Below are 57,074 nucleotides of genomic sequence, written 5' to 3'. Positions count from 1 at the left end.
CCTGATCGCCTGGGCGATCACCTTCGTCGGCATGCTGACCCTGACGCGGATATTCCAGTGGCTGTCGACCACCCGCCCCGAACTGGGCGACGGCGTCTACGGCTACGCCCGCGAAGGCTTCGGCGAATACCTGGGGTTCAATGCCGCCTGGGGCTACTGGATTTCCGCCTGGGTCGGCAACGCCGGCTACCTGGTGGTGCTGTTCAGCGCCCTCGGCTCATTCGGCGCGCTGGCCTTCTTCGGCGACGGAACCACCTGGCCGGCGCTGCTCGGCGAATTGACGGTGCTCTGGCTGATGCATGCCTTCGTCCTCCACGGCGTGCACAACGCGGCGATCACCAACGCTATCGTAACCCTCGCCAAGGTGGTGCCGATCGCCCTGTTCATCCTCTGCGTAGCCCTGGCCTTCCGCATCGAGACCTTTCACCTGGACTTCTGGGGCAGCCCGGCACTGGGCAGCGTCACCCGCCAGGTGGAAACCACCATGCTCTACACCGTCTGGGTATTCCTCGGCATCGAGAGCGCCACGGTCTATGCCAGCCACGCGCGGCACGCGGCCGATGTCAGCCGCGCAACCCTGCTCGGCTTCGTGGTCACCCTGCTGTTGCTGGTCTGCGTCTCGGTGCTGTCGCTGGGCGTGGTGCCGCAGCACGAACTGGCGCAGATGAAGAACCCCTCGATGGCCCAGGTGATGGCCGCGGCGGTGGGCCCCTGGGGCGCCACGCTGATCAACGTCGGGCTGATCGTTTCGGTCGGCGGCGCGCTGCTGGCCTGGACCATGCTCGCGGTGGAAATGCTCTACCTGGCCAGCCGTGGCCCAACGCACACCGCGCCGGCACTGTTCGGCCGCACCAATGCGGTGGAAACCCCAGCGCCGGCACTGTGGCTGACCAGCACGCTGATCTCTGCGCTGCTGCTGGTGGCCTTCCTCAACGCCTCGGGCTACAACGCGCTGATCCAGTTGGCCACCTCGATGGCGCTGATCCCCTACCTGCTCTGCGCCGGCTTCTGCCTGAAGCTGGTGGCGCGCCGCCCGCACTCGGGCGCGATGCTGGCGCTGGCGCTGTTGGGGACGCTCTACGGGGTCTGGCTGATCTACGCCGCCGGGCTGAAATACCTGCTGCTGTCGATGATCCTCTACGCGCCGGGCCTGGGCTTCTTCCTGCATGCCCGTCGCCAGCGCGGCCTGCCGGCGTTCGGCAATCGCGCCGAAGGCAGCGTCGCGGCGCTGGTGCTGGTCCTCGCGCTGGCGGCGCTGTGGATGATCGGCAGCGGTCGGCTGAGCCTCTAGCTCAATGATTGACCGTATGTGCCAGCATCACCGACAGCTGGCACAGCGGCCGGCCGCTCTCCTCGCGCCACTGGTTGAAGGCTCCCTGGACGGCCGCCAGGTCCTTGAGGCTGGTGGGCGGTTTGTCGATGATCTCCTGGGCCTTCAGCGCGGCGACCATGTCGTCGCTGGGAATGAAGGTATCCTTGCCGGCCATCCGCAGGAAACGCGGCGCCGACAAGCCGCCGAGCTGGTTGCCGCGCTTGGACAGCAGCTTCCACAGGCCGACGATGTCGGTTTCCGGCCAATCCGCGAGGAAGTTGCCGAAGCTGCCATGCTCGCGGGCCAGGTCGAGCACCATCTGCGCATTGCGCGGCACGCTCTTGAGCTTGCCCAGGTGGCGGATCAGGCGGGCGTCCTGCATCAGCCGCTCGAGATGCTCGGCGCTCATGAGCACGACCTTCTGCGGATCGAAGCCGAAGAACACTTCCTCGAAGGCCGGCCACTTGGCGTCCACCAGGCTGTGCTTGAGGCCGGCGCGGAAGATCCGCAGGCTGATCAGCGACAGGTAGCGGTCGTCACCCACCGCGCGCAGCTCGGCGGCGCTCTTCGGCTGCGGCAGGCGCGCTTCCAGCGCCTCCCTGGAGCCGAAGCGGTTCAGGCAGTATTCGTACATCCAGGCGTAGTCGCGCATCGGGAATCCTTGCAGACCGGAGAGAAGAACTGACCCGCGGCGCGGCTCAGAGGTTCATCACGTCGAGGAAGCGCGGCGTGGCGTTCTCGTCGATGCGCAGGTTGGCGAAGTCGAACAGGTTGCGGTCGGCCAGTTGCGACGGCACCACGTTCTGCAGGGCGCGGAACATGATCTCGGTACGCCCCGGCGACTTGCGTTCCCATTCCAGCAGCATTTCCTTGACCACCTGGCGCTGCAGGTTCTCCTGCGAACCGCAGAGGTTGCAGGGGATGATCGGGAACTCCTTGAGCTGGGAATAGGCCTCGATGTCCTTCTCGCTGCAATAGGCCAGCGGCCGGATCACCACGTTGCGCCCGTCGTCGGCCAGCAGCTTCGGCGGCATGGCCTTCAGGGTGCCGCCGTAGAACATGTTGAGGAAGAAGGTTTCGAGGATGTCGTCGCGATGGTGACCGAGGGCCATCTTGGTCGCGCCGATCTCGTCGGCGAAGGTGTACAGCGTGCCGCGGCGCAGGCGCGAGCACAGCGAGCAGGTGGTCTTGCCTTCCGGGATCTTCTCCTTGACCACCGAGTAGGTGTCCTTCTCGACGATGTGGTACTCCACGCCGATCGACTTCAGGTACTCCGGCAGGACGTGCTCGGGAAAACCGGGCTGCTTCTGGTCCATGTTCACCGCGACGATCTCGAAGCGGATCGGCGCGACCTTCTGCAGGTAGAGCAGGATGTCGAGCATGGTGTAGCTGTCCTTGCCGCCGGACAGGCAGACCATGACCTTGTCGCCATCCTCGATCATGTTGAAGTCGGTGATGGCCTCGCCGGCCAGGCGGCGCAGGCGCTTCTGCAGTTTGTTCTGATTGACCGAAAGGGTGCCCATGGTGCTCTGGAATCCGGGTGTTCGAGGAGAAAAGCTGGCTATTTTACGCACAAAGCGACGCCGACCCCAGCCCCTCCCGACGCCCGATGCTAGTCTTGCCCCATGACTCCCGACCTCGACCACCGCCTCGACCTCGCCGGGCAGATCCTCTGCCTGCTGCGCGAGCATCCCGAGGGGCTTTCCGAATACCAGTTGATCCAGCTGCTGAAGGCCCGCCATTCGACGCATATCCCCCATCGCGAACTGGCCGACAAGCTGGTGCTGTTCCGCACCCATTTCCTCCTGTTCAACGCGCTCTACCACCTGCGCGACCACCTCTGGGCCGAGCGCGAGGCGCACCTGGAGATCAGCCCGCTGAGCCTGCGCCTGCATCCTTACGTGGATGGCACGCAGGCGCTGGAACAGGGCGATCCGCTGCGCGACTACTACCTCGACCTGCGCCACCTGGGAGAGACCAGCGAGGCCGACGTCGAGCGGCTGCTGCAGAGTTTCTGGACGCGCATGCAGGGCAGCGAGGAGAAGGCTGCCGCCCTCGCCCTGTTCGAGCTGGAGGGCGCGGTCGACTATCCCGCCATCAAGCTGCGCTACCGGCAACTGGTCAGCCAGCACCATCCCGACCGCGGCGGCAGCACTGCGCGCCTGCAATCGATCAACAAGGCGATGGAAATACTGCAACGCTATTACAGCCGGCCGTGAAGCTTCGATTTGCTCTAACCCCGCGAGCGACGCGGGCTCGGGCCGTTCCTATACTGCGACATAAGGTCGCATAGGTCGGCCGAGCACCGGGTGGCGCTGTCCATGCGCGCCCGGCGCTTCGCTGGGGGGCGACCACATAAGAACGAGGAGGAAACGGCATGATCCATCATGTATGGGGGCTCTTCACCCATCCCGATCAGGAATGGCAGGAAATCCGTGGCGAAGAAGAAAGCATCAGCCACATGTACCTGACCCACATCCTGATCCTGGCTGCCATTCCGGCGATTTCCGCCTATATCGGCACGACCCAGGTCGGCTGGGTGGTCGGCGGCGGCGATCCGGTCAAGCTGACCCAGGCCAGCGCGTTGCAGATGACGGTCCTCACCTACCTGGCGATGCTCGCCGGGGTGGCGGTGATGGGCGCGTTCATCCACTGGATGGCGCGGACCTACGACGCCAACCCGAGCCTGACCCAGTGCATCGTGTTCGCCGCCTACAACGCCACTCCGCTGTTCATCGCCGGGCTGGCGGCGCTGTATCCGCACCTCTGGCTGGGAATGATCGTCGGGGTGGCGGCGATCAGCTACACGGTCTACCTGCTCTACGTGGGGATTCCCACCTTCATGAACATCCACAAGGACGAAGGCTTCCTGTTCTCCAGCTCGGTGCTGGCGGTGGGCCTGGTGGTGCTGGTGGCGATGATCGCCCTGTCGGTGATCCTCTGGGGCAGCGGGGTCGGCCCGGAATACACCAGCTGACGTCCAGCGAACGCATCGTACGACCGGGCCGCGGGCAACCGCCGCCCGGTTTTTTCTTGCCCGCCGCCGCGCTTGCCTGATCCTGCACCCCGGACGAGCGGTCGTCCCGACGCCTGCGCCCGCCCTCCTGTCTCCGGCATAATCGCCCGCTGCTGGAGTCTTCCCGAATGCCCGAACACCTCAACGCCCGCGTCGAGGCCTGCTATCGGCAGGCCGAACACTTCTTCCAACGCAGCTTCCCCCGCCCGACCGTCAGCTTCCGCCTGCGCGGCCAGAAAGCCGGGGTCGCCCATCTCGACGAGAACCTGCTGCGCTTCAATCCCCAGCTGTACCGCGAGAACCGCGAGCACTTCCTGGAACAGACCGTGGCCCACGAAGTCGCGCACCTGATCGCGCACCAGTTGTTCGGCCCGCGCATCCGCCCCCACGGCGAGGAGTGGCAGTTGATCATGCGCGGCATCTACGGCCTGCCGCCGGACCGCTGCCACACCTACGCGGTCAAGCGCCGCGCCACCACCCGCTACCTGTACCGCTGCCATTGCCCGGAGCACAACGACTTCCCGTTCTCCCCGCAACGCCACACCCTGGTGGCCAAGGGGCGCCGCTACTACTGCCGGCGCTGCAAGGCGACCCTGGTGTTCACCGGCGAAGTGCTCCGCGAGTGATTCAGGCGATGGCCCCGGCCGCCTTCAGCTCGGCGATCCGTTCGGCGGAGTAGCCCAGACCTTCGAGCACCGCCACGGTGTCGGCACCGAGCGCCGCGCCGATGTGGCGAGGCGCCGGCAGGCCGGCGGAAAACTTGATCGGACAGGCCATCTGCGCCTGGCTGCCGCCGTCCGCCAGCGGCACCCGGGCAACCAGCCCGCGCGCCTGCAACTGCGGGTGTTCCAGCGCCTCGGAGAGCGGCAGCAGCGGCTCCACGCAGGCATCCAGGGCGGCGAACACCGCCTGCCATTCGGCGAAGTCGCGTTTCTCGAACTCCATCTCGATCTCGCGCTTCAGCGCCCGCTGCTCTTCCGGCTTCGGCGACAGGCCGCGGGCGGCCAGTTCCGGGCGGCCGATGGCGGCGCAGAATTGCTGCATGAACTGCGGTTCCAGGCTGCCCACCGAGAACCAGCGGCCATCGCGGGTGCGGTAGTAGTCGTAGAAGCTGCCGCCGTTCAGCGCCAGCGCCTCCATCTCCGGCTCGACCCCGGCCGCGAGATAGCCGGCGCCGGCCATGCCGTTCAGGCTGAAGGCGCAGTCGGTCATGCTGATGTCGACGAACTGCCCCTCGCCGGTCTGCTGCCGGTGGATGACCGCCGCCAGCAGGCCCATCACGCCATGCAGCGAACCGCCGGCGAGGTCCGCCAGTTGTACCCCCAGCGGCAACGGGCCACGTTCGCGGCGCCCGGTGTAGCTGGCGACGCCGGCCAACGCCAGGTAGTTGATGTCATGCCCGGCGCGCTCGCGGTACGGCCCGGTCTGGCCGTAGCCGGTGATGGCCACGTAGATCAGCCGCGGGTTCGCCGCCTTCAGCGCCTCGTAGCCGACGCCGAGCTTGTCCATCACCCCCGGACGGAACTGTTCGAGGACGATGTCGTATTCGCGTACCAGCTCCAGCACCACCTCGCGTGCGCCCTGCCGCTTCAGGTCGAGGCCGATGGAACGCTTGTTGCGGTTCAGGTAGGCATGACTGGCCGAGGTGCCGTCGACGTGCGGCGGCAGCACCCGCACCAGGTCCATGCGCCCGGGCGACTCCACGCGCAGCACGTCGGCCCCCATGTCGGCCAGCAGCAGCGAGGCGAACGGCCCCGGCAGCAGGGTCGAGAAATCCAGCACTTTCAACGATGACAACGGGCCTTTCATGCTCCCTCCTCTGGGTCGCCGGGCATTGGTCGGGATCGCCTGCCGAGCAGCCTATCCACCCGCCGCGCGGCGCGACATGGCCGTGGCGTCAGAGCTTCATGCCGCGGCTGATGATCTCTTTCATGATCTCCGAGGTACCGGCGAAGATCCGCTGGATGCGGGCGTTGGCGTACATCCTGCAGATCGGATACTCCCACATGTAGCCCCAGCCGCCATGCAGTTGCACGCCTTCGTCGACCACCTTGCCCAGCAGCTCGGTGGTGAACAGCTTGGCTTCGGCGGCGACCTCGGGGGTCAGCTTCTTCTGGTTGTGGTCCATCACGCAGCGGTCGGTGAAGACCTGCGCCACGTCGATCTGGGTACGCATTTCGGCGAGCTTGAAGCGGGTGTTCTGGAAGTGCGCCACCGGCCGGCCGAAGGCCTGGCGCTCCTTCACGTAATCGATGGTCGCCTGCAACGCCGCCTCGGCCCCGGCCACCGCGCCGCAGGCGTTGGTCAGGCGTTCCTGGGCGAGCATGTTCATCAGGTAGAAGAAGCCGCCCTTGGCGTCGCCCAGCAGGTTTTCCTTCGGCACCCGCACATTGTTGAAGAACAGCTCGGCGGTGTCCTGGCTCTTCATGCCGAGCTTCTTCAGGTTGCGCCCGCGCTCGAAGCCTTGCATGCCGCGCTCCACCAGGAACAGGCCCATGGCGTGCTTGTTCGCCGGATCGGTCTTCGCCGCGACGATCACCAGGTCGGCCAGCAGGCCGTTGGAGATGAACACCTTGGAGCCGTTGAGCAGCCAGTGGTCACCCTTGTCCACCGCGGTGCTGCGCATGCCGGCCAGGTCGGAGCCGGCGGACGGCTCGGTCATGGCCACGGCGAGGATGGTCTCGCCACGGACGATCCCCGGCAACAGGCGGGCCTTCTGCTCGGCGCTACCGTATTCGGCGATGTACGGCCCGCACAACGCCGAGTGCAGCGGGATCATGAAGCCCGGTTCGTTGATCCGCGCCAGCTCCTCGCACATGATCTGCTCGTAGCGGAAGTCCTTGAGCCCGGCGCCACCGTACTCCTCGTCCGCCCAGGGCAGCAGGAAGCCCATCTCCCCCGCCTTCCTCCAGACAGCGCGGTCGACCACCCCGGCCTCTTCCCAGGCGTCCTGGTGCGGTACCACCTCTTTGTCGAGAAAGGCGCGGAAGGCATCGCGGAACAGGTTGTGTTCGGTCTCGAAGATCTGCCGTTGCATGTACGGGGACTCCCTGCGGTCAGTGGTTCCGCAGGGTAGGCGGCGCCGGCCGGCGCCCTCAATGACGCGAGCGCTCAGGCTCGGTTGACCGAATCGGTCAGCTACCAGTCCATGCTCGCCGGCTGCACGCCCGGGTGGGACGGGAACAGCGGCAGCACCTCCTCGGCCAGTTCCTGGATGACTTCCGCTGCCGGCCTGGCGGAGAACTGGATGCCCAGGGCGGCATGGTTGACGCCCGCCGCACGCCATTCGCCGAGCAGCTCGATCAGGCCGTTGCGCCCGGTGCGCAGGACGTAGCCGCCGTGCAACGGCGTACGCGGATACGCCGGGTCGTCCACCAGGTCCAGCCATTCGTTGGTCATGTGCGGGCGGAACCCGCCGTCCGCGATGGACATCCTCCAGGCGCGGATCTTCCCGGCCAGGCGACGTGGTCCGGACGCATCGACAGTCGACTCCGGATAGGTCAGCCAGCCATCCGCCTGGCGTGCCAGCCAGTCCGCCGGCTGCCGCGCGGAGCCGGTGACGACCAGCGGGATGGCGCCGGCCGGCGGACGCGGCAACAGTTCGGCGTCGTCCAGCGTACCGAGCGGCGAGGCGACGTGCCGGCAGCCGTGCAGCAGTTGGCGCAGGTAGTCCAGGCCCTGGGCGAACCGCTCGCCGCGCTGCGCATGCTCCAACCCGTAGGCGGGGAACTCCACCGGCCGGTCGCCGGAGGCGAGGCCCAGCACCAGGCGTCCGCCGGACAACCGGTCGACGCTCGCCGCGGCCTTGGCCAGGTCGACCGGTTGGCGCAGGGCAAGCACCGCGCTGCCGGTGGCCAGGGCGATACGGCGGGTCCGCGCGGCCAGATAGCCAAGGTAGGTGAACGGGTCGAACACTTGTCCGGCATCGCCGAAGCGTGGGTCGAACAGCGGTACGTCGCGTACCCAGACGGCGGCGAATCCCAGTCGATCGATTTCTTCGACCAGCCGCGCCTGGCCCAGCAGCACCCGCATGTCGCCCTGGTAGAAACGCAACGGCAGGAACAGGCCCAGGGTCAGCGCGTCTGCGGCGAACATGCGCCGATAGCCAGGGTGCCCGACGAAGGCCGGCGCCGAGGCGCCTTGCAGCAGGGCGCTCATGGACCCACCGCCGGTTCCGGCAGGAGGATCCCGCGCTGCACCGCAGGCCGCAGGGCCATGCGCCGGTGCCAGTCGTCCAGGTGGCGATAATGGCTGAAGTCGAAGTCGACGATCCGCGCCGTATGGGTCCAGCCGAAGGTGGCGATATCGGCGATGGAGTATTGCTCACCGGCCAGCCAGGGCCGTCCGGCCAGGCGCTGGTCGAGGGTGGCGAAAACCTCCTCGGAGAGCCGCCGATAGCGTTCGATGGCCGGCGCGTACCGCTCTTCGGCGAAGATCTCGAAATGCACGCGCTGGCCGAGGATGGGGCCCATGCTGGAAGCATGGAAAGTCAGCCAGGTCAGGGCCTCCCAGCGTTCCCGGGGGGCGTCGGGAAGCAACCGCCCGCTGGTCTCCGCCAGGTACTGCAGGATCGCCGCCGACTCGAACAGGGTGATGCCGGCGGCCCGGTCTACCAGCACCGGTATCCGGCCATGTGGATTCAGGCGCAGGAATTCCGGGCGGCGTTGCTCGCCATGGTCGATGCGAACGTGGTGCAGTGCGTAGGGCAGCCCCAGTTCCTCGAGGGCGATGGTGATCTTGAATCCGTTGGGTGAACTGTCGCTGTAGAGCTGGAGGGAAGGCATGGCAAGTATCCTTGCAGCGCTGGACTATCCGGCGCCTGGGCGATGGGGGCGGCGCCGACCGGGGAAACCGCCTCGGCCGCTTCCCGCACACCGAAGAAAGCAGCTAGGCTAAAGTCTCTCGTTTCGCCACACATGCTGAAGCCCAGGTCGGCGGATGAAAAACGATCCTTTCTACAACCTGTTTATAGAAAAACTGAATTCATGGGTGCCGTCCTCCCGCTCCTCGCGCTACGCGCTTTCGTCGAAACCGCCCGCCATGGCAATCTCACCCGCGCGGCCGCGGCCATGGGCGTCACTCCCGGCGCGGTAAGCCAGCAGCTCAGGGCTCTGCAGGCGCGCACCGGCGTCGTCCTGTTCCAGCGCTTCAGCCATGGCATGCGCCTGACGCCGGAGGGCGAGCAGGTCTATCCCGGCCTCCGCCAGGCCTTCGAGCAGATCACCGCGAGCCTTGCCCAGCTGGAGGCGATCAATGCCCGCCAGACCCTCACGGTCAGCACCGAGCCCTCCTTCGCCGCCACATGGCTGGTGCCGCGCCTCGGTCAATTCAGCGCGTCGCACCCGCAGGTGGAAGTCCGCGTGGAGGCTACGGCACTGCTCGCCGACCTGCGCCGGGAACGAATCGACGTCGCCATCCGCCACGGGCTCGGCGACTACCCCGGACTCGACGTGCAGGCGCTGATGGCCCCGCCGCTGATCCCGGTGGCCAGCCCGCGCCTGCTGGCGGAAGGCCCTGAGATCCGCGAAGCGATCGATTGCCTGGCCTACCCGCTGTTGCAGGAGTCGGAGCGCAATGACTGGCGCCTGTGGCTGCGGGCGATGGGGGTGGAGGACGACCCGCGCAGCGAGAGAGGTCCGGCTTTCGCCGACGACCTGCTGCTGGTTCGCGCCGCCGAGGCCGGCCAGGGTATCGCGCTGGTACGGGAGATCCATGCCCGCGCCGAGATCGCCAGCGGCCGCCTGGCGGTCGCCCTCGAGCGGCCCTGGCCGAGCCGCTTCGCCTATTACGCGGTGAGCCTGCCAGGAGCGGCGCAACGAGCACCCCTCTCGCTGTTCCTCGCCTGGCTGCGCGAGCAGGCCGCTGCCGAGGCATAAAAAAACCCGCCACGAGGGCGGGTTCGAAGGGCGGCAGGGAGCTCTTCACTTCCCCCTGCCGAACAGGTTTGAGCTTAGACCGCTTCGCGGCCGCCCACCGGAATATCGCTGGCAGGCGACGAAGCGTTGCCCTCGCCGGCCAGTTCGCGCTGCAAGGTGCCCTCGTCGAGCTGCTTGCACCACTTGGAAACCACTACCGTGGCCACGCCGTTGCCGACCAGGTTGGTCAGCGCGCGGGCTTCGGACATGAAGCGGTCGATGCCGAGGATCAGCGCCAGACCGGCGACCGGCAGGTGGCCGACGGCGGAAAGGGTCGCGGCGAGCACGATGAAGCCGCTGCCGGTGACGCCGGCGGCGCCCTTGGAAGCGATCAGCAGCACCAGCAGCAGGGTGATCTGGTGGGTGATGTCCATCGGCGTATCGGTGGCCTGGGCGATGAACACCGCGGCCATGGTCAGGTAGATCGAGGTGCCGTCGAGGTTGAAGGAGTAACCGGTGGGAATCACCAGGCCGACCACCGACTTGTTGCAGCCGAGCTTCTCCATCTTGTCGATCATCCGCGGCAGGGCCGACTCGGAAGACGAGGTGCCCAGCACGATCAGCAGTTCCTCGCGGATGTACCTGATGAAGCGCAGGATGCTGAAGCCGTGGGCGCGGGCGATGCCGCCGAGGACGATGAGCACGAACAGGATGCAGGTGATGTAGAAGCACAGCATCAGTTGGCCGAGCTGCACCAGCGAACCCACGCCGTAGGCGCCGATGGTGAAGGCCATGGCGCCGAACGCGCCGATCGGGGCGACCTTCATGATCACGTTGATGATGTTGAACATCACGTGGGAGACGCGCTCGATGAACTCGAACACCGGCTTGCCGTAGCTGCCCAGGCGATGCAGGGCGTAGCCGAAGAGCACGGAGAAGAACAGGACCTGGAGGATGTCGCCGTTGGCGAACGCGCCGACCACGGTGCCGGGGATCACGTTCATCAGGAAGTCGACGGTGCTCTGCTTCTCGCCGGCAGCGGCGTAGGCAGCGATCTTGCTGGTGTCGAGGGTGTTCGGGTCGACGTGCATGCCGGCGCCCGGCTGGACCACGTTGACCACTACCAGGCCGATGATCAGGGCCACGGTGGAGACGACCTCGAAGTACAGCAGCGCCATGCCGCCGGTCTTGCCGACCGACTTCATGCTCTGCATGCCGGCGATGCCGGTGACCACGGTGCAGAAGATGATCGGCGCGATGGCCATCTTGATCAGCTTGACGAAGCCGTCGCCGAACGGCTTCATCGCCACCGCCGTTTCCGGGTACCAGTGGCCGAGCGCGATACCGATGGCGATGGCGACCAGAACCTGCACGTACAGGCTCTTGTAGAAGGGTTGTTTGGTCATGGGCAGAGTCCTCACGGGGGCGCTTCGCCAGTTCCCTGGAACGCGCTCACCGGTAGCGTTACCCCCCTTGCTGGGGAGATTTTTTGTCGTGAACCGCCGCGGCGGAACCTTGCCCAGGCATTGCAGAGGCTGTGCCAGGATGCTCTTTCTCTAAATAAAATCCTTATATATCAACAAGTTAAATAAAAAATGAAAATTGCATAGCGGGCTAAGCGTGGCGGATTACCGCCCGGCGGGCCGGCTGTGCCGCGCGAGCATGGCGGGAGTCCGCCACCACCCTTGTCGTCTTCCGGGTGGCGCCCTACCATCGCCGTTCCAACAACAAGGACGCCGCCATGCGTGAGCGCACCATCGCCAGCCATTTCGTCCGCGCCGCGTTGCGCGGGGCCACGCGCCAAGGCCTGGACGGCCCCGCCCTGTTGCGTCGCGCCGGCATCCAGCCGGCCCTGCTGGACGAACCGCGGGCACGCATCGCGCCGGAGCAGTTCACCCGCCTGATGCAGTTGCTCTGGGAAGTGCTGGACGACGAATACATGGGCTTCGGCGAAGTCCGCAGCAAGCGCGGCACCTTCGCCATGATGTGCCACACCCTGATTCATTGCCGGACCCTGGAAAAGGCCCTGCAGCGCGGCGAACTGTTCTACGGCCTGTTCCCCCAGGCGCCGCTGATCCACCTGCGGCGCGAAGGCGACCTGGTGCGCCTGAGCCTCGAGGAACGCCACCTGTCGGACCCGGATCACTTTCTCGCCGAAAGCCTGCTGGTGATCTGGCACCGCCTCGCCAGTTGGCTGATCGGCCAGCGCATCCGCCTGGAGGAAGCCACCTTCAGCTACCCGGCGCCGGACCACCAGGCCGAGTACGACCTGCTGTTTCCCTGCCCCCGGCGGTTTTCCGCCGGCTGCACCAGCCTGCTGTTCGCCGCCCGCTACCTGGGCATGCCGCTGCTGCAGGACGAACGCACCCTCAAGCAGTTCCTCCAGCACTCTCCCGCCGACCTGCTGGCGCGCCCGGACGGCGGCGACAGCCTGACCAGCCAGATCCGCCGCCTGCTCGGCCGCGACTGCCGGCGCTGGCCGGACCTCGACCAGGTCGCCCGCCAGCTGCACATGAGTTCGCAGACCCTGCGACGCCACCTGCGCGAGGAAGGCGGCAGCTTCCAGCAACTCAAGGACCACCTGCGCCGCGACCTGGCGATCTACCACCTGGGTCGGGACGAGCTGTCGATCCAGGACATCGCCGAGCAGCTCGGCTTTTCCGAGCCCTCGGCCTTCCATCGCGCGTTCAAGAAGTGGACCGGCCTCACCCCCGGCGCGTACCGGCACCAGGCGGAAGCCTGAAGCTCAGCCCAGCTCCTGGCGACGAAGCCCGCTGCGCAGTTGGTCGAGCACCGTGGCGAACGGCTGTGGCCGCCCGACCGCGTAGCCCTGGGCGAAATCCACCCCGAGGCGCGCCAGGTGATCGAGGATTTCCCGGCTCTCGACGAACTCGGCCACGGTCACCGCGCCCAGGCGGTGGGCGATCTGGTTGATGGAGTCGACGATGGCCTGGTCCACCGGGCTCTTGTCCAGGTTGCGGACGAAGCTGCCGTCGATCTTGATCACGTCGACGACGAAATTCTTCAGGTAATTGAAGGAACTCAGGCCGGAGCCGAAGTCGTCCAGCGCCACCTTGCAGCCGAGGTCGCGCAGCTTGGCGACGATCCGCGAAGCCACCGACAACTGGTTCATCAACGCCGTCTCGGTCAGCTCGAAGTACAGGCGCTCCGGCCTCAGCGGCGAGTGTTCGATGCGATCCAGCAGGTAAGGCAGGAACAGCGGGTCGTTGAGCGAGTTGCCGGACAGGTTGATGCCGATGCTCAGGCCCTCCACCGCGGCGATCCGCGCGCCGAAGTTGATCAGCGCCTCGTTGATCACCCAGCGGTCGATGCTGGCCATCAGGTTGAAGCGCTCGGCGGCCGGGATGAAGGCGCCCGGCGGAGTCATCTGGCCATCCGGATCGTACAGTCGCAGCAGCAGCTCGTAGTGCCGGTCGCCGTCGCGGCGGGGGCCGACCGGGACGATCTCCTGCGCCTGCAACTGGAAGCGGTCGTTCTCCAGGGCCTCGCGCAGCCCGCTGGCGAGGAGTATGTCGCGGTGCTGGCGCTCCACTTCCTCATGGCCGAACTGGTACACCGAAACCCGGTTGCGCCCGGCATGCTTGGCCGCGTAGCAGGCCACGTCTGCCTGGCTCATCAGTTCGCTGGTGCTGCGCGAGGTGGCGGTAAGGGCGGTGATGCCGATGCTCGCGCCCACGTCGTAGAGCCGCCCTTCCCAGGGGAAGCGCACCGAGCAGATCTGCTCGATGAGCTTGCTCGCCACCTGCTCCGCCTCCGCCAGGTCGCAATCGAACAGCAGCAGGCCGAACTCATCGCCGCCCAGCCGCGCCAGGGTGTCGGAGGCGCGGGTGCGGTCGGCGAGAATCCGGCTCAGCTCGCGCAGCAGCATGTCGCCCGCCGCGTGCCCGGCGGAATCGTTGACCACCTTGAAGCGGTCGAGGTCGATGAAGCACAGCGCATGCTGGGTCGCCCGCTCCTGGGCGTTGGCCAGGGCGCGTTGCAGCTCCTCCTCGAACTTGGTGCGGTTGAACAGCCCGGTGAGGGCATCGTGGGAGGCGTGATAGCTCAGCTCGCGCTGCATCGCCCGGGCCTTGGTGACGTTCTGGAACACCAGCACGGTGCCGATGATCTCGCCATCGCGGGTGCGCACCGGCGCCGCGCAATTCTGGATATCGTGCTGCTCGCCCTTGCGGCTGATCAGCGTGGCGCCGTCCTCCAGGTAGAACACCCGGGTGTTCTGCAGGCAGCGTCGCACCGGGCTTTCCAGGGCCTCGCCGGTGTCGCTGTCGAGCACGTTGAAGACCAGTTCGTGGGGCGCGCCGATGGCGTCCTGCAGGGTCCAGCCGGTCATCGCCTCGGCCACCGGGTTCATGAAGGTCACGCGGCCGCCGGCGTCGGTGGTCAACACGGCATCGCCGATGGAATACAGGGTCACCTGCAGGCGTTCCTTTTCCTCGTGCAGGGTTTCCGCCAGGGTGCGGATCTCGGTGATGTCGCTGTTGATGCCGATCATCCGCACCGGACGGTTGTCCTCGTCGCGCGTCAGCGTGGCGATCGCCCGCAGGTGGCGAACCTCGCGGTTGGGGCGGACGATACGGAACTCGCAGTCGAATTTCTGCAACCCGCTGACGGCGCGCTCCAGCTCGCGCAGCACGCGGTCGTGATCCTCGGCATGCAGGCTCGCCTTCCACTGCTCCACCGTGGTCTCCCCGGGACCGCTGCGGATGCCGTACAGGTCGAACATGCGGAAATCCCAGTGCAGGCGGTTGCGTGCCAGGTCCCACTCCCAGATGCCGATCTGCCCGGCGTCGGTGGCCAGCTTGATCCGTTCGGCGAGGCGCTCGCGCTCCAGCTCGGCACGCTTGCGACTGTCGATATCCTCCACCTGGGTGACGAAGTACTGGGCGACTCCCTCCTCGTCGCGCACCAGCGACACGCTGATGCGCGCCCAGAAGGTTTCGCCGTCCTGGCGCAGGTAGCGCTTCTCCATCTGATAGGAGTTGATACGCCCGGCGAGCAGGTCGCGCACCAGGTCGAGGTCCAGTTCCAGGTCGTCCACATAGGTGATCTCCTGGAACGACAGCTCGCCCAAGCGTTCGGCGGAATAGCCGAGCATCCGGCACAGCGCCTCGTTGACCTTGAACAGCCGCCCCTCCAGCGACACCAGGGCCATGCCGATCGCCGAGAATTCCATGGCGCCGCGGAACTGCGCCTCGCCGATGGCCACCTGATGCTGCTCGCGGCGGCTGCGCTCCATGATCACCGAGACCAGGAAGGCGGGAATGAGGGTCAAGGCCATCGGCAGGTACAGCAGCGGCTCGCCGAAACGCTGCTGGGACGACTCGGGGACGAACACGCCGAGGGCGATCAGCACGGCGATGAAACAGGTGTTCAGGCAGCCGATCAGCGCGGTGCCGAACACGCTGGTGCTGGCGGCGGCCACCAGCAGCGGCAGGAGCACGTAGATGAAGGCGTAGGGCAGGCGCGTCAGGGCCACGAAGCTGATCACCAGGGTCACCAGCAGGAGCATCGCGTTGTCCACTCCCGCCCGCCCCGACAGAGCGTGACGCCAGGCCGCCAGGTTGCTGGCCATGCACAACGGCAGCAGCGCGAGCATGCCCATCGCATCGCCCACGTACCAGCGCGCCCACATTTCCGGGAAACGCCCCATGCCGAAGACGCTGACCAGCACCGCGCCCACCGAGGCACCGAGCAAGGGCGGGATCAGCGCGCCGGCCCAGAGCACGCGAACCGCCGAATGCAGGTTGAACTCGAAGTCCTCGCGCACCCGGTTGATGCGTAACAGCATCGCGGCGAAGATCGCTTCGCTCAGGTTGGCCGGCAGGAACGCCGCGCTCATCCACAGGCTGTCGCCATACAGGCGGTTGGCCGCCAGGTTGGCCACGGCGGAGCAGAGCAGGATCGCCGGCCACTGGCGCAGCGGCGCGCGCAGCAGGGCGGCGGTGAGGATCGCGTTGGGCAGCCAGATCGCCGCGATGGTGGCAGGCTGGCGCGACAGGTAGATGCAGGCCAGGGCGGCGAGAAAGAACAGCACACCGGCCTGGATGCCCGCCCACAAGCCCCTGTCGTCGGTTTTGCCACTGAACATCCGCTCGAATCCCCGGTACCTGCGTCAAAGGAACTGCGCCAGCCGAACAGACTTCAGCGTAGCGCGGAAACACCTCAGACGTAGGTAACGGCCGCCAAGTCTCAGACTGTAGCGAAACGTATGCGGAAGCAGGCGCCGCCCAGCTCGGAATCGTCCAGGCTCAGTTCGCCGTCGTAGCTCTCGATGATGTCCAGCGCCACGGCCAGGCCGATGCCCTGCCCCGGGTGCTGGGTATCGGCGCGCTCGCCGCGGCGGATGATTCGTGCGCGCTGTTCGGCAGGCACTCCGGGACCATCGTCCTCGACCCACAGCTCCGAGTAACCCGGCCCCAGCCGGGCGCCCACGCGGACCCGGCCCAGGCACAGGCGATAGGCGTTCTCCAGCAGGTTGCCGAGCAGTTCCAGCAGCGCGCCGCGCTCCACCGGCACGCTGAAGGACGGCGAGAAGTCCCGCTGCAGGCTTACCCGCTTGTCGCGATAGACCTTGTCCAGCGCGTCGCACAGGGTCTCCACCAGCGGCGCCAGTTGCTCGCGATGGCGTACCAGGCCGCTCTTGCGCAGGCTGGCGCGCTGCAACTGATAGCCTATCTGCTGGCTCATGCGCTCGATCTGGCCCTGTAGCACCCGCACCTGCTCGCGGTTGCCGGGCTCCTCGGCGAGCTGGTCGCCGACCCCCTGCAAGACCGCCAGCGGCGTCTTCAGACTGTGCGCCAGGTCGCCGAGGGAGTGGCGGTAGCGCTCGCGCTGCTTGTGCTCGCTGCGCAACAGGCGGTTCAGCGAGTGGGTCAGGCGCAGCAGCTCGCGCGGATGCTCCTCGCTCAGGCTCTCGCGCTCGCCGGATTCGATCTGGTCCAGCTCGGAACTCAACCCGCGCATCGCCCGGAAGCCCCAGGTCAGACCCAGCCAGAGCAGCCCGAGCAAGACCAGCAGGGCGCCGCCGAGCCACAGGTAGAGCTGCTCGCGGAACCCCTTGAGCAGGCTCTCGAACTCGCTGACCGATTGCATGGTGACGATGCTGTAGGCCGCCTGCTTGCCGCGCAGCAGGTCGATCTCGACGTCGAACACGAAGAACTCCTCGCCCTTCGCATCGCGGGTGGTGTGGAATTCGTTGCCGCGGCCGTCGTAGCGCGGCGTGTAGTTGATCGACTCGTCGGCCGCCGAGGTGGAGCGCCAGAGCAGATCGCCATTCTGGTCGTAGATATAGCCGAGGACCTTGGCCTCCGGCAGGTTGAACTCCTCCACCGGTAGGTGCTCGGGCATCACCAGGCGGCCCTTCTCCACCCGCGCCGCCGAGACCAGGGTCGCCACGTCGGCGGCCAGGCGCTGCTCGATGGTGTTCTCCAGGGCGATGCCGAAGGCCCGCTGCAGGGCCGGCAGCAGCGCCAGCATGAACAGCACCGCCAGGGCGGCGGCGCCGAGCATCAGACGGATGCGCAGGGAACGGATCACCGGCAGCGCTCGGTGAACAGGTAGCCCTGGCCGCGCACCGTATCGATCGGCTTGAAGCCGCCGCAGGCCTCCAGCTTGCGCCGCAGGCGGCCGACCAGCACCTCGATGACGTTGGCGTCGCGCTCCTCGTCGTCAGGATAGAGCTGCTCCATCAGGCGTTCCTTGGCCACCACCTGCTGGTGATGCCGCATGAGGTATTCGAGGATGCGGTATTCGTAGGCGGTCAGCGCCACCGGTTGCTCCTCGACCAGCGCCTGCTTGCGGTTCAGGTCGAGAACCAGGGGACCGGCCTCGATGGTCGACTGGACGAACCCCGAGGAGCGTCGCAGCAACGCGTTCAGGCGCGCTTCCAGTTCCTCGAACTGGAACGGCTTGACCACGTAGTCGTCGGCCCCGGCGGCCAGGCCTTCGACCTTGTCCTGCCAGTTGCCGCGGGCGGTGAGGATCAGGATCGGGAAGGACTTGCCCTGCGAACGCAGCTCGCGGATCAGGTCCAGGCCGCTCATGCCCGGCAGGCCGAGGTCGATCACCGCCAGGTCGTGGTGGTATTCGCTGACCCGGTAGAGGGCTTCCTCGGCATCCGGTACCGCGTCCACCACGTGCCCCTGTTCACCCAGGCGGGTATAGAGGTGGTGGCGCAACAGCGCCTCGTCTTCCACTACCAGCAGTTTCATGAGGTTCCTCCGGATGAGATGCGGCCGGACCTTCCGGCCCGGCCATCGAAGCATGCCCTCGCGGGCGCTGCGCGGTCATTTAGAACTTGTAGTTGGCGCCCAGGTAGAATTGCGAGCTGCTGTGCAGGTCCAGGGAGCCCAGCTTGTTGCCGCCATGCGGGGTCATCTCGGTGCTGGCGTTGGTGCGCAGGTAACGATAGCCGCCTTCGATCGAGGCATTCTTGCTCAGCTCCTGCAGGATACCGGCCTGCAGCCCGGCAGCGTAGCCGACATCGCTGTCGCGCTTGAAGCCCTTGCCGTCCTGTTCCAGCTTGACCAGGCCGAGGGTGGCACCGCCGAACAGCTTGGTGTTGTTGTCGCCGATCGGCAGGAAGGCGTCGTAGCTGCCGAGCAGGTTCTGCTGGCGCAGCTTGTTGCCGCTGCTGGTGTCGGAGATGTTCTCGTAGGTCGCGTAGTAGCGGCCCTGCTCGAACTGCTGGCCGGCGCGGATGCCCCAGGTGCCGGTGTTGTCGATCACCTTGTCGAGGTTCGGGCTGTTCAGGTTGCGGTTCAGCGACTTGGATTTCTGGATGTTGTTGCTGGTCTCGCCCCAGGTCAGGCCGACGAAGTTGTCGGCGGCCTGGACGCCGGCGGCGGAACCCAGCAGGGCGGTGGCGATGAAAAGAGTCTTGAGTGCTTTCATGGTGTTTCTCCGTTCTGCGAGAGTCGTGTCGTTCACGGCTTGCAGAGTACGGACAGGGTACTGAACCGCCCCTGAACGCTTGCTGAACCCGGGCTGAACGACTCGCGTTTGCCGGCGAACGCTCTGTTTCCAGGCTGCCGCGCGCCGGCTCGGCGAGGTTTTTGCCCGTACTGCAAGTAGGGTCTAGGCTTTCTACAGTCGCCTGCACAGAGGCTGGGCCAATGAACGAACAACCCGACCAGGGACGCGTCAAGGGCATGGAAGCCAGGCTCTTCCTGTTCCTCGTGATCTGCCTGTTCCCGCTGCTGTCCGTCGCCCTGGTCGGCGGCTTCGGTTTCTGCGTCTGGATGTACCAGCTACTGGCCGGCCCGCCCGGGCCGCCGGCCTGAGGTCGGGTATGAGCAGTCGCCGAGAGCTGTTCCGCCGCCTCGGCGGGCACCCGCCGACGCGGCGCCCGCCGTGGACCGCCGCCGACTTCGCCGAAGGCTGCACAGGCTGCGCCGCCTGCGTCGAGGCCTGCCCGGAAGGCGTGCTGAAGCTCGGCGCCGGTCGGCTCGTCGAACTCGACCTCTCCAGCGCCGGCTGCACGCTGTGCGGGGAATGCGCCAGCCGCTGCGAGGCCGGCCTGTTCGATGGCACGCGCCCGGCCTTCCCCTGGATCGCCGCGATCGGCGAAGCCTGCCTGGCCCTGGCCGGGATCCACTGCCGCAGTTGCCAGGACGCCTGCGAACCCGCCGCGATCCGTTTCCGCCCGGCCTCCGGCGGCGTCGCCCTGGCCGAGCTGGACAGCCAGCGCTGCAACGGCTGCGGCGCCTGCCTGGCGCCCTGTCCGAGCCAGGCCATCCAACTGCGCGCGCTATCCACCAAGGAGTTTCCACGACATGCCTGAAGCCCTGCAGATCGCCAGCCTCATCCTGCATTGCCGGCCCGAGCGACTGCCGGCGGTGAAGGCCAACCTGGCGCTGCTCGACGGCCTGGAGATCTACCAGGAAAGCCCGCAGGGCAAGCTGATCCTGGTGCTGGAAGCCGAACGCGAAGAACAGATTCTCGACACCCTGGGCCAGTTGCAGAACCTGCCAGGAGTGCTCAACGCCGTGCTGGTCTACCACGAGATCCTGCACGACGACGATAGCAACGACGCGGCGGCCATGACCGACCGCGCGATACCGTGCTCGCCCGAGGAGACAATCGATGAACCTCACCCGTCGTGAATTCGCCAAGGCCAACGCCGCCGCCATCGCCGCGGCGGCGGCCGGCCTGCCGATCCTGGTCCGCGCCAGCAACCTGGTGACCGAGGCGGACGTCACCAGCCTGGTCTGGAACAAGGCCCCCTGCCGCTTCTGCGGCACCGGTTGCAGCGTGATGGTCGCCACCCGCGACGGCCAGGTGGTGGCCACCCATGGCGACATCAAGGCCGAGGTCAACCGCGGGATCAACTGCGTGAAGGGCTACTTCCTGTCGAAGATCATGTACGGCAGCGACCGCCTGACCCGCCCGCTGCTGCGCATGAAGGACGGCAAGTTCGACAAGCAGGGCGAGTTCCAGCCGATCAGTTGGGAACAGGCCTTCGACATCATGGCCGAGAAGTTCAAGGCCGCGCTCAAGGCCAAGGGACCGGAGTCGGTCGGCATGTTCGGCTCCGGCCAGTGGACGGTCTGGGAAGGCTATGCGGCGAACAAGCTGTTCAAGGCCGGCCTGCGCAGCAACAACATCGACCCCAACGCCCGCCACTGCATGGCCTCGGCGGTGATGGGCTTCATGCGCAGCTTCGGCATGGACGAGCCGATGGGCTGCTACGACGACATCGAGGCCACCGACAGCTTCGTCCTCTGGGGCTCGAACATGGCCGAGATGCACCCGGTGCTCTGGTCGCGGGTCACCGACCGCCGGCTCAGCGCGCCGCAGGTCAAGGTCGCGGTGCTGTCCACCTTCGAGCACCGCAGCTTCGAGCTGGCCGACCTGCCCATGGTGTTCAAGCCGCAGACCGACCTGATCATCCTCAACTACATCGCCAACCACATCATCGAGAGCGGCGCGGTGAACCGCGACTTCGTCGAGCGCCACGTGCGCTTCGCCCATGGCGCCGAGGACATCGGCTACGGCCTGCGCCCGGACGACCCGCTGGAGAAGAAGGCGAAGAACGCCGACAAGGCCAACACCTGGAGCGACATCGACTTCAAGGCCTTCGCCGAGTTCGTCAAGCCCTATACCCTGGAGCGCACCGCGCGCGAAAGCGGCGTGCCCGCCGAGCGGCTGAAGGCCCTCGCCGAACTCTACGCCGACCCCAAGCGCAAGGTGGTGTCGTTCTGGACCATGGGCTTCAACCAGCACACCCGCGGGGTCTGGGCGAACAACCTGATCTACAACATCCACCTGCTCACCGGGAAGATCAGCGAACCGGGCAACAGCCCCTTCTCGCTCACCGGCCAGCCCTCGGCCTGCGGCACCGCGCGCGAGGTCGGCACCTTCTCCCACCGACTCCCCGCCGACCTGGTGGTGACCAACCCGAAGCACCGGGAAACCGCGGAGAAGATCTGGAAGGTGCCGGCCGGGACCATCCAGGAGAAGGTCGGCTTCCACGCCGTGCAGCAGAGCCGGATGCTCAAGGACGGCGTGCTCAACGTCTACTGGACCCAGGTCAGCAACAACATGCAGGCCGGTCCCAACGTGATGCAGGAAGTGCTGCCCGGCTGGCGCAACCCGGACAACTTCGTGATCGTCTCCGACGTCTACCCCACCGTCTCGGCCCAGGCCGCCGACCTGATCCTGCCCAGCGCCATGTGGGTGGAGAAGGAAGGCGCCTTCGGCAATGCCGAGCGCCGCACGCAGTTCTGGCACCAGTTGGTGAAGGCACCGGGCGAGGCGAAGTCCGACCTCTGGCAACTGGTGGAATTCTCCAAGCGCTTCACCACCGACGAGGTCTGGCCCGCGGAACTGCTGGCGAAGGCCCCCGAGCTGAAGGGCAAGACCCTCTACGACGTGCTGTTCCGCAACGGCCAGGTCGACCGCTTCCCGGCCAGCGACCTGGCCAAGGGCTACGCCAACGACGAGGTCGACGCATTCGGCTTCTATATCCAGAAGGGTCTGTTCGAGGAATACGCCGCCTTCGGTCGCGGCCACGGCCACGACCTCGCCCCCTTCGACGCCTACCACGAGGCGCGCGGCCTGCGCTGGCCGGTGGTGGACGGCAAGGAGACCCGCTGGCGCTACCGCGAGGGCTACGACCCCTACGTGAGCAAGGGCAGCGGCGTGCAGTTCTATGGCTATCCGGACAAGAAGGCGATCGTCTTCGCCCTGCCCTACGAGCCGCCGGCCGAGGCGCCGGACCAGGACTACCCGTTCTGGCTCGCCACCGGCCGGGTGCTCGAACACTGGCACACCGGGAGCATGACCGCGCGGGTCCCGGAGCTGTACAAGGCGGTGCCCGACGCGCTGGTCTACATGCACCCGGAGGATGCGCGCCAGCTCAAGCTGCGCCGCGGCAGCGAGGTCAAGGTGGTGAGCCGGCGCGGCGAGATCCGCGCGCGGGTCGAGACCCGCGGGCGCAACAAGCCGCCCCAGGGGCTGGTGTTCGTGCCGTTCTTCGACGCCAACAAGCTGATCAACAAGGTCACCCTGGACGCCACCGACCCGATTTCCAAGCAGACCGACTACAAGAAGTGCGCCGTTCGCATCGAACTGCTCAACCTGGCCTGAGGAGCGCGCCATGAAACCTCTGCTGACTGCCCTGCTCCTCGTCCTGCTCGGTGCCCCCGCGGCCTTCGCCGCCGACCTCGGCTACCCGCTGGACGCGCCCGCCCCCGACGGCCGCCGCCCCGGCGGCACGCTGGCCGAAAGCCGCCCCGCGCCGCCGCTGGCGGCCGAGGAAAACAAGGACCTGAAACGCGAGCGCAACTACCCCGAGCAGCCGCCGACCATTCCCCACAGCATCGTCGGCTATCGCATCGACAAGGACAGCAACAAGTGCCTGTCCTGCCACAGCCGCGCCAACAGCGCGCGAACCCAGGCGGTGATGATCAGCATCACCCACTACATGGACCGCGACGGCCAGCCGCTGGCCGCCGTCTCGCCGCGCCGCTACTTCTGCGTGCAGTGCCATGTGCCGCAACAGGACGTAAAGCCGCTGGTCGACAACCGCTTCGAGAACATCGACCAGATCCTCGAGAAAGAAGCCGCCAATGCGGCGCGCAAACCCTGAGGGAGGCCGCATGAAAGCACTCATCGCCTGGCTGGCCGGTTACTGGCGGGTCCTGCGTCGTCCCAGCGTGCATTTCAGCCTGGGCTTCCTCACCCTCGGCGGCTTCATCGCCGGGATCGTCTTCTGGGGCGGCTTCAACACCGCCCTGGAGGCGACCAACACCGAGACCTTCTGCATTTCCTGCCACGAGATGCGCGACAACGTGTTCGTCGAACTCAAGGACACCATCCACTACAGCAACCGTTCCGGAGTCCGCGCCACCTGTCCCGACTGTCACGTGCCACACAAGTGGACCGACAAGATCGCGCGCAAGATGCAGGCCTCCAAGGAGGTCTGGGGCAAGATCTTCGGCACCATCAACACCCGCGAGAAATTCCTCGACCACCGCCGCGAGCTGGCCGAGCACGAATGGGCGCGGCTCAAGGCCAACGATTCGCTGGAATGCCGCAACTGCCACAACTTCGAGTTCATGGACTTCACCCGGCAGAGCGTGCGCGCGCGGCAGATGCACTCCACCGCCCTGGCCAGCGGCGAAGCCACCTGCATCGACTGCCACAAGGGGATCGCCCACCACCTGCCGGACATGACCGGGGTGAAGGGCTGGTAGCGCCGCCCGCGGACCGGGCGGCGCGGCGCAATCAGGGCTGGGCGCCCTTCAGCGCCTCGAGGATCTTGCGCCCGGCGCGACCGTCGGCCGGGGTCAGGCCGAGGCGCTTCTGCTCGGCCTGGATCGCCTTGCGCGTGCTGGTGCCGATCAGCCCGTCGGCCTCGCCGATGTCGTAGCCGCGCGCCAGCAACGCCTTCTGCAATTGCTTGCGCTCGAGCCGGCTGATGCCCGGGTCGTCGGTCGGCCAGGACGCCACCAGGCCGCTGCCGCCGCGCAGGCGGTCGGAAAGCAGGGCAATGGCCAGCGCGTAGCTTTCCGCGGCGTTGTAGGAATAGATCGCATCGTAGTTGCGATAGACCAGGAAGGCCGGGCCCTGGGCCCCGGTCGGCAGGAGAATCGCGGCCTTCTCGTCGCCGCCCGGCAGCGGCTGGCCGTCGGCCCGCTTCACCCCGCGGGCGACCCAGGCCGACAGCGGCTGGCGCTTGCCGCGCCCGGCCAGGCTGGCGGGGAAGTCGGCCGGCACCTTCACTTCATAGCCCCACGGCTGTCCCGTGCGCCAGCCAGCCTTCTTCAGGTAGTTGGCGGTGGAACCGAGGGCATCCGGCACGCTGCCTACCAGGTCGCGACGACCGTCGCCGTCGAAGTCCACGGCGATCCGCGCGTAGGTCGATGGCATGAACTGGGTATGGCCGAAGGCCCCGGCCCAGGAGCCGGTGATGCCGGCGTCGCGGATGTCGCCGGCCTGCAACAGCTTCAGGGTGGCGAGGAACTCGCCCTGGAAGAACGACTGGCGGCGCCCGTAGCAGGACAGGGTCGACAGCGAGGTCAGCAGCGGACGCTTGCCGAAGATCCGCCCGTAGTCGCTTTCCACGCCCCACACCGCCACCACCGTGTACTTGTCCACGCCGTAGCGCGCGGCCACCTGGTCGAGCAGCTTGTCGTGCTGGGCGAGCATCGCCTTGCCATCGCTGACCCGCTGCTCGTCCACCAGGCCGGCCAGGTAGTCCCACAGCGGGGTGGTGAACTCCGGCTGCGCGTCGAGCAGGTCGAGCACGCTGAGGTCGGCCTGCAGGCCGCTGGTGAAGCGCTCATAACTGTCGGCGGAAATGCCCTGCGCCTGGGCCTTCTTCTGCAGGCCGGCGAGGCAGGAAGGGAAGCTCGAGGCGTCGGGTTGCGCCAGGGCCAGGGCGGGTAGCAGGGCCAGCGAGGAGAGAAGAAGGCTGCGCATGGGGTTTCCTTGTACGGTGAACGGTCATCCATGGCACCGGCGGGCTTCCCCCGGCGCCGAAGGCCTGGTGGCCTGTACGGTTGACTCGGTGATCGGCGTTCGACTGGTCGAGTCAGCCACACGGGCCACTAGCCTACCGTCCCGCCGGGTGCGGCGCCATCTCCGCCCTGAAAGGCGGGTGAAACCTTGCTCGGGCAGACTGGCGACGGAATACGCATGCCGGGTGTCTCGCGGCCGATCCGCCGCGTCACATCCGTGCCCGAACGCGCTGCGCCACCCGCGCGTCCGTTTTCCGGGCACTGGCCGGGCGTTCGCCTGTCCAAGCAGTGTTCCCCGCCTCCGTCCACAAGCCGGAGCCGGCCCCGACGGTCCCAGACCACCGCAGGAAAGCCGGGCGGCCGCCACCCGCCACCGCCCCGGGCTTTCCACCCTCACTACACGTTTCGGAGTACAACCTTGATCCACTGGTTGAGCGACCCGACGTTCTGGACAGCCCTGCTGCAGATCGTCGCCATCGATATCCTCCTGGGCGGCGACAATGCCGTAGTCATCGCCCTCGCCTGCCGGCACCTGCCGGCGCACCGGCGCAAGCAGGCGATCTTCGGCGGCGTCGCCGGCGCCATCCTGATCCGCATCCTGCTGCTGTTCTTCGCCCTGCACCTGCTCGACCTGCCCTACCTCAAGGCGATCGGCGCGCTCCTGCTGCTGTGGATCGGCATCAAGCTGCTGCTGCCGGAGGAGGAGGACGGCGACGACATCAAGGGCAGCACCCACCTGCTCGGCGCGATCAAGACCATCATCATCGCCGACGCGGTGATGAGCCTGGACAACGTCATCGCCCTGTCCGCCGCCTCGGCCGGGGATTTCTTCCTGGTCTCCCTGGGCGTGCTGATCAGCATCCCGATCATCGTCTGGGGCAGCCAGCTGATCCTGCGCCTGATCGACCGCTTCCCGCTGATCATCCTCTTCGGCGGCGGCCTGCTCGGCTGGATCGCCGGCGGCATGCTGCTCACCGACAGCGCGCTGAAACCCTGGCTGGCGCCCTACGCGCAATGGGATTCCTACCTGCACTACGGTGCGGCGGCCTTCGGCGCGCTGTTCGTGATCCTCCTCGGTAGCCTCCTGGCGCGCCGCCAGTTGAAGCAGCGGCATGCCGCGCCGACGGCCGCCGCCGAAAGCGAAGGCCGCTAAGAGCGACGGGGCGCCCAGGGGCGCCCCGTCCTCTTTCTCCGTCTCAGATATTGGTGCTCGCCGGGATCCGGCTCGGCAACAGGTACTCGTAGGGCCTGCGGCGCGCCTGGTTGCGCGTGCGAATGGTCGCCTCGATCTCTTTCAGACGTGCCTGGAAGCGCTCCAGCGGGCCGCCGCTGGCGGTCACCCGCCTGTCCGAGAACACCGGCGCGTAGGGGAACCCGGTCTGCCGGTAGTCGCCGAGGCGACCGTGGTAGACCGAACCGAGCAGGTGATAGATGTTCACCTTCTCCAGCGCCACCAGGGTCGGCGGCATCATCTTCAACCAGTCGGCCTCGCTCTTGCCGCTCGGCGAGTCCGGTGCCGGCGCCGCGCTCATGGCGCAGATCGCTGGCGCGTAGGTCATCATCGAAGGCTGGGGAAAATTGACCGCCGCATGCTGCGCGGAGGCGGTGAAGATCACCATGGTCAGCACCTCGACCAGTTGGCTGCGACCGGTGATCGGGCGGAGCCCGGCCACCTTGCCGCTGCCGATCACTTCGCCGACCCAGGCCGCCAGTTCGACGTCACCGATGACGTCGCCGTCGCTGGCGTAGTACACCGCCACGTAGTCGGCCGCCCACTGGCGGATCGCATTCCACACCAGCAGGCCGTCGTCGCGGTAGGGGTAGTCCGGTAACGCGGCCGGGTCGTCGACGTTCCGCGCCTTCAGGCTCTCCGGCAACATGCCGCGGTAGAAGTCGAACCCCAGCCGGTTGCCGCCGGCGGTGGCCTGGGTGTCCTGGATCGGCGCGGCGAACATCACGTCGATGAAGCCCGCGCTGGGCAACAGGATCCGCGCCGCCCCCTCGTTGATGAACAGGGTGCCCTCGAAGTGCGGGGCGAGCAGGACGTGCAGCGGATGGCTGGGCGCCAGGGTGCGCTGGGTGGCCAGGCAGAACGCCTCGCTCACCAGGTGGGTCTGGGCCAGGTGGACGAACATCTCGTGGTAGTTCTCCTCGGCGACCTGGACCACCGTCTTGGCCATCTGCCAACCCCAGTACAGATCACTCTCCGACTCGGCGGGACGCACGAACATCGGATGGGTAGCGGGGTCCTGGCCGCACTGGATGGCCACCGGCAATAGCCTCGCCCGATCCTTGCCAAGGGCGAACAGGGCGATCGGCGCATAGGCGAAGCCCGTCCCGGTGAGCAGTTTGTCCACCGCTCCCGACGGCGCCAGCTTGCCCAGCTCGGCGTAGTCCAGCAGGTACAGGCGGCGGCTGGCGGCGGCCTCCAGCAAGCTGTCGTCGGCGCCCATCACCCGGCGGAACTGCTCTTCGCCCAGCGGAAAGTTGGCCGGCAGCGCATCGACGCGGCGGATCAGCAGCGGATTAGGCCCGGCCACCCGCCAGTAGGCGAACGCTTCGTCGTCACGGAAGCTGTCGGCGACCTCCGGCAGGCGCAGGGTGCCGAACACCGCGCGGAAGCGATTCAGGCCGTCGCCCTGTCCACCCTGGGTAACCAGGTTGCTGGCGCTCTTGAGGATGTCGTCGACCAGCAGGCCGACCCGCGTCAGCAAGGCGATCACCCGCGTCTGCAATTCCGTGAAGCGCAGCAGCAGGCTGCCGGCCGCGGCCGGATCGTTCTTCGCCTCCTCCAGCAACGCCTCGTGGACCTGGCGCGCCGCTTCCAGATCGCCGCTGAGCCCGGCGGCGATCCGCTCGAACTGCGCGGCGGCCGACGCCGGCAACGAGGCGACGAAATTGACGATCAGCTCGACGATCACCCCGGCGGTCTTCAACAGCCAGTCGACATTCGGCAACTCGCCCAGCGGCACCGAGCGGGCCATCGGCACGCCTTTGACATTGGCGAAGTTCTCGGTCCAGACATATACCAGTTTCTTGCTGGTCAATACCGCACGCCGCGCCAACTTTCCGGCCAGGTTGTCATATTGCGGCAAACTCGGCGGAATCAGGTTGTCCAGCAAACTTCGCGAGGCATCGATAGATCGCTGTTGTTCCGCCCCGAGGTATTTCAAGGGCGAAAAGAATATCGAGTCATTGGCCAGTGCGGTTCCACTCAGGGCGACACCCGACAAGAGCACACTCCTGCGTTTCATATCATCGACTCCATCAATGCATTAACCAGGAACGACTCGATGCCTGAGCATCGAATCGCTCTTTCAACAGGTTGCGATCAGCTGTAAAGCCCTTCGCCGCTTTCCTTGTTGTAATGCAACGGAACATTGTGGTTGTCGGTCCCGCCGAGAATCTTGCCGACGGTGATCGCCGCCACCGAAGGCACCTGGAAGGCCAGCAGGTCGACCAGCTCGTGGGTACGGTTGAGGCCGATGGCGCTGGCCGCGTTGCCGATGCTGGAGAACAGCGGCGAGTTCAGGAAGGAGTTGGCCGCGTAGACGCCATTGATGATGGCATCGCCCAGGAAAGTCCCGGCGCCAGAAACTTGTTCGATTTCACCCACACTTAGAACCGCCAGGGCATTCACCTGATTTTTCATGTCTGAATCTCCACGTATTCAAATGATCGAAACGAATGGTTCTCGCTGAAAACAGCAAAGAAACCTGTACGTCCGAACTTCTTCGGAACGTGGAGAAAGCAATAGCGAGAGGGAAAATCGGCAATAAGCTGACGCTTCGCACAGTTGACAGGAAAAGCCTGAAACAATAGTTATCCACAATAATTATTGACGGCAAACTTTTGACTTGCAAAGAACTACGCCGGACAACGGCAATAGCCGATTTTATCCCGCCAGGCCTCGACCCATTGTGCAAACCCGGCAGGGCGTTGCGCAGAACGTGGCATTTATTCGGGGCGATCCGCCAAGGCGATTTCATGTACTGAAGTACCAGAATCAGCGGATCGTGAGACCTATTTCCCCTTGGAACGATACGGATATTTTTTCCCGCGCCCGGTTTCCTCTCTTCCGCGCCTGCCAGATCTGGCAGTTGCAAAATGCCACGGCAACGCGCAGTCCGCGGCGCAGACGCCTCGACCGCTCATTGATGGCTAACGCGCAGCTCGCTGAACGTCGCCCGCCCGCCCTCGCTGGACGGCCCGCGGTTGTCCTGTAGATAGAGTCCGGCCTTGAAATAGAGGCCCTGGTAGGCCCACTGCGGGTCCAGTTGCTGCTCCAGGGCGCTGCCATTCACCGACACGCTGAGCAATCCGCTGCGAGACACGCCGATGCGGTAGCTGAACGACTGGCCGAGAGGAATCCCGTCCATCAGCGTGTAGGCCCTGGTCCCGCCATCGTCCGGCCGCTCGCGGACCAGCGCCTGGACCCGCCCCTGGTCGAGCCGCAACTGGTAGAGCAGCTTCACCAGAGGCGCGGCCTGGCCGCTATTGCTGCCATCGCTGTGGATCTGGCCGATGATCATGCGCCGGGTCGAGGGCACCGCCTCGATGCTCAGGGTCGCCTCCAGCCAGTTGTCGGCCCTGGCGTAACGCCAGTTGTAGGGCCTGCCGCTGGACAAGGTCTCGCGCAACTCGCTGCGCGGAAACTCGCTGTTGCGCGTGTGGCTGCCGTTGACCGGCACCCAGAAGCGAATGCCGTCGGCGGTGCGCTGGAAATAGTCGCTGCGGTAGTCGCGCTGCAATTGGCTGGTGGAGATGGTGATGGCCGGGCGGCCCTGGGGAATGGTCAGGTTCCAGGTACTCAGGTCAGGCATCCAGACGGTGTCCTAGCGAGGGGAAGGGACTCGCCCATAGGGTAGATGAGCGGCGCACCCTTTGCCTGGCCGAATGGCCCACGTTTGAGCGGCGCAAGGCCGGCACCGAGGGTTTTCCCCGCGTCCCGCGCACAAGCGTCTATCTTGATCGGGGACCCTTTCACGGAGAGATGCCATGCGCCTGTTCTGCGCCCTGCTGCTCATCGCCTGCGCCGCCAGCGCCCAGGCCGCTATCCAGACCCGCGAGATGCCTTACCGGAGCGCAGACGGCACGCGCATGGTCGGCTATTTCGCCTACGACGACAGCAAGCCGGGGATCCGCCCTGGGGTCATCGTGGTCCACGAATGGTGGGGGCTCAACGACTATGCCAAGCGCCGCGCCCGCGACCTCGCCGAACTCGGCTACAGCGCCCTGGCCATCGACATGTACGGCGAAGGCAAGCACACCGAGCACCCGCAGGACGCGATGACCTTCATGCAGGCCGCGACCCGGGATGCCGACGCCGCCAAGGCGCGCTTCCTCGCCGGCCTGGAACTGCTGAAGCGGCAACCGCAGACCGATCCCAGCCAGATCGCCGCGATCGGCTACTGCTTCGGCGGCAAGATCGTCCTCGACATGGCCCGCCAGGGCCTGCCGCTGGCCGGCGTGGCGAGCTTCCACGGCGCCCTCGGCACCGCCACCCCGGCCAGCAAGGGCAGCGTCAAGGCGAAGATCCTGGTGGAGCACGGCAGCGCCGACAGCCTGGTCCCGGCCAAGGACCTCGACGCCCTGAAACAGGAACTGAGCGCCGCCGGCGCCGACTACCGGGTGGTGATCCAGGACGGCGCCAAACACGGCTTCACCAACCCCGACGCCGACGCGCACAAGGGCCACGGCCTGGACATCGGCTACGACCGCCAGGCCGACCGACGCTCCTGGGCAGACCTGCAGGCGTTCCTCAAGGACATCTTCGGGCAGGGTTGAACCCAGCGCCGACGCATAAAAAAACGGGAGTCCCCGGAGGGACTCCCGTCTTGAAAGGTCGAGACAGGACAGTATCCCGTCATCAACAAACAACCTCACCTGCATTCCACTGGAATGCGCGGCGCAGTCTGTCAAAACCGGGCCTTGCGGTCCGTTTTCCTTTGTTGCGCTTTTGCAATCTTGTGTAAGCGTCGCGTGACTGGTGGGCCACGTCGGGAACCGGCACAATGCGCGCCATGAACGACCGTCTCCCCTCCTTCTGCACCCCGCTGGACGACCGCTGGCCGCTGCCCCTCGCGCTGCCCGGCGTGCAACTGCGCAGCACCCGCTTCGACCCGGCGCTGCTGCAACCCGGCGACTTCGCCCTGGCCGGCATCCAGCCGCCGGCGAACATCCTCCGCGCAGTGGCCAAGCGCCAGGCCGAGTTCCTCGCCGGGCGCCTCTGCGCACGCGCCGCCCTGTTCGCCCTCGATGGCCGCGCCCAGACGCCGGCCGTCGGCGAGGACCGCGCACCGGTCTGGCCGGCCGCGATCAGCGGCTCGATCACCCATGGCGACCGCTGGGCCGCCGCCCTGGTGGCGGCGCGCGGCGACTGGCGCGGGCTCGGCCTGGACGTGGAAACCCTGCTCGAAGCCGAACGGGCGCGCTACCTGCATGGCGAGATCCTCACCGAAGGCGAGCGCCTGCGCTTCGCCGACGACCTGGAGCGACGCACCGGCCTGCTGGTGACCCTGGCGTTCTCGCTGAAGGAAAGCCTGTTCAAGGCGCTCTATCCGCTGGTGGGCAAGCGCTTCTACTTCGAACATGCGGAACTGCTGGAATGGCGCGCCGACGGCCAGGCCCGGCTGCGCCTGCTCACCGACCTGTCGCCGGAGTGGCGCCACGGCAGCGAGCTGGATGCCCAGTTCGCCGTGCTCGACGAACGCCTGCTCAGCCTGGTGGCGGTCGGCGCCTGATCAGGCGTTCCCCGGCGTGCGCCGCGACGGCCGCAGCGCGCGGCCTTCCGCCAGGCGCTCGACGGCGCGGGCGGCGGCGACCATGCCGAAGGTGGCGGTGACCATCATCACTGCACCGAAGCCGCCGGCGCAGTCCAGCTTCACCCCTTCGCCGACGAAACTCTTCGACTGGCACACCGTGCCGTCCGGCTTCGGGTAGCGCAGCTGCTCGCTGGAGAACACGCAGGGCACGCTGTAGGTGCGCCCCGGCGTGCGCGAGAAGTTGTAGTCGCGGCGCAGGGTGGAACGCACCTTGGCCGCCAGCGGGTCGTTGAAGGTCTTGTTCAGGTCGGCGACCTGGATCTGCGTCGGGTCGACCTGGCCACCGGCGCCGCCGGTGGTGATCACCGGGATCTTGCGCCGCTTGCACCAGGCGATCAGCGCGGCCTTGGCGGCCACGCTGTCGATGCAGTCGATCAGGTAGTCGAAGTCGACGATGTACTCGGCCATGGTCTCGCGGGTGACGAAATCGGCCACCGCGTGGACCCGGCAGGCCGGGTTGATGGCCCGGATGCGCGCCGCCATCACCTCGACCTTGGCCTTGCCCACCGAGCCTTCGATGGCATGCACCTGGCGGTTGGTGTTGGTCACGCAGACATCATCGAGGTCGAACAGGGAAATCTCGCCGACGCCGCTGCGGGCCAGCGCTTCCGCCGCCCAGGAACCGACCCCGCCGATGCCGACCACCGCGACGTGGCTATCGGCCAGGCGTTGCAGCCCCTCGCGACCGTACAACCGGCCGATACCGCCGAAGCGCTGTTCATCCACCTGCATCACCAACCACCTCTGAAACCGAATCGCGGATTGCCGCGCGCATTATAAAAAGCCGCGGCCGCCGCGTCGCCTGCGTTCTTACGGCTCGTCGCGCAGGCCGGACTAGACTTGCAACAGACCCGCCGGCCCGGCGCCTGTACACCCCGGGGGGTGCGGGGTAGCATCCGCCGCCCCGTGTTCAGCGAAACATCCGGAACCTGGTTTCATCTCTATGTCTTCACGCAAGATCGGGCTCAACCTGGTGGTAATCGTCGCCCTGGCCGCCCTCTTCACCGGCATCTGGGCCCTGTACAACCGTCCGGTCAGCGTACCGGACTGGCCGGAACGCATCTCCGGCTTCTCCTTCTCGCCGTTCCGCCTCAACCAGAATCCGCAGAGCGGCCGCTACCCCAGCGCCGAACAGATGCGCGCCGACCTGGAACTGGTCGCCCGGCACACCCACAGCATCCGCACCTATTCGGTCCAGGGCGCGCTCGGCGACATCCCGGCGCTGGCCGAGGCGTTCGGCCTGCGCGTCAGCCTGGGCATCTGGCTCGGCCCGGACCTGGCCGGCAACGAGGCCGAGATCGCCCGCGCCATCCGCATCGCCAACGAGTCGCCGAGCGTGGTGCGGGTGATAGTCGGCAACGAGGCGCTGTTCCGCCGCGAGGTGACGGCGGAACAGTTGATCGCCTACCTCGACCGGGTCCGCGCGGCGGTCAAGGTTCCGGTGACCACCGCCGAACAGTGGCACGTCTACCGCGAACACCCGGAACTGGCGCAACACGTCGACCTGATCGCCGCCCACGTCCTGCCCTACTGGGAGGCTACGCCGGTGGCCGACGCGGTGGACTTCGTGCTCGAACGCGCGCGCGAACTCAAGGCCGCCTTCCCGAGGAAGCCGCTGCTGCTCGCCGAGGTCGGCTGGCCGAGCAACGGGCGCATGCGCGGCAGCGCCGAGGCGACACCCGCGGACCAGGCCATCTACCTGCGGCGCCTGACCAACGCGCTCAACGGCGAAGGCTACAGCTACTTCGTCATCGAAGCCTTCGACCAGCCCTGGAAGGTCAGCGCCGAAGGCTCGGTGGGCGCCTACTGGGGCGTCTACAACGCCGACCGCAAGGCCAAGTTCAACTTCACCGGGCCGGTGGTGCCGATTCCCAAGTGGCGCGCCCTGGCCATCGCCTCGGCGGTACTCGCGGTACTCGCCTTCACCCTGCTGCTGATCGACAGTTCCTCGCTGCGCCAGCGCGGGAGGACCTTCCTCGCCGTGGTCTCGTTCGCCTGCGCCTCGGTGCTGGTGTGGATCGCCTACGACTACAGCCAGCAGTACAGCACCTGGTTCAGCCTGACCGTCGGCGCGTTGCTGGGCGTCGGCGCGCTGGGGGTGGTCATCGTGCTGTTCACCGAGGCCCACGAGCTGGCCGAGGCGGTCTGGACGCGCAAGCGGCGCCGGCCATTCCTGCCGATCACCGCCGCGCAGGCCTATCGGCCCAAAGTGTCGATCCACGTACCCTGCTACAACGAGCCGCCGGAACTGCTGAAGCAGACCCTCGACGCCCTTGCCCGCCTCGACTACCCGGACTACGAAGTCCTGGTGATCGACAACAACACCCGCGACCCGGCCGTCTGGCAGCCGGTCGAGGCGCACTGCGCGCGCCTGGGCGAGCGCTTCCGCTTCTTCCACGTCGCCCCGCTGGAAGGCTTCAAGGCCGGCGCGCTGAACTTCGCCCTGGGCCACGTGGCGGCGGACGTCGAGGTGGTCGCGGTGATCGACGCCGACTACTGCGTCGACCCCGACTGGCTCAGGCACATGGTGCCGCACTTCGGCGACCCGCGGATCGCCGTGGTGCAGTCGCCGCAGGACTACCGCGACCAGCACGAGAGCGCCTTCAAGCGGCTCTGCTACGCCGAGTACAAGGGCTTCTTCCACATCGGCATGGTCACCCGCAACGACCGCGACGCGATCATCGAGCACGGCACCATGACCATGATCCGGCGCAGCGTGCTGGACGAGCTGAGATGGCCGGAATGGTGCATCACCGAAGACGCCGAGCTGGGCCTGCGGGTGTTCGAGAAGGGCCTGTCGGCCGCCTACTTCGAGCGCAGCTACGGCAAGGGGGTGATGCCCGATACCTTCATCGACTTCAAGAAGCAGCGCTTCCGCTGGGCCTACGGCGCGATCCAGATCATGAAGCGGCATACCGACGCCCTGCTGCGCGGCCGCGGTCCCGACGGCAGCCGCCTGACCCGCGGCCAGCGCTACCACTTCGTGGCCGGCTGGCTGCCGTGGATCGCCGACGGCCTGAACATCTTCTTCACCCTCGGCGCGCTGCTCTGGTCGGCGGCGATGATCATCGTGCCCAAGCGCGTCGACCCGCCGCTGCTGATCTTCGCGATCCTGCCGCTGGCCCTGTTCGCCTTCAAGGTCGGCAAGATCCTCTTCCTCTACCGGCGCACCGTCGGCGTCGACCTGCGCGACTCGTTCTTCGCCGCCCTCGCCGGCCTGTCGCTCTCGCACACCATCGCCAAGGCGGTGCTGTACGGCTTCGTCACCCGCGGCATCCCGTTCTTCCGCACGCCGAAGATGCGCTCCAGCCACGGCCTGCTGGTGGCCCTGGCGGAGGCCCGCGAGGAAGTCTTCGTGATGCTCCTGCTGTGGGGCGCGGCGGCCGGCATCGTGGCGGTTCAGGGCGTGCCGAGCCGCGACCTGCTGATCTGGGTCGCCATGCTCCTGGTGCAATCGTTGCCCTACCTGGCGGCGCTGGTCATGGCCTTGCTCTCGTCGCTGCCGAAACCGCGCGAGGAACTGGCCGGCGGCGCCGAGCAGATCGGCGGTTGAGGTCGGGCGAGGCGTCGGGACGGCCGGCCCCGCTCGCCTAAACGGCGTCCCTTCGCCCACGTTTATGCTTTAAGATTCCCCCTTTCCGCTCGACCCGCTCAGGATGCCCTCCCCATGACCGCCTCTTCGCCGAGTCTCTCGCCGACCCTCGAACTCGCCTGCGAGTTGATCCGCCGCCCCTCCGTCACGCCCCTCGACGCCGACTGCCAGGCCCTGATGATGCGCCGCCTGGAAGCCGCCGGCTTCGCCCTGGAGCCGATGCGCATCGAGGAGGTGGACAACTTCTGGGCACGGCGCGGCGGCGACGGCCCGGTGCTGTGCTTCGCCGGGCACACCGACGTGGTGCCCACCGGCCCGCTGCAGGCCTGGCAGCACCAACCCTTCGACGCCCTGATCGACGACCAGGGCATGCTCTGCGGGCGCGGCGCGGCGGACATGAAAGGCAGCCTGGCGTCGATGATCGTCGCCGTCGAGCGCTTCGTCGCCGACCACCCGGAGCACAAGGGCGCCATCGCCTTCCTCATCACCAGCGACGAGGAAGGCCCGGCCCACCACGGCACCAAGGCGGTGGTCGAACGCCTCGCCGCACGCGGCGAGCGCCTGGACTGGTGCATCGTCGGCGAACCGTCGAGCACCAGCCTGGTCGGCGACGTGGTGAAGAACGGCCGCCGCGGCTCCCTTGGCGCCAAGCTGACCATCCGCGGCGTACAGGGCCATGTGGCCTACCCGCACCTGGCGAAGAACCCGATCCACCTGGCCGCCCCGGCGCTGGCCGAACTGGCGGCGGAACACTGGGACGACGGCAATGCCTTCTTCCCGCCGACCAGCTTCCAGGTTTCCAACCTGAACTCCGGCACCGGCGCCACCAACGTCATCCCCGGTGAACTGACCGCGCTGTTCAACTTCCGCTTCTCCACCGAATCCACCGTCGAAGGCCTGCAGAAACGCGTCGAGGCGATCCTCGACAAGCACGGCCTGGACTGGCACGTCGAATGGGCGCTGTCCGGCCTGCCGTTCCTCACCGAGCCGGGCGAACTGCTCGATGCGGTGGCCGCCAGCATCAGGGCGGTCACCGGCCGCGAGACCCAGCCCTCGACCAGCGGCGGCACCTCCGACGGACGCTTCATCGCCACCATGGGCACCCAGGTGGTCGAACTCGGCCCGGTCAACGCCACCATCCACCAGGTCAACGAGCGGGTCCTGGCCAGCGACCTGGAGCTGCTCACCGAAATCTACTACCAGACCCTGGTGAGGCTGCTCGCCTGATGCTGATCTGCCCGCTCTGCTCCGCCGCCCTGGGCGAGGTCGACAACGGCGTCGCCTGCCCCGCCGGGCACCGCTTCGACCGCGCCCGCCAGGGCTACCTGAACCTGCTGCCGGTGCAGCATAAGAAAAGCCTCGATCCGGGCGACAACGCCGCCATGGTCGAGGCCCGTCGCCAGTTCCTCGGCGCCGGCCACTACGCGCCGCTGGCCCGGCGCCTGGCCGAACTGGCCGTCGAACGCGCGCCGCGACGCTGGCTGGATATCGGCTGCGGCGAGGGCTACTACAGCGCCCGGCTCGGCGAAGCCCTGGCCGGCGCCGAGGGCTACGCCCTGGATATCTCCCGCGAGGCGGTGAAACGCGCCTGCCGCCGCGCGCCGCAGTTGTCCTGGCTGGTGGCGAGCATGGCCCGGCTGCCGCTAGCCGACGCCAGTTGCGAGCTGATCGCCAGCGTGTTCAGCCCGATCGACTGGAACGAAGCCGTGCGCGTCCTCGCCCCCGGCGGCGGCGTACTGCGCCTGGGCCCGGCCAGCGCGCACCTGCTGGAACTGCGCCAGCGGCTCTATGACGACGTGCGCGACTACGCCGACGACAAGCACCTCGCCGGCCTGCCCGCGCAACTGAGCCTGCGCCACACCGAGACCCTCGAGTTCCGCCTGGCGCTGGACAGCTACGACGCGCGGGAAAACCTCCTGGCCATGACCCCGCACGGCTGGCGGGTCAACCCCGAGCGCCGCGCGCGAATCCTGGCCGAACCCTTCGAAGTCAGCGTGGCGGTGCGCTACGATTGGCTGCAACGCGACTGACCGTCCCCGAGGACCCCATGCGCCAACCGGATATCGAGATCTACCTGAAAGACGCCGAGCACGCGGCCGTCGCCGCCTGGCTGGAACAGGCGCTGGGGCCCTGCGGCCCATGGCAGGAGCACGGCCAGACCCTCAAGTGCACCGCCCGCGGCGAGCACGGTGCGGTGCGCGTCACCTGGCTGCCGAAGGCGGTGGGCAAGTGGCACAGCCTGTTCTTGGAGAGCGACAGCACGCCCTGGGACGACGACCTCGCCTGCGCCAGGGCCGCGCATGCCGCGCTCGGCGTGGAGATCCGCTGCGCGCCGGGCGGCTGGGAGGAAAACCAGGGCGAAGAGGACGCCGACCGCTGGCTGCGGGTCGACGCCGGGGGCGTCGAGGAAATTACCTGGCGCACCGCCTGAACGACGAAAACCCCGCGCTGCGAGGGGCCGCCCAACGGGGGCCTGGCGGGGTGGATGCGCTGGATGACAAAAGCCCGTCTCGCGACGGGCTTTTGCTTGCGGGAATCAGACCTTGGAGACGTCTTCCGCTTGCAGGCCTTTCTGGCCCTGGATCACCGAGAATTCCACTTTCTGGCCTTCCACCAGGGAGCGGTGACCCTCGCCGCGGATGGCGCGGTAGTGAACGAACACGTCCGGACCGCTATCGCGTTGAATGAATCCATAACCTTTGGCGTCATTGAACCACTTGACGGTTCCGACCTCACGATCAGCCATTACCACACTCTCCAACTTGCAATTTTTTATAAGTGGCCTTCCCAATCCGGGAAGACTTCGACGGTTCGGCTGCGCAACGCTGTTCTTGTTATCCGACCCCGGCAAAATGCCGTTGGAGCGGGCATTTCGAATGGCGTTCCACTAGCCACCGCGTCCCGGAGTATAAACAAACGAGTCCAACTGAAAAGGACTTTTTTAGCCCCTGGCGGAATACCCGCCACGCCCGGCGGGACTGGCCTTTCGATATGTTTTCGCTACGCCTGGAATACGTCTGCGCAAGCACTTGCAGATAGCTAGCCGCCATATTTCCGTCAACTTTTCAGCGGTCGCGCAGACCTGCCTTGCGCGGCCAGGCCAGGGTGAAGCAGGCGCCGCCCAGAGTCTCGCTGCGGCCGATGGAGGCCCGGCCGCCATGCCAGTAGACGATCCGCCGGACGATGGACAGTCCCAGGCCATGCCCGCCGGAAGCACGGGTCCGGCTATCGTCCAGGCGTAGGAATGGCGTAAAGAGCCGCTCCCATTGCGCCTCCGGCACCCCCGGCCCGTCGTCCTCGACATCCACCCGGCAACGCTCCAGGCTGACCCGGTAGCTGATCCTGACCCGACGATCGGCATGCCGCAGCGCATTGGTCAGCAGGTTCTGCAAGGCCCGATGCAGGTAGCGCGGCTCGGCCTCGATCCAACTGCCCAGCTCCTCAGGCACCAGCGCGCCCTCCTCGCAACTGACCAGCACCTCGCGGCGCAGCGGGGCGATCTCCTCCACCACCTGGCGCACCAGCACGCCCAGCTCCAGGCGCTGGTAGGTCAGCGGCGGCGAGCCCTGTTCCAGGCGCGCGTAGGTGAGCATCTCGTCGACCAGCTTGTCGAGGTCCTGGATATCGTTGTCCATGCCCTCCAGGTACTTCAGGCGGGCGCCGTCGGTCTCGGCGGTCTCGATCATCTCCAGGCCGAAGCGCAACCGCGCCACCGGCGTGCGCAGCTCGTGGGACACCGCGCGAACCATCTCGCGCTGCACCGTCAGCAGCCGGTGGATGTGCTCGGCCATATGGTTGAAGGCCGCGCCCAGGCGTCCCACCGAGTCGCCGCCGCGCACCTCGACGCGGGTATCCAGACTGCCGCGGGCGATCCGCGTGGCGGCCGCCTCCAGGCTGCGCAGGCGCTGCTCCAGACGACGCACCAGCAGGTAGGTGATCAGGCCGATGAAGCTCAGGCACAGCGCGCCGAGCAGCAACAGCAGCTGCGGCGGATAGAGGTTCATCTGGAACAGTGGGCCCAGCTCCAGCACCCAGGGCGTGTCGAGGATGCCGGCGAAGATGCGGATCGAGTCGCCGTCCTTGCCCAGCGCCATCACCGTGTCGCCCTCCACCACCCGCCGGCGCTGGTCGTCGTCGAGGTCCAGTTCCTTGACCTGGAGCAGGTGCACCGGGAAGCCGAAGCGCTTGTCGCGGACGATCCGCGCCAGGTGGTAAGGCTGTTCGCTGGCCGGGTAGCGCACCAGTTCGTCCATCAGCAGATAGACCGTGGCCCGCGCCAGTTGCTCGCTGACCTGCTGCACCTCGCCGCTGAGCACCAGGTTCTCGGCGGCGCTGGCCTGGGTATAGACGGTGACGGCGTGCTCGGCGGTCTGCTTCACCAGCACCTGGCCGTTCATCAGGCGCGCGCGGCTGCGTCCATCCATCCGCAGCTCATCCAGCCCGCGCAGTTGCAGGGGAATCCCCAGCAAGCGGCTCCACTGCGCCAGGGCGCGCTTGCGCTCGGTGGCGGTCATCGGTTGCAGGTTGTCGGCCATCAGGCGGAAGGTGCCGCGCGCCAGCTCCTCGCGGTAGTGCTCGCCGCGCACCTCGTTGATCCAGTGCAGGCCGAGCAGGCCCAGGCCGCTGACCAGCAGCAGGGCCAGGAGCATGCCGCCATAGATGCGCAGGAAGATGGATTTCATCGGCGAGCCCCCGGCCGCTGTCCGCTGCTGTTGATTCTGGCCGACCGGGACGCCCGCGCCCCGGCCCGAAGGAAAAAAGCGCCTCAGCCCTCGCCGACGAACAGGTAGCCCTTGCTGCGCACGGTCTTGATCAGCCGCGGGTGCATCGGGTCGTCGCCGATCTTCGGGCGGATCCGCGAGATGCGCACGTCGATGGAGCGGTCCTGGCCGTCGTACTCGATGCCGCGCAGGGCGTTGAAGATCTCCTCGCGGGAGAGAATCCGCCCGGCGTTCGCCGCCAGCAGCCAGAGCAGGTCGAACTCAGCGCTGGTCAGCTCGATGGTGGTCCCGTCCAGCCAGGCCTCGCGCATCGCGTTGTCGATCACCAGGCGACCGAACGCCAGGCGTTTGCTGTCCGCCGCCTGGGCGCCCGCTTCCGGCGCCTCGCTGCGCCGCAACAGGGCACGGATGCGCGCCAGCAGCACACGCGGGCGCACCGGCTTGCACACGTAGTCGTCGGCGCCCATCTCCAGGCCGAGCACCTCGTCCATGTCGTCGGTGCGCGCGGTGAGCATCAGGATCGGACCGTCGAACTGCGGACGCACCTGGCGGCAGATGGACAGACCGTCCTCGCCCGGCAGCATCAGGTCGAGCACCACCAGGTCCGGGCGTTCGGCGAGGATACGCGCCGCCGCCAGTGCGCCGTTGGCTTCGATGTCGACCTTCAGGCCGTTGCCTTCCAGGTATTCCCGGGTCAGCTCGGCCAGACGTCCATCGTCCTCGACGATCAGGATGCGCCAGGCTTCTTGCTCCACACAGCCTCCTCGTATCGCGGTCCCGGAGCCGCCGCGCGGCCCCCTCAGAGCGGCCCGCATTGTAGCCAATACGGGGGCCGCGCGGCAGCACGCGAGGAACATCTTGCAAACACTACATATTGTGGGTAGGGTGCGCGCCCCGAAAGATTGGGGAGTAGGTCTGCGCCGGTGCTTTCCGAGGGCGACGAATGGCATTCTCCAGCGCTGCCGCGGCCTACGGACGCTTCCTAGGACTCACGCACAGAAGACCCACACTTTATCCACAGGTTTCCCCCAGACTGTCACCTTGCAAACACCCCATTAGCGCATTATCTTGTATCCCCATCGTCGCCACCCCCTATATCTTGGGTTTCGAGCGCACGAACGGCTACAACGGAACCAACCGCGCACGGACCACTCTGATGGCTCCGGCGGCTCCGCAAAAAAGCATTTTCCAGACGTACTGAAAGCATCGACGGCGCTCACCGCAAGGAGCCCTTCATGACGATGGAAAAGCGGTACGGGTGTTGCAACGGACGCTGTAAACAGACAGTCAACACCACTAGGTATTGTGTTCGACGGCAAAACGCCACGAACCCGCCAGGGCCAGGGAGGCACGCACAGTCCCCACCCTCAGCATTCGAATGAAGCAGCCGCCGCAAGGCCGGCTGCCCGGCTCTTTATCGATTCAAGGGAATGGGCGCCCCGGCGCCCGCTAGCAAAACCATTACGAGAACGTGGAGATACCCACCCATGCATACCGACACCACACGCGAGAACCCGCAGGCCAGCGCGCCGCAGGCCGCCGATTCGTCGCAGGATCTGGCCGCCACCGCGCCGGGCCAGCTGCGCGTGATCAAGCGCAACGGCACCGTAGTCCCCTACACCGATGACAAGATCACCGTGGCCATCACCAAGGCGTTCCTCGCCGTGGAAGGCGGCACCGCCGCCGCCTCGTCGCGTATCCATGACACCGTGCGCCGCCTGACCGAGCAGGTCACCGCCACCTTCAAGCGCCGCATGCCGTCCGGCGGCACCATCCACATCGAAGAGATCCAGGACCAGGTCGAACTGGCCCTGATGCGCGCCGGCGAGCAGAAGGTCGCCCGCGACTACGTGATCTACCGCGAAGCCCGCGCCGCCGAGCGCAAGAACGCCGGCGCCGCCAGCGACGTCGCCCAGCCGCACCCGAGCATCCGCATCACCCGCGCCGACGGCAGCCTGTCGCCGCTGGACATGGGCCGCCTGAACACCATCATCAGCGAAGCCTGCGAAGGCCTGGCCGAGGTGGACGGCGCGCTGATCGAGCGCGAGACCCTGAAGAACCTCTACGATGGCGTCGCCGAGAAGGACGTCAACACCGCCCTGGTGATGACCGCGCGCACCCTGGTCGAGCGCGAGCCGAACTACTCCTACGTCACCGCCCGCCTGCTGATGGACACCCTGCGCGCCGAAGCCCTGGGCTTCCTCGGCGTGGCCGAGAGCGCCACCCATCACGAAATGGCCGAGCTGTACGCCAAGGCCCTGCCGGCCTACATCGAGAAAGGCGCCGAGTTCGAGCTGGTCGATGCCAAGCTGAAGGAATTCGACCTGGAGAAACTGGGCAAGGCCATCGATCACGAGCGCGACCAGCAGTTCACCTACCTCGGCCTGCAGACCCTGTACGACCGCTACTTCATCCACAAGGACGGCATCCGCTTCGAACTGCCGCAGATCTTCTTCATGCGCGTGGCCATGGGCCTGGCCATCGAGGAGAAGGACCGCGAGGCACGCGCCATCGAGTTCTACAACCTGCTGTCGTCCTTCGACTACATGAGTTCCACCCCCACCCTGTTCAACGCCGGCACCCTGCGTCCGCAGCTCTCCAGCTGCTACCTGACCACCGTGCCGGACGACCTGTCGGGCATCTACGGCGCCATCCACGACAACGCCATGCTGTCGAAATTCGCCGGCGGCCTGGGCAACGACTGGACCCCGGTGCGCGCGCTGGGCTCCTACATCAAGGGTACCAACGGCAAGTCCCAGGGCGTCGTGCCCTTCCTGAAAGTGGTCAACGACACCGCGGTCGCGGTCAACCAGGGCGGCAAGCGCAAGGGCGCGGTCTGCGCCTACCTGGAGACCTGGCACCTGGACATCGAGGAATTCCTCGAGCTGCGCAAGAACACCGGTGACGACCGTCGTCGTACCCACGACATGAACACCGCCAACTGGATCCCCGACCTGTTCATGAAGCGCGTCTTCGACGACGGCTCCTGGACCCTCTTCTCGCCGTCCGACGTCCCCGACCTGCACGACCTCTACGGCAAGGCCTTCGAGGAGCGCTACGAGTACTACGAGGCCCTGGCCAGCTACGGCAAGCTGAAGCTGCACAAGGTCGTCCAGGCCAAGGACCTGTGGCGCAAGATGCTCTCCATGCTATTCGAGACCGGCCACCCGTGGCTGACCTTCAAGGACCCGTGCAACCTGCGCAGCCCGCAGCAGCACGTGGGCGTGGTGCACAGCTCGAACCTCTGCACCGAGATCACCCTGAACACCAACAAGGACGAGATCGCCGTCTGCAACCTGGGCTCGATCAACCTGGTCAACCACATCGTCGACGGCAAGCTGGACACCGCCAAGCTGGAGAAGACCGTCAAGACCGCGGTACGCATGCTCGATAACGTCATCGACATCAACTACTACTCGGTCCCGCAGGCGCAGAACTCCAACTTCAAGCACCGTCCGGTCGGCCTGGGCATCATGGGCTTCCAGGACGCCCTGTACCTGCAGCACATCCCCTACGGTTCGGACGCGGCCATCGCCTTCGCCGACCAGTCCATGGAAGCCATCAGCTACTACGCGATCCAGGCTTCCTGCGACCTGGCCGACGAGCGCGGCGCCTACCAGACCTTCCAGGGCTCGCTGTGGTCGCAAGGCATCCTGCCGATCGACTCGGAGAAGAAGCTGATCGAAGAGCGCGGCGCCAAGTACATCGAAGTCGACCTGTCGGAAACCCTCGACTGGGCACCGCTGCGCGAGCGCGTACAGAAAGGCATCCGCAACTCGAACATCATGGCCATCGCGCCGACCGCGACCATCGCCAACATCACCGGCGTCTCGCAGTCGATCGAGCCGACCTACCAGAACCTGTACGTGAAGTCGAACCTCTCCGGCGAGTTCACCGTGATCAACCCCTACCTGGTGCGCGACCTCAAGGCCCGCGGCCTGTGGGACCCGGTCATGGTCAACGACCTGAAGTACTACGACGGTTCCGTGCAGCAGATCGAGCGCATCCCGCAGGACCTCAAGGACCTCTACGCCACCGCGTTCGAAGTCGAGACCCGCTGGATCGTCGAAGCCGCCAGCCGTCGCCAGAAGTGGATCGACCAGGCCCAGTCGCTGAACCTGTACATCGCCGGCGCCTCGGGCAAGAAGCTCGACGTGACCTACCGCATGGCCTGGTTCCGCGGCCTGAAGACCACCTACTACCTCCGTGCCCTGGCCGCCACCAGCACCGAGAAGTCCACCATCAACACCGGCAAGCTCAACGCCGTGTCGGCCGGTGGCAACGACGGCCTGCAAGCCGCCCCGGCCGCCGAGCCGAAGCCGGCGCCGGTGCCGCAGGCATGCAGCATCGACAACCCCGACTGCGAAGCCTGCCAGTGATCGCGCGTCGCTGAACGGCGTCCGTGTCGTGGCCGGGTAAGCCGGACTCCTCCCGTGAGTCCGGCTTGCCCGGCGCCTGACGGTCGCTCGTCCAGCGCCACGCTGGCAGCGCAAGGCCCCTCGCCAGGGCCAGGAACAATCCCCTTCTTCCCTCCGGGGAGAAGAACGGCCCGGCCAGACCGTGCCGGACCACCGCTTTCGCGTGCACCTCACGCCCCATATCCAGGCCGCCGAGACGGCCGCCAGACCAGGAGAGAGCAAGATGCTGAGCTGGGACGAATTCGACAAAGAAGACCCGACCGAAGCCAAGGCCGCGCCCGCCGCCGCCCAGGCCGTTGCCCAGGGCCATGACAAGCTGGACGACGAAGCCGCCGGCTCGGTGGAAGAAGCGCGCGCCGTTTCCGCCGACGACTCCGACGCTGTCGCCCGCGCCAAGAAGGCCCTGAACGACCTCGACATCCAGGAAGGCCTGGACGACCTCGAAGGCTCCGCCGCGCGCGTGCAGGTCGGCGACAAGCAGATGATCAACGCCCGCGCCGACCTCAACCAGCTCGTTCCCTTCAAGTACGACTGGGCCTGGCAGAAGTATCTGGATGGTTGCGCCAACCACTGGATGCCGCAGGAAGTCAACATGAACGCCGACATCGCCCTGTGGAAGAGCAAGGACGGCCTCAGCGAAGACGAGCGGCGCATCGTCATGCGCAACCTCGGCTTCTTCTCCACCGCCGACTCCCTGGTCGCCAACAACCTGGTGCTGGCCGTGTACCGCCTGATCACCAACCCCGAGTGCCGCCAGTACATCCTGCGCCAGGCCTTCGAAGAGGCGATCCACACCCACGCCTACCAGTACTGCATCGAGTCGCTGGGCATGGACGAGGGCGAGATCTTCAACATGTACCACGAGATCCCCAGCGTGGCGAAGAAGGCCTCCTGGGGCCTGAAGTACACCCGCTCGATCTCCGACCCGATGTTCCAGACCGGCACCCCGGAAACCGACCGCCAGTTCCTGCGCAACCTGATCGCCTACTACTGCGTGCTGGAAGGCATCTTCTTCTACTGCGGCTTCACCCAGATCCTCTCCATGGGCCGCCGCAACAAGATGACCGGCACCGCCGAGCAGTTCCAGTACATCCTCCGCGACGAGTCGATGCACCTGAACTTCGGTATCGACGTGATCAACCAGATCAAGATCGAGAACCCGCACCTGTGGGACGCCCAGATGAAGGACGAGGCGACCCAGATGATCCTCCAGGGCACCCAGCTGGAGATCGAATACGCGCGCGACACCATGCCGCGCGGGGTGCTGGGGATGAACGCGGCGATGATGGAGGACTACCTGAAGTTCATCGCCAACCGGCGCCTGACCCAGATCGGCCTGAAGGAAGAGTATCCGGGGACCACCAACCCGTTCCCGTGGATGTCGGAGATCATGGACCTGAAGAAGGAGAAGAACTTCTTCGAGACGCGGGTTATCGAGTACCAGACGGGCGGAGCACTGAGCTGGGATTGAGATTCTCGATTTAGGTCAAGACCGTTAGACGCTGTCGCCGGAAAGGGATTTCGGGACAGTGGTAGAGATAAAGAGCCCCGCCTTGTGCGGGGTTCTTCATTAAAGAGAAATAAAAACCCAAGGTGTTCAGCAAGTTAATCCACCAAATCAAATAGAAGATATGTGCCAAGCTCACTATCCCCAAGACACCATCGACAGACTATTTGAGGACTGTCAAACAGCCCTAGAAAACAAGAAATAAAAACATGCCCAACCATTCGCTCAATCTGAAATCTCCGTAGGGCGAGTAACGCGCAGCGTTATCCGCCGGCTGGCCACGGTACGCTCCGAAATCCTTCTGGATACACGGACGATCCCCAATGCCAAGCTACCGACGAACCTGGGTCCCCGGCGGCACCTATTTCTTCACAGTCACCCTGCATGACCGCCGCTCCAACCTGCTGACCCGCGAAATCGACCTGCTGCGCCGCGTGGTCGCCCAGACCAGGCGCCGGCACCCCTTCCGCATCGATGCCTGGGTCGTGCTGCCGGAGCACATGCATTGCCTCTGGACCCTGCCGCCCGACGACGCCGATTTCGCCACCCGCTGGAAGGTCATCAAGTCCGGCTTCGCCCGACGCATCCCCTGCCACGAATCACGTACCCTCGCGCAACGGCGGCGAGGACAACGCGCCATCTGGCAACAGCGCTACTGGGAACACCTGATTCGCAATGACACGGACTACCGGCGCCATTTCGACTACATCCATCTCAACCCTGTGAAACACGGGCTGGTTACGGCGGTCAAGGATTGGCCCTTCTCCACCTTCCACCGGGCCGTGGCTGAAGGGCTTTATCCCGAGGATTGGGCCGGTGATCCTTCCTTGGAGGTCCGAGCGGCGGAGCGGGTTTGAGTCTGCTGGCGGATAACGGCTGTGCCGTTACTCGCTCTACCCCGGCTACCAAGTCTTTTTCTCGGCCTCGCAGGATGGCCAGCCCCGAGAAAGTAACCAAAGCGCTTGCCCCTGCATTCGACCTCCTACACGACGATTCCGCTCGGCCTCCTGATGGGGCGGACCGGAGCGTCGGATGTTTCTCTGGAAGAGGGAGGGCGAATAACGCGAAGCGTTATCCGCAACTACACAGGATTTTCCTGTAACGCCCGAGCATCGGGGGATTGAAAGAACTTCGTCAAGTCGATGTACAAGCAATGGCTTCAGAGAATCGGCGGATAACTGCTTTGCAGTTATTCGCCCTACCGTTGACCGCTATCGGTGCGCTCCATAATCATTCTTCGGCGCTAAGAACGCATACCACCCAGCGGCAAACCGCTCCCGAAAGTAGCGGTGTATTCCATTGAGGAAATGCGTATGCCATTCGTTTTTCAACCCACCCCATTCATCCCCTCGCGGCACGACACCAACACCACCTCCCCGGAGGTGCGCCATGTCTGACACCCTCCTCCAACCCAGCCGTTTCACCCACCACCATCGGGTCCTGCACGCCGTGCTGCTGGATGAGGAAGGCTGGTTCGTGCTCTCCGACCTGGTACGGCTGCTGGGCCGTTACCTGGGCGGTCGGGCGCCGGCGGCGTTGTGTGACGAGGCGCCGTGGCCGCTGGCGACGGCGGAGCAGCGCGAGCGCTTGTTCGCCCTCTGCCATGCACTGGAACGGCACCTGGATGCCGATCAGTGGCGGCTCGCCTGGCTCCATGACGAACGCCACGGGCCACGCCAGGACTGCCTGGTCAGCGAGTCCGGGCTCTACGCTCTGCTCTGGCTCGCAGTGCCTGGCGCGGCACGGAGTTTGCGCCGTTGGGTCAGCGGCTCGGTGCTGCCACGCCTGCGCAGCCAGTCCCGCCCCAACGCCACGCCCCAGCGCGCCGTGCTGCACTGGAAAACCGCCGAGATCGACACCCTGCACTGGCAAGGCAAGACCTGGATCCCCCTCTCCGACTGCCCCCACCTCCTCGACAGCCCACGCCCGCTGATCCGGGCCTGACCCCGTCATACGCCCTGAAAGGAGTCAGGGCTTGTAACAACAGCACGACCTTTGGCAACCTTTCCCCAATGCCCCGGCACGCTCGTCTGTACAGATCCCAGGACTGAATTTCCAAGCCCTGTTGCTACCCAGGGCCCCGCAGAAATACCAAAGCCAAGGTCCTTCCAAAGCCCCTCGTTCGAATCGTCTGGTTACCAGACAAGCGGCCGGAGCACTTACTGAAACTTATGCCACCACCAATAGAGATCTAGATCACATTTTATTGTAAGCAGTGATGGCAAAGGCCCGCAGAGCGACACAAAGACCACTGGAAGTCCACTTGAATGGCTCACCAGAAACGCTATTCGACTAATGAGAGGAACATGGTGAGCGACAAGAAGTGGTGCGTTATCGCTGTAGCAGCGCTTTATCTGCTCAGTGGAATACTCTTGATAAGGTCTCCGATCAGCCTGCCCCCCTTCGTTGAAAGCGTATGGAAGTTCTACAGCAGCATTGGTTTCGATATGAGTCGAGACATTGTGCGAGCTGTCATACTCTCTCTGAGTCTTTCATGCTTGGCCCACGCATTAATAATACTCACAACTTATATCACCAATGGAGGGCTACCAAAGGTTCTCAGGGGGCATGAGCAGTATCTCTTCCTCAGAGCGCTGTTTTACCTTGGCCTTTGCATTCTGGGTATTGGGGCGATGGGAGACAATATATCCGCAAGGAGAGCTTCTTCATTCAGCAAGGAACTATCGATTCTGCTGGGAGCTTCTATTCTGGGAGGAGTGGTTTGGACAGTGAGTGATTTGCTTGCGTCAATCATCCTGAAGTTTAAGAGGTGAGTACGACAGCCAACTCGCCAGGGGGCAATTCTCCAACGGTTCTCACCGCACCTCCATCCTAGTCGTTTCACCCACCACCGGGCCTTGCGCTCCGCGCTGGCAGACCGCCGAGATCGACACCCTGCACCGGCAAGGCAAGAGCTGGATCCCCCTCTCCGACTGCCCCCAACTCCTCGACAGCCCACGCCCGCTGTTCCGGGCCTAAGACAAACACCGGCCTCGAACGGAGTTGAGGCTGACAAGATGAAAGACGCTGCGTCTGATTTCCGGCACGCCACACCGAGATGAGAGAAGCACGTCACATTCCTCTCTATGAGATGATGACAAAAAGCCATGAAATAGGTTGAAGTTCCTTAAACCTGAATGAGTCCTGAACAAGATTCATTTATTTCCTAGGAACAAGCTGTTGCTCCCCCAGTGACCCAAGGATGGGAATGCATGCCATTGGCTGTTTCCATGTGGACTCGTGGTGTTTTCTCCATGCCCACGAGCCGCGCTCAAGAGAATGAAAACTCACCAGTTGCTTCACCGCTTGAGGAGGTCCCATGAACCTCCTTTTGATCCACCAGAATTTTCCAGGCCAGTTCCGCTACATCGCTCAGGACCTGTCAAGGTCTCAACTGCATCGAGTCTTGGCTATCGGAAGAGATAGCGCTCCAGGCCTTCCGGGAGTTCCTCTGGTGCGCTATCGACCTGCACGGGAATCAGCCCCACAGACGCATGGCTATCTGAAATCCTTCGAAGATGCGGTCCTGCATGGACAGCAGGTCGCTCGGCTGCTATTGAATCTGCGCAGTAAAGGGTATCGACCGGATGTCATATTGGCCCATCCCGGTTGGGGGGAGTCGCTTTTCGCCAAAGACATATACCCCCACGTACCGCTGATCCATTTCTGTGAATACTACTACCACGCCAAAGGAGCCGATGCGGACTTCGATCCACAATTCCCTCTTGGCCTGGACGATGCCTCGCGTTTACGCCTGCGTAACAGCCAGCATCTGCTTAATCTCGAACAATGCGATCTGGGCATCACCCCTACACACTGGCAGCACTCGCTGCACCCTTCGATCTATCACGACAAGATCCGTGTGGCGCACGAGGGAATCCCCTCGGATGAGTTGCTTCCCGATCCCCAGGCGAACCTCACGCTTCCCGATGGGCGGACACTCAGGGCGGGACAGCCCGTGGTGACCTATGTGGCGCGCAACCTTGAGCCCCATCGGGGCTTCCATAGCTTCATGCGGGCGCTTCCGGCAATTCTGGCAGGGCATCCGCAGGCGCAGGTGGTGGTGGTGGGGGGAGATCAGTCCAGCTACAGCCCCCGCCCCAAGGATGCCCCCAACTGGCGGAACAAATTGCTGTCGGAAGTGGAGATCGATGCCCGCAGGGTTCACTTTCTTGGCAAAGTCCCCTACTCCGTCCACCGGAAAGTGCTTCAGATTTCAGCGGCCCATGTGTATCTGACATACCCCTTCGTATTGTCGTGGTCGCTGCTTGAAGCCATGGCTACTGGCTGTGCCATCGTAGGATCCGATACGGCGCCCGTCCGTGAGGTCATTCGCGATGGCATCAACGGCCATCTGGTGGACTTCTTTGCGCCTGATGCTATCGCCGCACAAGTACTCGCCCTCCTCGCTGCCCCCCAGAAGCAAACCGGACTTCGCAAGGAAGCACGCCTGACCGCGCAACGCTACAGCGTCAGCAACGGCTTGCGGGCTTATCACCAACTGCTGGCGGACGCCATGGCGCTATCTGCTCCTACACCGGCCTGAACGATTCCGAATCCGGAACGCAATTATCGAAGCAAGGACACTCCATGCGTGAAGACTCTCCTGAAAACAAGACGGTTGAGCCTCCGGCCCTCGACAGTGGCTTGGCCTGCCTGCTCATGCTGGCACGCTTTCATCAGGTGGCCGCCTCACCCGAGCAGTTGGCTCATGAGTTCATCCCAACTGGCGGGGAGTTCGGCACTCCCGAGCTTCTGCTGGCAGCGCGCAAGCTTGGGCTGAAAGCCCGGTCGGTACGCAGTCGGCCGGACCGACTGGCGCGCACACCGCTTCCGGCGATTGCCCGAGGTAACGACAATGGATATTTCATCATTGCACGTATCGATCAAGGAAAGGCGCTGATCCAGGATCCTTTGCTGCAACGCCCAGAGATACTGACCTTAGAGGCGCTGGAAAACCGCTGGAGTGGCGAACTCGTGCTGCTTCGCTCGGAAGCATCGCAGTCAGCCGAGCTTTCCCGATTCGACTTCACTTGGTTTATTCCAGCCATCGTCAAATACCGCAAGGTGCTGGGCGAAGTCCTGGTGGCCTCCTTTGTGCTGCAGATATTCGCCTTGCTGACACCTTTGTTCTTCCAGGTAGTGATGGACAAGGTGCTGGTCCATCGCGGTCTGTCCACCCTGGACGTTCTCGCCATAGGCCTGCTCGGCCTCATGCTGTTCGAAAGTCTGCTGAGCGGCTTGCGTAGTTATGTCTTTGCCCATACTGCCAGTCGTATCGACGTGGAACTGGGAGCGCGGCTGTTCCGTCACTTGCTGAATCTGCCATTGGCCTACTTTCAGGCCCGCCGGGTGGGCGACTCGGTGGCACGCGTGCGGGAGCTGGAGAACATTCGCAGCTTCCTGACCGGCAATGCCATCACCCTGCTGCTCGACGTGCTGTTTTCCGTGGTGTTCATCGTCGTGATGTTCTTCTACAGCGGCTGGCTCACATTGGTAGTGCTGCTGTCCTTGCCCTTATATTTCGGACTCTCTCTGTTGATTACCCCCGTGCTGCGAGCCCGGGTACAGGAAAGCTTCAATCGCGGCGCGGAAAACCAGGCCTTTCTGGTCGAGACCATCAACGGCATCGATACGGTCAAGGCCATGGCAGTGGAACCGCAGACCATGCGGAAATGGGACAACCAACTGGCGAGCTACGTGGCGGCCGGCTTCAAGACCCAGACCCTGTCGACCTTCGCCAACGAGGGCGTATCACTGATTGGCAAGCTGGTGACGGTAGCCACCTTGTGGCTGGGGGCTCGCCTTGTCATAGAAGGACAACTGACGGTAGGACAGCTGATCGCCTTCAACATGTTGGCCGGGCGAGTCGCCCAACCAATCATGCGTCTAGCCCAACTGTGGACCAACTTTCAGCAGACCGGCGTCTCGGTTCAACGTCTGGGAGACATCCTCAATAGCCAGACCGAACTGTCCCAGGCGACGCGCAGTAGCTTGCCACCTTTGAAGGGACGGATCGAGTTCGACCAAGTGCACTTTCGTTATCGCTCGGATGGATCCGAAGTGCTGCGCGGCATCAATCTTGCCGTCCAGGCCGGAGAGGTGATCGGTATCGTCGGTCGCTCCGGGTCCGGCAAGAGTACGCTGACTCGGTTGCTCCAGCGCCTGTACGTCCCAGAGCGCGGACGCGTGCTGGTCGACGGCATGGACCTGGCGCTGGCTGACGTATCCTCGTTGCGTCGGCAGATCGGCGTGGTGCTGCAGGATAACCTGCTGTTCAATCGCAGCATTCGAGAAAACATTGCTCTGACCGATCCCGGCGCACCGATCGAGGTCGTGATCCAGGCTGCGCGTTTGGCCGGCGCTCATGAGTTTATTCTCGAACTGCCCGAGGGCTACGACACCCTGGTGGGAGAGCACGGCTCCTCCCTTTCCGGAGGACAGCGACAGCGCATCGCCATTGCCCGCGCGCTGATCGGCAACCCTCGGGTTCTAATCCTCGACGAAGCGACCAGCGCCCTGGATTACGAGTCCGAACGAGTCATCCAACAGAATATGAAAGCCATCTGCCAGGGACGCTCGGTAATCATCATCGCGCACCGTCTAAGCGCCGTGCGCGATGCCCACCGGATCATCGTGATGGACCGTGGGCAAATCGTGGAACAGGGCACGCATTCCGAACTGCTGAGCCACCAGGCCGGGCACTACTCTCGGTTGTATCGCCTACAGCAAGGGGACGCCGCATGAACGCCCGGCGTGAACTGCTGCAACGTTACCGGCGGGCCTGGACGCAGGCCTGGCACAACCGCCAGACGATGGAGGCACCGGCGCGCCTGCCGCACGAAGTACAGTTCCTGCCGGCGGCCCTGTCGCTTCAGGAGCAACCCGTCAACCCTCTGGCGCGCCACATCAAATGGGCGATCATGGCGTTCCTCGCGCTTGCCGTACTCTGGGCTTGCCTGGGCGAGATTGATGTGGTTGCCAGTGCCCAGGGCAAAGTCGTCCCCAGTGGCAAAACCAAGGTCATCCAGCCCAGAGAAGTGGCCGTGGTCAAGGCGATCCATGTCTATGACGGGCAGCAGGTAAAAGCCGGCGACCTCCTGGTGGAACTCGACGGCAGCCAGACAACTGCCGACGTCGAGCGACTCAAGAGCGACCTGATGGCCGCGCAGGTGGACAGTGCACGAGCCACCGTTTTGCTGGAGGCGATCGAGGGCGGCCAGGAACCGGCCTCGATCGCATCGCGACTACCTCAGGCCAACGAGGAGCAGCAACGCGCCGCACAGGTCTGGATGCAAGGGCAGTACCTGGAACTACGCAGCAATATCAATCAGGCGCAAGCCGTTATCGAACAGCGAAGTGCGGAAATCCAGGCAGCCCTGTCCATGATCGCCTCTCTACGCAAGACCTTGCCCATCGCCGAACAACTGGCCCAGGACTACAAGCGTCTGCTGGCACGCAATTTCGTTGCCAAGCATGCCTGGCTGGAAAAGGAGCAGTCACGCCTCGACCAGGAACGGGAACTCGCAGTGCAACAGGCGAAGCTGCTGGAGCTTCAGGCCTCCCGTCGGGAGGCTGAACAACGCCGTGAAAGCATTATTGCCCAGACCCGGCGCACGATGCTCGATCTGCAGCATGAGTCCCAGCAGAAATCCGCAGCCTTGACACAAGAACTGCTCAAGGCTGAACAACGGGACCGTTTGACTCGCCTGACCGCGCCGGTCGACGGCACGGTGCAGCAACTGGCAATCCATACCCAAGGCGGGGTGGTCACCGAGGCCCAGCCCCTGATGGCCATCGTTCCCAAGGACCAGCCGGTGGAAGTGGAAGCGATGCTGGAGAACAAGGACATAGGCTTCGTGGGACCAGGGCAGGAAGTGGAAATCAAGGTGGAAACCTTCACGTTCACCAAGTATGGCGTCATCCACGGCACCGTCCTGAGCGTTTCCGAAGATGCCATCGAAGATGAGAAAAGAGGTTTGCTTTATGGCCTGCGCATACAGCTCGCGCAGAATCATATACGCGTAGGTGATCGGGAGGTTCCCTTGACACCGGGAATGGCGGTGAGCGCGGAAGTGAAGACGGATAAACGGAAAGTCATTGAGTACTTCCTGAGTCCGCTGAAGCAGTATGTGGACGAAAGTTTAGGCGAAAGATAGTTAGAGGTATTTCTTCTCATGGGAGGCGTGATGGACAAAAATAAGGCATGGCTTACCTTTGTGATGGTACTGTATTTTATATGTGGCTTTCTTCTAATAAGATCATCGGCTAGCCCGAATGATACGACTGATTTTGTATGGCGATTTTATTCTCGCATAGGCTTTGATATGGATCGACATATTGCCCGAGCACTCATCTTATCCATTTCCCTCTCCTGCTTATTTCATACGCTAATAATAATTTTCAGAGCTATCGGCAACGGATGGACGTCAGAGGGTAGCAAAGGAGCAGTATCTTATCTTTTTTTCAGGGCTTTATTTCTTCTTGGCTTATCCGTTTTAGGCGTTGGTGCGCTGGGGGATAATGTGTCTTTAAGAAGGACTCCAGAGCTTAACAAGGAGTTATCGATCTTAATTGGAGGGCTTGTCTTAGGTGGCATGGTGTGGCTGATAAATGATTTACTTATCTCAATTTATGTAAGGATGCAGAAGCGAGTACAGCATATCAAAAAATTGGACTCTTCGCATACTACGCGGACAAGATAAACTCAATAGTCACCTATGGTGATATAGCACTTAGGACAACTGACCCAGACACTAGGGAGCAAGCCCTATGGGATGCTGCCAATGAGTTGGCCAAACTTGCAGGCATTGGTATTCCTCTTTGGTTTTTAGATAAGGCCTTGACCAAAACTGGATTGGATCGAGTGTTTGACTCTCTAAAAAAGCAGGAATCCTTTCAAAAGTACTTAATGGATAAAGCAGCTACCCAAAGCGTCTATAACTATCTTCTTGCGGACTTGGCCGAGTGGGGGCTGGAAGAACTTAATGACTGGTTGAGTCGGAATGCATATCTTGACCCCATCTTTGATGCTGTAAATATAAACTTTACCTCTGCCCTTAACTTTGTCCAGCGCGTTGATCCACTTGCTTTGGACCTTGATGGCGATGGCCTCGAAACCGTTTCCTCCAACTCAGGGATTACCTTCGACTTCGACGGGGATGGCCTGAAGACAGGGACGGGATGGGTAGCCAAGGACGATGGCTTCCTTGTCTGGGACCGCAATGGCAACGGAACCATCGATAATGGTGGTGAACTGTTCGGTGTGGACTTCGTCAAGAGTAATGGCCAGAAAGCCAGCGATGGTTTCGATGCCTTGCGTGACCTGGACTCCAATCGTGACGGTATTTTCGACGTCAAGGATGAACAGTTTGGCGAACTGAAGATCTGGCAGGACTTGAACCAGGACGGTATTGCTGAGGCAAACGAACTCAAGAGCCTAGACGGTCACAATATTACGGCAATCAATCTTGACATTGAGAAATCCACCGAGGATAACAATGGCAACCTGATCAGCGCAATCGGCAGCTATAGCAGGGGTGATGGTACCAGCGGTCTTGTCAATGGCAACCAAAGCCTCGCAGGCAATCTTGATCTTGCGTCCAATCCATTTTACCGCGAGTACACGGACCGCATTGCGCTGGATGATACCGCCAAGAGCCTACCAGATATGAAAGGCTCGGGTGCTGTCCGGGACCTGCGTGAGGCTAGCATGCTCAATACCGGGTTGAAATCAGCGCTCTCTGAGTATGCGCAAGCCGATACCCGTAGCCAGCAGATGTTGCTTCTGGATCGCCTACTGACCGAGTGGGCCAAGACATCGAACTATCGAACCTTCGATCAACGTATCTCTGACCTGAGCACCAAGACCTACGATGTGGCCTTTGGATGGTCCTGGGAACAGGATAGCTTCGCAGCAGGTGGCGGTAGCACCAGCAGCGGCTCTCTGAGCGAGGGCGATCACGGCCCCACCCAAGAGCAGTTGGAAAGAAAGGCGCTTCTGGAAAAAGTGAAGCTTCTGGAGATATTCAATGCCCAGAGCTTTTTTAACTTCTCCCCTAAAGAGGGGAGTGGATCTGCAGACAAGCCAGCTTCATTCAGTTTACAGTCTGGTGCAAGCCAGTTTTCAGTGTCCGGAATCATGATCGGCGGGACCATTACGCTGACAGAGAAAGATCTGACCTTTAACTCTGGCCAGGTTAGTCTTCTTGAATCTGCCTATCAGGCATTGAAGGACTCGATTTATAGTGCTCTTCTTCTACAAACCCGTCTCAGACCATATGTAGAAGAGATTGATTTAACGCTAGAGTCAGGAGGGGTCTCTCTTAACTTCGAGAAAGTCCTTCAGCTTTTCCAGGAGAACTTTGAGAAATCCCATGTCAATGGAGCGATTGATCTTCTAGAGTTCCTGGGACAGCGAATCTCGACCGGCGGGTCAAGTCTGCTAGGACCTTTGGCTGAAGCTCAATTGCAAACATTGACGCCAGGCGAAATCCAGCAGATCGAAGCGAACGGTATTGGCTTGGAGATGGGGGGGCTGGGCAACGATCTAGTAAAAGGCAGTTCTGGCCAAGACTATCTGTTCGGATTGGCTGGTAACGACTCACTCTATGGGAATCAGGGAAATGATCTTCTGTCTGGGGGAACAGGCAATGACACCCTGTTCGGTGGTCTTGGCAACGATACACTGATCGGTGGGGCAGGTAATGACTACCTGCATGGGGACACCGGTAATGACATATACCGCTTTGATCGCGGCTGGGGCCAGGATACCGTCTACAACTATGACAGCAGCGCCAACAGGGTCGATGCCATCGAGTTCGGTACCGGCATTCGCGCAGAGGA

The 57,074-nt window shown here is 64.8% G+C and carries 47 protein-coding genes (1 of these 47 running past the window's edge); 28 read left to right on the top strand and 19 right to left on the bottom strand.

The annotated features are described in order from the left end of the window. A protein-coding gene (locus tag HMPREF2914_RS15050) for a basic amino acid/polyamine antiporter (RefSeq protein ID WP_023092101.1) crosses the window boundary here: on the top strand, nucleotides 1-1,291 show its 3' portion. It extends 128 nt beyond the left edge of the window; the window shows 1,291 of its 1,419 coding nt (coding positions 129-1,419); its start codon lies beyond the left edge, outside the window; the stop codon is at nucleotides 1,289-1,291. 1 nt (nucleotide 1,292) lies between these two features. Here HMPREF2914_RS15050 and HMPREF2914_RS15045 read toward each other — a convergent pair whose 3' ends face one another. Continuing rightward, nucleotides 1,293-1,964 carry a DNA-3-methyladenine glycosylase I gene (locus HMPREF2914_RS15045; protein ID WP_003086605.1) on the bottom strand — a complete coding sequence of 224 codons (672 nt, stop codon included), beginning with the start codon at nucleotides 1,962-1,964 and terminating at the stop codon, nucleotides 1,293-1,295. Between the two features lie 46 nt (nucleotides 1,965-2,010). Then, nucleotides 2,011-2,835 (bottom strand): tRNA 2-thiocytidine(32) synthetase TtcA, encoded by an 825-nt coding sequence (gene ttcA / locus HMPREF2914_RS15040; RefSeq protein ID WP_003082462.1) that lies wholly within the window; start codon nucleotides 2,833-2,835, stop codon nucleotides 2,011-2,013. A 102-nt stretch (nucleotides 2,836-2,937) separates the two neighbouring features. Here ttcA and HMPREF2914_RS15035 point away from each other — a divergent pair, with 102 nt between their 5' ends. The 3 genes from HMPREF2914_RS15035 to HMPREF2914_RS15025 all read left to right on the top strand — a co-directional run bounded on the left by HMPREF2914_RS15035 (nucleotide 2,938) and on the right by HMPREF2914_RS15025 (nucleotide 4,954). Continuing rightward, a complete protein-coding gene (locus tag HMPREF2914_RS15035) occupies nucleotides 2,938-3,531 on the top strand; it encodes a DNA-J related domain-containing protein (protein WP_003082458.1) in 594 nt (197 codons plus the stop codon). Nucleotides 3,532-3,689: 158 nt separating this feature from the next. After that, the gene (locus HMPREF2914_RS15030) at nucleotides 3,690-4,289 is read left to right on the top strand and encodes a Yip1 family protein (protein ID WP_003082455.1); all 600 of its coding nucleotides are present in this window, start codon (nucleotides 3,690-3,692) and stop codon (nucleotides 4,287-4,289) included. 167 nt (nucleotides 4,290-4,456) lie between these two features. Beyond that, entirely contained in the window at nucleotides 4,457-4,954 is a 498-nt protein-coding gene (locus HMPREF2914_RS15025) for a SprT family zinc-dependent metalloprotease (protein WP_003082453.1), read from the top strand. 1 nt (nucleotide 4,955) lies between these two features. Here the strand turns inward: HMPREF2914_RS15025 and HMPREF2914_RS15020 are convergent, their stop codons facing one another. The 4 genes from HMPREF2914_RS15020 to HMPREF2914_RS15005 all read right to left on the bottom strand — a co-directional run bounded on the left by HMPREF2914_RS15020 (nucleotide 4,956) and on the right by HMPREF2914_RS15005 (nucleotide 9,112). Then, entirely contained in the window at nucleotides 4,956-6,137 is a 1,182-nt protein-coding gene (locus HMPREF2914_RS15020; RefSeq protein WP_003082450.1) for a CaiB/BaiF CoA transferase family protein, read from the bottom strand. Between the two features lie 88 nt (nucleotides 6,138-6,225). Next, on the bottom strand, nucleotides 6,226-7,365 hold the full coding sequence (locus HMPREF2914_RS15015; protein ID WP_003123130.1) for an acyl-CoA dehydrogenase family protein: 1,140 nt from the start codon (nucleotides 7,363-7,365) through the stop codon (nucleotides 6,226-6,228). A 101-nt stretch (nucleotides 7,366-7,466) separates the two neighbouring features. Then, nucleotides 7,467-8,486 carry an LLM class oxidoreductase gene (locus HMPREF2914_RS15010; RefSeq protein WP_003120555.1) on the bottom strand — a complete coding sequence of 340 codons (1,020 nt, stop codon included), beginning with the start codon at nucleotides 8,484-8,486 and terminating at the stop codon, nucleotides 7,467-7,469. Further along, the gene (locus HMPREF2914_RS15005) at nucleotides 8,483-9,112 is read right to left on the bottom strand and encodes a glutathione S-transferase family protein (protein ID WP_023092102.1); all 630 of its coding nucleotides are present in this window, start codon (nucleotides 9,110-9,112) and stop codon (nucleotides 8,483-8,485) included. The genes HMPREF2914_RS15010 and HMPREF2914_RS15005 overlap by 4 nt, the downstream gene beginning before the upstream one ends. Nucleotides 9,113-9,313: 201 nt before the next feature. Here HMPREF2914_RS15005 and HMPREF2914_RS15000 point away from each other — a divergent pair, with 201 nt between their 5' ends. Next, nucleotides 9,314-10,204 carry a LysR substrate-binding domain-containing protein gene (locus HMPREF2914_RS15000; RefSeq protein WP_003109209.1) on the top strand — a complete coding sequence of 297 codons (891 nt, stop codon included), beginning with the start codon at nucleotides 9,314-9,316 and terminating at the stop codon, nucleotides 10,202-10,204. Between the two features lie 74 nt (nucleotides 10,205-10,278). Here the strand turns inward: HMPREF2914_RS15000 and dctA are convergent, their stop codons facing one another. Continuing rightward, a complete protein-coding gene (gene dctA / locus HMPREF2914_RS14995) occupies nucleotides 10,279-11,589 on the bottom strand; it encodes a C4-dicarboxylate transporter DctC (protein ID WP_003082442.1) in 1,311 nt (436 codons plus the stop codon). Between the two features lie 335 nt (nucleotides 11,590-11,924). Here dctA and HMPREF2914_RS14990 point away from each other — a divergent pair, with 335 nt between their 5' ends. Beyond that, a complete protein-coding gene (locus HMPREF2914_RS14990; RefSeq protein WP_003133812.1) occupies nucleotides 11,925-12,926 on the top strand; it encodes an AraC family transcriptional regulator in 1,002 nt (333 codons plus the stop codon). A gap of 3 nt (nucleotides 12,927-12,929) precedes the next feature. On the opposite strand, the gene HMPREF2914_RS14985 is transcribed toward HMPREF2914_RS14990, so the two are convergent. From HMPREF2914_RS14985 to HMPREF2914_RS14970, 4 genes are all read right to left on the bottom strand, one after another. Continuing rightward, nucleotides 12,930-16,292: a diguanylate cyclase gene (locus HMPREF2914_RS14985; RefSeq protein ID WP_003086577.1), complete on the bottom strand. Its 3,363-nt coding sequence runs from the start codon at nucleotides 16,290-16,292 to the stop codon at nucleotides 12,930-12,932. Nucleotides 16,293-16,393: 101 nt separating this feature from the next. Then, a complete protein-coding gene (gene phoQ / locus HMPREF2914_RS14980) occupies nucleotides 16,394-17,740 on the bottom strand; it encodes a two-component system sensor histidine kinase PhoQ (protein ID WP_003082438.1) in 1,347 nt (448 codons plus the stop codon). Then, a complete protein-coding gene (gene phoP / locus HMPREF2914_RS14975) occupies nucleotides 17,737-18,414 on the bottom strand; it encodes a two-component system response regulator PhoP (RefSeq protein ID WP_003082436.1) in 678 nt (225 codons plus the stop codon). Before phoP ends, phoQ begins: the two co-directional genes overlap by 4 nt. A gap of 79 nt (nucleotides 18,415-18,493) precedes the next feature. Further along, the gene (locus tag HMPREF2914_RS14970) at nucleotides 18,494-19,096 is read right to left on the bottom strand and encodes an outer membrane protein (RefSeq protein ID WP_003082431.1); all 603 of its coding nucleotides are present in this window, start codon (nucleotides 19,094-19,096) and stop codon (nucleotides 18,494-18,496) included. A 221-nt stretch (nucleotides 19,097-19,317) separates the two neighbouring features. Here HMPREF2914_RS14970 and napE point away from each other — a divergent pair, with 221 nt between their 5' ends. The 6 genes from napE to HMPREF2914_RS14940 are packed head-to-tail and all read left to right on the top strand — an operon-like array spanning nucleotide 19,318 to nucleotide 23,901. Beyond that, nucleotides 19,318-19,485 carry a periplasmic nitrate reductase, NapE protein gene (gene napE, locus HMPREF2914_RS14965; RefSeq protein WP_003082429.1) on the top strand — a complete coding sequence of 56 codons (168 nt, stop codon included), beginning with the start codon at nucleotides 19,318-19,320 and terminating at the stop codon, nucleotides 19,483-19,485. A gap of 8 nt (nucleotides 19,486-19,493) precedes the next feature. After that, nucleotides 19,494-19,985, top strand: coding sequence for a ferredoxin-type protein NapF (gene napF, locus HMPREF2914_RS14960; RefSeq protein WP_023092103.1), 492 nt, complete (start codon nucleotides 19,494-19,496; stop codon nucleotides 19,983-19,985). After that, nucleotides 19,978-20,307, top strand: coding sequence for a chaperone NapD (locus HMPREF2914_RS14955; RefSeq protein ID WP_003082422.1), 330 nt, complete (start codon nucleotides 19,978-19,980; stop codon nucleotides 20,305-20,307). The genes napF and HMPREF2914_RS14955 overlap by 8 nt, the downstream gene beginning before the upstream one ends. Next, nucleotides 20,288-22,792: a nitrate reductase catalytic subunit NapA gene (gene napA, locus HMPREF2914_RS14950; RefSeq protein WP_003107632.1), complete on the top strand. Its 2,505-nt coding sequence runs from the start codon at nucleotides 20,288-20,290 to the stop codon at nucleotides 22,790-22,792. Before HMPREF2914_RS14955 ends, napA begins: the two co-directional genes overlap by 20 nt. Nucleotides 22,793-22,802: 10 nt before the next feature. Further along, entirely contained in the window at nucleotides 22,803-23,294 is a 492-nt protein-coding gene (locus HMPREF2914_RS14945) for a nitrate reductase cytochrome c-type subunit (RefSeq protein ID WP_003082414.1), read from the top strand. Nucleotides 23,295-23,304: 10 nt separating this feature from the next. After that, nucleotides 23,305-23,901, top strand: a complete 597-nt coding sequence (locus tag HMPREF2914_RS14940; protein WP_003082412.1) for a cytochrome c3 family protein — start codon at nucleotides 23,305-23,307, stop codon at nucleotides 23,899-23,901. Between the two features lie 31 nt (nucleotides 23,902-23,932). Here HMPREF2914_RS14940 and HMPREF2914_RS14935 read toward each other — a convergent pair whose 3' ends face one another. After that, nucleotides 23,933-25,129, bottom strand: coding sequence for a lytic murein transglycosylase (locus HMPREF2914_RS14935; RefSeq protein ID WP_003133821.1), 1,197 nt, complete (start codon nucleotides 25,127-25,129; stop codon nucleotides 23,933-23,935). Between the two features lie 456 nt (nucleotides 25,130-25,585). Here HMPREF2914_RS14935 and HMPREF2914_RS14930 point away from each other — a divergent pair, with 456 nt between their 5' ends. Next, nucleotides 25,586-26,320 carry a TerC family protein gene (locus HMPREF2914_RS14930; RefSeq protein ID WP_009315477.1) on the top strand — a complete coding sequence of 245 codons (735 nt, stop codon included), beginning with the start codon at nucleotides 25,586-25,588 and terminating at the stop codon, nucleotides 26,318-26,320. 43 nt (nucleotides 26,321-26,363) lie between these two features. Here HMPREF2914_RS14930 and HMPREF2914_RS14925 read toward each other — a convergent pair whose 3' ends face one another. The 3 genes from HMPREF2914_RS14925 to HMPREF2914_RS14915 all read right to left on the bottom strand — a co-directional run bounded on the left by HMPREF2914_RS14925 (nucleotide 26,364) and on the right by HMPREF2914_RS14915 (nucleotide 29,990). After that, nucleotides 26,364-28,421, bottom strand: a complete 2,058-nt coding sequence (locus HMPREF2914_RS14925) for a lipoxygenase LoxA (protein ID WP_023092104.1) — start codon at nucleotides 28,419-28,421, stop codon at nucleotides 26,364-26,366. A 77-nt stretch (nucleotides 28,422-28,498) separates the two neighbouring features. After that, on the bottom strand, nucleotides 28,499-28,819 hold the full coding sequence (locus HMPREF2914_RS14920) for a hypothetical protein (RefSeq protein WP_003082401.1): 321 nt from the start codon (nucleotides 28,817-28,819) through the stop codon (nucleotides 28,499-28,501). 499 nt (nucleotides 28,820-29,318) lie between these two features. Next, the gene (locus HMPREF2914_RS14915) at nucleotides 29,319-29,990 is read right to left on the bottom strand and encodes a polysaccharide lyase family 7 protein (protein WP_019486594.1); all 672 of its coding nucleotides are present in this window, start codon (nucleotides 29,988-29,990) and stop codon (nucleotides 29,319-29,321) included. Nucleotides 29,991-30,165: 175 nt separating this feature from the next. Between HMPREF2914_RS14915 and HMPREF2914_RS14910 the strand changes: the two genes are divergently transcribed. Beyond that, nucleotides 30,166-30,954: a dienelactone hydrolase family protein gene (locus HMPREF2914_RS14910; RefSeq protein WP_019486595.1), complete on the top strand. Its 789-nt coding sequence runs from the start codon at nucleotides 30,166-30,168 to the stop codon at nucleotides 30,952-30,954. 227 nt (nucleotides 30,955-31,181) lie between these two features. Beyond that, nucleotides 31,182-31,910, top strand: a complete 729-nt coding sequence (locus tag HMPREF2914_RS14905) for a 4'-phosphopantetheinyl transferase family protein (protein WP_023092105.1) — start codon at nucleotides 31,182-31,184, stop codon at nucleotides 31,908-31,910. On the opposite strand, the gene tcdA is transcribed toward HMPREF2914_RS14905, so the two are convergent. Further along, on the bottom strand, nucleotides 31,911-32,723 hold the full coding sequence (tcdA, locus tag HMPREF2914_RS14900) for a tRNA cyclic N6-threonylcarbamoyladenosine(37) synthase TcdA (RefSeq protein WP_003086553.1): 813 nt from the start codon (nucleotides 32,721-32,723) through the stop codon (nucleotides 31,911-31,913). A gap of 211 nt (nucleotides 32,724-32,934) precedes the next feature. Between tcdA and ndvB the strand changes: the two genes are divergently transcribed. From ndvB to HMPREF2914_RS14880, 4 genes are all read left to right on the top strand, one after another. After that, complete coding sequence (ndvB, locus tag HMPREF2914_RS14895) at nucleotides 32,935-35,544, top strand: glycosyltransferase NdvB (protein ID WP_003140539.1); 2,610 nt, start codon at nucleotides 32,935-32,937, stop codon at nucleotides 35,542-35,544. A gap of 114 nt (nucleotides 35,545-35,658) precedes the next feature. Beyond that, nucleotides 35,659-36,810: a succinyl-diaminopimelate desuccinylase gene (gene dapE, locus HMPREF2914_RS14890; RefSeq protein WP_003082377.1), complete on the top strand. Its 1,152-nt coding sequence runs from the start codon at nucleotides 35,659-35,661 to the stop codon at nucleotides 36,808-36,810. Next, entirely contained in the window at nucleotides 36,810-37,613 is an 804-nt protein-coding gene (locus HMPREF2914_RS14885; protein WP_003140543.1) for a putative RNA methyltransferase, read from the top strand. The genes dapE and HMPREF2914_RS14885 overlap by 1 nt, the downstream gene beginning before the upstream one ends. A gap of 17 nt (nucleotides 37,614-37,630) precedes the next feature. Next, complete coding sequence (locus tag HMPREF2914_RS14880; RefSeq protein WP_003082373.1) at nucleotides 37,631-38,014, top strand: hypothetical protein; 384 nt, start codon at nucleotides 37,631-37,633, stop codon at nucleotides 38,012-38,014. A gap of 105 nt (nucleotides 38,015-38,119) precedes the next feature. Here the strand turns inward: HMPREF2914_RS14880 and HMPREF2914_RS14875 are convergent, their stop codons facing one another. The 3 genes from HMPREF2914_RS14875 to HMPREF2914_RS14865 form a co-directional block, all read right to left on the bottom strand. Further along, a complete protein-coding gene (locus tag HMPREF2914_RS14875) occupies nucleotides 38,120-38,329 on the bottom strand; it encodes a cold-shock protein (protein WP_003082372.1) in 210 nt (69 codons plus the stop codon). A 319-nt stretch (nucleotides 38,330-38,648) separates the two neighbouring features. Then, nucleotides 38,649-40,265 carry an ATP-binding protein gene (locus HMPREF2914_RS14870; RefSeq protein ID WP_003109067.1) on the bottom strand — a complete coding sequence of 539 codons (1,617 nt, stop codon included), beginning with the start codon at nucleotides 40,263-40,265 and terminating at the stop codon, nucleotides 38,649-38,651. An 83-nt stretch (nucleotides 40,266-40,348) separates the two neighbouring features. Further along, nucleotides 40,349-41,059, bottom strand: coding sequence for a winged helix-turn-helix domain-containing protein (locus HMPREF2914_RS14865; protein ID WP_023092106.1), 711 nt, complete (start codon nucleotides 41,057-41,059; stop codon nucleotides 40,349-40,351). 732 nt (nucleotides 41,060-41,791) lie between these two features. Between HMPREF2914_RS14865 and HMPREF2914_RS14860 the strand changes: the two genes are divergently transcribed. From HMPREF2914_RS14860 to HMPREF2914_RS33085, 9 genes are all read left to right on the top strand, one after another. Further along, nucleotides 41,792-44,683 carry a ribonucleoside-diphosphate reductase subunit alpha gene (locus HMPREF2914_RS14860; RefSeq protein ID WP_003082358.1) on the top strand — a complete coding sequence of 964 codons (2,892 nt, stop codon included), beginning with the start codon at nucleotides 41,792-41,794 and terminating at the stop codon, nucleotides 44,681-44,683. A 262-nt stretch (nucleotides 44,684-44,945) separates the two neighbouring features. Continuing rightward, complete coding sequence (locus HMPREF2914_RS14855) at nucleotides 44,946-46,193, top strand: ribonucleotide-diphosphate reductase subunit beta (protein ID WP_003086547.1); 1,248 nt, start codon at nucleotides 44,946-44,948, stop codon at nucleotides 46,191-46,193. A gap of 359 nt (nucleotides 46,194-46,552) precedes the next feature. Then, nucleotides 46,553-47,086: an REP-associated tyrosine transposase gene (locus HMPREF2914_RS14850; protein WP_009315472.1), complete on the top strand. Its 534-nt coding sequence runs from the start codon at nucleotides 46,553-46,555 to the stop codon at nucleotides 47,084-47,086. A gap of 532 nt (nucleotides 47,087-47,618) precedes the next feature. Then, nucleotides 47,619-48,173 carry a BRO-N domain-containing protein gene (locus HMPREF2914_RS14845; RefSeq protein ID WP_023092107.1) on the top strand — a complete coding sequence of 185 codons (555 nt, stop codon included), beginning with the start codon at nucleotides 47,619-47,621 and terminating at the stop codon, nucleotides 48,171-48,173. 362 nt (nucleotides 48,174-48,535) lie between these two features. Continuing rightward, entirely contained in the window at nucleotides 48,536-49,003 is a 468-nt protein-coding gene (locus tag HMPREF2914_RS14840) for a hypothetical protein (protein WP_023980779.1), read from the top strand. A gap of 545 nt (nucleotides 49,004-49,548) precedes the next feature. Beyond that, nucleotides 49,549-50,775 carry a glycosyltransferase family 4 protein gene (locus HMPREF2914_RS14835; RefSeq protein WP_023088927.1) on the top strand — a complete coding sequence of 409 codons (1,227 nt, stop codon included), beginning with the start codon at nucleotides 49,549-49,551 and terminating at the stop codon, nucleotides 50,773-50,775. Nucleotides 50,776-50,819: 44 nt separating this feature from the next. Beyond that, complete coding sequence (locus tag HMPREF2914_RS14830; RefSeq protein ID WP_023092108.1) at nucleotides 50,820-52,976, top strand: type I secretion system permease/ATPase; 2,157 nt, start codon at nucleotides 50,820-50,822, stop codon at nucleotides 52,974-52,976. Next, nucleotides 52,973-54,388, top strand: a complete 1,416-nt coding sequence (locus tag HMPREF2914_RS14825; RefSeq protein ID WP_023088925.1) for an HlyD family type I secretion periplasmic adaptor subunit — start codon at nucleotides 52,973-52,975, stop codon at nucleotides 54,386-54,388. Before HMPREF2914_RS14830 ends, HMPREF2914_RS14825 begins: the two co-directional genes overlap by 4 nt. A 632-nt stretch (nucleotides 54,389-55,020) precedes the next feature. Beyond that, nucleotides 55,021-57,074: calcium-binding protein (locus tag HMPREF2914_RS33085; RefSeq protein WP_305886914.1), on the top strand; the 2,054-nt coding region annotated here is incomplete at its 3' end.

It is taken from the genome of Pseudomonas sp. HMSC067G02, assembly GCF_001813485.1.
Classification (GTDB): Bacteria; Pseudomonadota; Gammaproteobacteria; order Pseudomonadales; family Pseudomonadaceae; genus Pseudomonas; species Pseudomonas aeruginosa.
Note: the sequence above shows the minus strand (reverse complement) of the source record. Positions and strands in the feature narration are given on the sequence as shown.

Bases quoted from the DNA above. Each gene is read 5' to 3' on its own strand.
- HMPREF2914_RS15045 (WP_003086605.1), bottom strand. From the start codon at position 1,964: ATGCGCGACTACGCCTGGATGTACGAATACTGCCTGAACCGCTTCGGC.
- ttcA (WP_003082462.1), bottom strand. From the start codon at position 2,835: ATGGGCACCCTTTCGGTCAATCAGAACAAACTGCAGAAGCGCCTGCGC.
- HMPREF2914_RS15035 (WP_003082458.1), top strand. From the start codon at position 2,938: ATGACTCCCGACCTCGACCACCGCCTCGACCTCGCCGGGCAGATCCTC.
- HMPREF2914_RS15030 (WP_003082455.1), top strand. From the start codon at position 3,690: ATGATCCATCATGTATGGGGGCTCTTCACCCATCCCGATCAGGAATGG.
- HMPREF2914_RS15025 (WP_003082453.1), top strand. From the start codon at position 4,457: ATGCCCGAACACCTCAACGCCCGCGTCGAGGCCTGCTATCGGCAGGCC.
- HMPREF2914_RS15020 (WP_003082450.1), bottom strand. From the start codon at position 6,137: ATGAAAGGCCCGTTGTCATCGTTGAAAGTGCTGGATTTCTCGACCCTG.
- HMPREF2914_RS15015 (WP_003123130.1), bottom strand. From the start codon at position 7,365: ATGCAACGGCAGATCTTCGAGACCGAACACAACCTGTTCCGCGATGCC.
- HMPREF2914_RS15010 (WP_003120555.1), bottom strand. From the start codon at position 8,486: ATGAGCGCCCTGCTGCAAGGCGCCTCGGCGCCGGCCTTCGTCGGGCAC.
- HMPREF2914_RS15005 (WP_023092102.1), bottom strand. From the start codon at position 9,112: ATGCCTTCCCTCCAGCTCTACAGCGACAGTTCACCCAACGGATTCAAG.
- HMPREF2914_RS15000 (WP_003109209.1), top strand. From the start codon at position 9,314: ATGGGTGCCGTCCTCCCGCTCCTCGCGCTACGCGCTTTCGTCGAAACC.
- dctA (WP_003082442.1), bottom strand. From the start codon at position 11,589: ATGACCAAACAACCCTTCTACAAGAGCCTGTACGTGCAGGTTCTGGTC.
- HMPREF2914_RS14990 (WP_003133812.1), top strand. From the start codon at position 11,925: ATGCGTGAGCGCACCATCGCCAGCCATTTCGTCCGCGCCGCGTTGCGC.
- HMPREF2914_RS14985 (WP_003086577.1), bottom strand. From the start codon at position 16,292: ATGTTCAGTGGCAAAACCGACGACAGGGGCTTGTGGGCGGGCATCCAG.
- phoP (WP_003082436.1), bottom strand. From the start codon at position 18,414: ATGAAACTGCTGGTAGTGGAAGACGAGGCGCTGTTGCGCCACCACCTC.
- HMPREF2914_RS14970 (WP_003082431.1), bottom strand. From the start codon at position 19,096: ATGAAAGCACTCAAGACTCTTTTCATCGCCACCGCCCTGCTGGGTTCC.
- napE (WP_003082429.1), top strand. From the start codon at position 19,318: ATGAACGAACAACCCGACCAGGGACGCGTCAAGGGCATGGAAGCCAGG.
- napF (WP_023092103.1), top strand. From the start codon at position 19,494: ATGAGCAGTCGCCGAGAGCTGTTCCGCCGCCTCGGCGGGCACCCGCCG.
- HMPREF2914_RS14955 (WP_003082422.1), top strand. From the start codon at position 19,978: ATGCCTGAAGCCCTGCAGATCGCCAGCCTCATCCTGCATTGCCGGCCC.
- napA (WP_003107632.1), top strand. From the start codon at position 20,288: ATGAACCTCACCCGTCGTGAATTCGCCAAGGCCAACGCCGCCGCCATC.
- HMPREF2914_RS14945 (WP_003082414.1), top strand. From the start codon at position 22,803: ATGAAACCTCTGCTGACTGCCCTGCTCCTCGTCCTGCTCGGTGCCCCC.
- HMPREF2914_RS14940 (WP_003082412.1), top strand. From the start codon at position 23,305: ATGAAAGCACTCATCGCCTGGCTGGCCGGTTACTGGCGGGTCCTGCGT.
- HMPREF2914_RS14935 (WP_003133821.1), bottom strand. From the start codon at position 25,129: ATGCGCAGCCTTCTTCTCTCCTCGCTGGCCCTGCTACCCGCCCTGGCC.
- HMPREF2914_RS14925 (WP_023092104.1), bottom strand. From the start codon at position 28,421: ATGAAACGCAGGAGTGTGCTCTTGTCGGGTGTCGCCCTGAGTGGAACC.
- HMPREF2914_RS14920 (WP_003082401.1), bottom strand. From the start codon at position 28,819: ATGAAAAATCAGGTGAATGCCCTGGCGGTTCTAAGTGTGGGTGAAATC.
- HMPREF2914_RS14915 (WP_019486594.1), bottom strand. From the start codon at position 29,990: ATGCCTGACCTGAGTACCTGGAACCTGACCATTCCCCAGGGCCGCCCG.
- HMPREF2914_RS14910 (WP_019486595.1), top strand. From the start codon at position 30,166: ATGCGCCTGTTCTGCGCCCTGCTGCTCATCGCCTGCGCCGCCAGCGCC.
- HMPREF2914_RS14905 (WP_023092105.1), top strand. From the start codon at position 31,182: ATGCGCGCCATGAACGACCGTCTCCCCTCCTTCTGCACCCCGCTGGAC.
- tcdA (WP_003086553.1), bottom strand. From the start codon at position 32,723: ATGCAGGTGGATGAACAGCGCTTCGGCGGTATCGGCCGGTTGTACGGT.
- ndvB (WP_003140539.1), top strand. From the start codon at position 32,935: ATGTCTTCACGCAAGATCGGGCTCAACCTGGTGGTAATCGTCGCCCTG.
- dapE (WP_003082377.1), top strand. From the start codon at position 35,659: ATGACCGCCTCTTCGCCGAGTCTCTCGCCGACCCTCGAACTCGCCTGC.
- HMPREF2914_RS14885 (WP_003140543.1), top strand. From the start codon at position 36,810: ATGCTGATCTGCCCGCTCTGCTCCGCCGCCCTGGGCGAGGTCGACAAC.
- HMPREF2914_RS14880 (WP_003082373.1), top strand. From the start codon at position 37,631: ATGCGCCAACCGGATATCGAGATCTACCTGAAAGACGCCGAGCACGCG.
- HMPREF2914_RS14875 (WP_003082372.1), bottom strand. From the start codon at position 38,329: ATGGCTGATCGTGAGGTCGGAACCGTCAAGTGGTTCAATGACGCCAAA.
- HMPREF2914_RS14870 (WP_003109067.1), bottom strand. From the start codon at position 40,265: ATGAAATCCATCTTCCTGCGCATCTATGGCGGCATGCTCCTGGCCCTG.
- HMPREF2914_RS14860 (WP_003082358.1), top strand. From the start codon at position 41,792: ATGCATACCGACACCACACGCGAGAACCCGCAGGCCAGCGCGCCGCAG.
- HMPREF2914_RS14855 (WP_003086547.1), top strand. From the start codon at position 44,946: ATGCTGAGCTGGGACGAATTCGACAAAGAAGACCCGACCGAAGCCAAG.
- HMPREF2914_RS14850 (WP_009315472.1), top strand. From the start codon at position 46,553: ATGCCAAGCTACCGACGAACCTGGGTCCCCGGCGGCACCTATTTCTTC.
- HMPREF2914_RS14845 (WP_023092107.1), top strand. From the start codon at position 47,619: ATGTCTGACACCCTCCTCCAACCCAGCCGTTTCACCCACCACCATCGG.
- HMPREF2914_RS14840 (WP_023980779.1), top strand. From the start codon at position 48,536: ATGGTGAGCGACAAGAAGTGGTGCGTTATCGCTGTAGCAGCGCTTTAT.
- HMPREF2914_RS14835 (WP_023088927.1), top strand. From the start codon at position 49,549: ATGAACCTCCTTTTGATCCACCAGAATTTTCCAGGCCAGTTCCGCTAC.
- HMPREF2914_RS14830 (WP_023092108.1), top strand. From the start codon at position 50,820: ATGCGTGAAGACTCTCCTGAAAACAAGACGGTTGAGCCTCCGGCCCTC.
- HMPREF2914_RS14825 (WP_023088925.1), top strand. From the start codon at position 52,973: ATGAACGCCCGGCGTGAACTGCTGCAACGTTACCGGCGGGCCTGGACG.